This window comes from Aeromonas sp. D3 (assembly GCF_027705025.1).
Classification (GTDB): domain Bacteria; phylum Pseudomonadota; class Gammaproteobacteria; order Enterobacterales; family Aeromonadaceae; genus Aeromonas; species Aeromonas salmonicida.
The window spans coordinates 2715-58393 of the sequence record NZ_JAPDBE010000006.1; the positions used below are offsets into that span (position 1 = coordinate 2715).

Annotated in this window: 55 protein-coding genes (1 of these 55 only partly in view); 23 read left to right on the top strand and 32 right to left on the bottom strand. The window is 61.1% G+C overall.

The window, feature by feature from the left end; translation table 11 throughout:
- Window positions 1-191: 191 nt before the first annotated feature.
- The 6 genes from OKC28_RS05575 to OKC28_RS05600 form a co-directional block, all read right to left on the bottom strand.
- Entirely contained in the window at window positions 192-482 is a 291-nt protein-coding gene (locus OKC28_RS05575; RefSeq protein WP_005315990.1) for a YkgJ family cysteine cluster protein, read from the bottom strand.
- Window positions 483-596: 114 nt separating this feature from the next.
- Window positions 597-1976, bottom strand: a complete 1380-nt coding sequence (gene dbpA, locus OKC28_RS05580; protein ID WP_021140116.1) for an ATP-dependent RNA helicase DbpA — start codon at window positions 1974-1976, stop codon at window positions 597-599.
- A gap of 110 nt (window positions 1977-2086) precedes the next feature.
- The gene (locus OKC28_RS05585; protein ID WP_021140117.1) at window positions 2087-2593 is read right to left on the bottom strand and encodes a metal-dependent hydrolase; all 507 of its coding nucleotides are present in this window, start codon (window positions 2591-2593) and stop codon (window positions 2087-2089) included.
- A gap of 91 nt (window positions 2594-2684) precedes the next feature.
- A complete protein-coding gene (locus tag OKC28_RS05590) occupies window positions 2685-3242 on the bottom strand; it encodes a cytochrome b/b6 domain-containing protein (protein WP_270688047.1) in 558 nt (185 codons plus the stop codon).
- 48 nt (window positions 3243-3290) lie between these two features.
- Entirely contained in the window at window positions 3291-3560 is a 270-nt protein-coding gene (locus OKC28_RS05595) for a PepSY domain-containing protein (RefSeq protein ID WP_005315980.1), read from the bottom strand.
- 119 nt (window positions 3561-3679) lie between these two features.
- Entirely contained in the window at window positions 3680-4132 is a 453-nt protein-coding gene (locus OKC28_RS05600; protein ID WP_059111580.1) for a YaiI/YqxD family protein, read from the bottom strand.
- Between the two features lie 105 nt (window positions 4133-4237).
- On the opposite strand from OKC28_RS05600, the gene zntB reads away from it, so the two are divergent.
- Both zntB and OKC28_RS05610 read left to right on the top strand, forming a co-directional pair.
- Window positions 4238-5230 carry a zinc transporter ZntB gene (gene zntB, locus OKC28_RS05605; protein WP_270688050.1) on the top strand — a complete coding sequence of 331 codons (993 nt, stop codon included), beginning with the start codon at window positions 4238-4240 and terminating at the stop codon, window positions 5228-5230.
- Between the two features lie 9 nt (window positions 5231-5239).
- Window positions 5240-5758 carry a mechanosensitive ion channel domain-containing protein gene (locus OKC28_RS05610; protein ID WP_017412795.1) on the top strand — a complete coding sequence of 173 codons (519 nt, stop codon included), beginning with the start codon at window positions 5240-5242 and terminating at the stop codon, window positions 5756-5758.
- A gap of 43 nt (window positions 5759-5801) precedes the next feature.
- On the opposite strand, the gene OKC28_RS05615 is transcribed toward OKC28_RS05610, so the two are convergent.
- From OKC28_RS05615 to OKC28_RS05665, 11 genes are all read right to left on the bottom strand, one after another.
- On the bottom strand, window positions 5802-6050 hold the full coding sequence (locus OKC28_RS05615; RefSeq protein WP_005315976.1) for a hypothetical protein: 249 nt from the start codon (window positions 6048-6050) through the stop codon (window positions 5802-5804).
- A 57-nt stretch (window positions 6051-6107) separates the two neighbouring features.
- On the bottom strand, window positions 6108-6692 hold the full coding sequence (locus OKC28_RS05620) for a DNA-J related domain-containing protein (RefSeq protein WP_265454903.1): 585 nt from the start codon (window positions 6690-6692) through the stop codon (window positions 6108-6110).
- Complete coding sequence (locus tag OKC28_RS05625; RefSeq protein ID WP_270688054.1) at window positions 6689-8476, bottom strand: cation:proton antiporter; 1788 nt, start codon at window positions 8474-8476, stop codon at window positions 6689-6691. The genes OKC28_RS05620 and OKC28_RS05625 overlap by 4 nt, the downstream gene beginning before the upstream one ends.
- Before the next feature lie 181 nt (window positions 8477-8657).
- Window positions 8658-9179 (bottom strand): MltR family transcriptional regulator, encoded by a 522-nt coding sequence (locus OKC28_RS05630; RefSeq protein ID WP_005315973.1) that lies wholly within the window; start codon window positions 9177-9179, stop codon window positions 8658-8660.
- A gap of 127 nt (window positions 9180-9306) precedes the next feature.
- A complete protein-coding gene (locus tag OKC28_RS05635) occupies window positions 9307-10452 on the bottom strand; it encodes a mannitol-1-phosphate 5-dehydrogenase (protein WP_270688057.1) in 1146 nt (381 codons plus the stop codon).
- A 37-nt stretch (window positions 10453-10489) separates the two neighbouring features.
- Window positions 10490-12412 carry a PTS mannitol transporter subunit IICBA gene (locus OKC28_RS05640; RefSeq protein WP_270688059.1) on the bottom strand — a complete coding sequence of 641 codons (1923 nt, stop codon included), beginning with the start codon at window positions 12410-12412 and terminating at the stop codon, window positions 10490-10492.
- 455 nt (window positions 12413-12867) lie between these two features.
- Window positions 12868-13914 (bottom strand): DUF418 domain-containing protein, encoded by a 1047-nt coding sequence (locus OKC28_RS05645; protein ID WP_270688061.1) that lies wholly within the window; start codon window positions 13912-13914, stop codon window positions 12868-12870.
- A 34-nt stretch (window positions 13915-13948) separates the two neighbouring features.
- Complete coding sequence (locus OKC28_RS05650) at window positions 13949-14542, bottom strand: TetR/AcrR family transcriptional regulator (RefSeq protein WP_270688063.1); 594 nt, start codon at window positions 14540-14542, stop codon at window positions 13949-13951.
- 350 nt (window positions 14543-14892) lie between these two features.
- Window positions 14893-16944, bottom strand: a complete 2052-nt coding sequence (locus OKC28_RS05655; protein ID WP_270688065.1) for an exoribonuclease II — start codon at window positions 16942-16944, stop codon at window positions 14893-14895.
- 86 nt (window positions 16945-17030) lie between these two features.
- On the bottom strand, window positions 17031-17930 hold the full coding sequence (locus tag OKC28_RS05660; protein ID WP_270688067.1) for a LysR family transcriptional regulator ArgP: 900 nt from the start codon (window positions 17928-17930) through the stop codon (window positions 17031-17033).
- 265 nt (window positions 17931-18195) lie between these two features.
- Window positions 18196-18819: an acyl-homoserine-lactone synthase gene (locus OKC28_RS05665; RefSeq protein WP_058394881.1), complete on the bottom strand. Its 624-nt coding sequence runs from the start codon at window positions 18817-18819 to the stop codon at window positions 18196-18198.
- Between the two features lie 62 nt (window positions 18820-18881).
- On the opposite strand from OKC28_RS05665, the gene OKC28_RS05670 reads away from it, so the two are divergent.
- The 3 genes from OKC28_RS05670 to OKC28_RS05680 all read left to right on the top strand — a co-directional run bounded on the left by OKC28_RS05670 (window position 18882) and on the right by OKC28_RS05680 (window position 22594).
- Window positions 18882-19664: a LuxR family transcriptional regulator gene (locus tag OKC28_RS05670; protein ID WP_005315931.1), complete on the top strand. Its 783-nt coding sequence runs from the start codon at window positions 18882-18884 to the stop codon at window positions 19662-19664.
- 202 nt (window positions 19665-19866) lie between these two features.
- Window positions 19867-20487, top strand: a complete 621-nt coding sequence (lysE, locus tag OKC28_RS05675; RefSeq protein WP_270688071.1) for an L-lysine exporter — start codon at window positions 19867-19869, stop codon at window positions 20485-20487.
- Window positions 20488-20614: 127 nt separating this feature from the next.
- A complete protein-coding gene (locus OKC28_RS05680; protein ID WP_270688224.1) occupies window positions 20615-22594 on the top strand; it encodes a bifunctional 2',3'-cyclic-nucleotide 2'-phosphodiesterase/3'-nucleotidase in 1980 nt (659 codons plus the stop codon).
- Between the two features lie 74 nt (window positions 22595-22668).
- Here OKC28_RS05680 and OKC28_RS05685 read toward each other — a convergent pair whose 3' ends face one another.
- The 8 genes from OKC28_RS05685 to hslR form a co-directional block, all read right to left on the bottom strand.
- Complete coding sequence (locus tag OKC28_RS05685; protein ID WP_005315904.1) at window positions 22669-23145, bottom strand: glycine zipper 2TM domain-containing protein; 477 nt, start codon at window positions 23143-23145, stop codon at window positions 22669-22671.
- Window positions 23146-23284: 139 nt separating this feature from the next.
- Window positions 23285-23737 (bottom strand): GNAT family N-acetyltransferase, encoded by a 453-nt coding sequence (locus tag OKC28_RS05690; RefSeq protein WP_219614646.1) that lies wholly within the window; start codon window positions 23735-23737, stop codon window positions 23285-23287.
- A gap of 123 nt (window positions 23738-23860) precedes the next feature.
- Window positions 23861-24265 (bottom strand): nitrous oxide-stimulated promoter family protein, encoded by a 405-nt coding sequence (locus OKC28_RS05695; protein WP_241519070.1) that lies wholly within the window; start codon window positions 24263-24265, stop codon window positions 23861-23863.
- A 78-nt stretch (window positions 24266-24343) separates the two neighbouring features.
- Window positions 24344-26146, bottom strand: a complete 1803-nt coding sequence (locus OKC28_RS05700; protein WP_270688077.1) for an aminopeptidase P family protein — start codon at window positions 26144-26146, stop codon at window positions 24344-24346.
- 33 nt (window positions 26147-26179) lie between these two features.
- The gene (locus OKC28_RS05705; protein ID WP_270688079.1) at window positions 26180-26845 is read right to left on the bottom strand and encodes a GntR family transcriptional regulator; all 666 of its coding nucleotides are present in this window, start codon (window positions 26843-26845) and stop codon (window positions 26180-26182) included.
- A gap of 178 nt (window positions 26846-27023) precedes the next feature.
- Window positions 27024-28649: a phosphoenolpyruvate carboxykinase (ATP) gene (gene pckA / locus OKC28_RS05710; protein ID WP_059113737.1), complete on the bottom strand. Its 1626-nt coding sequence runs from the start codon at window positions 28647-28649 to the stop codon at window positions 27024-27026.
- 149 nt (window positions 28650-28798) lie between these two features.
- A complete protein-coding gene (hslO, locus tag OKC28_RS05715) occupies window positions 28799-29683 on the bottom strand; it encodes an Hsp33 family molecular chaperone HslO (RefSeq protein WP_058394888.1) in 885 nt (294 codons plus the stop codon).
- Between the two features lie 108 nt (window positions 29684-29791).
- Window positions 29792-30190 (bottom strand): ribosome-associated heat shock protein Hsp15, encoded by a 399-nt coding sequence (gene hslR, locus OKC28_RS05720; protein ID WP_270688081.1) that lies wholly within the window; start codon window positions 30188-30190, stop codon window positions 29792-29794.
- Between the two features lie 214 nt (window positions 30191-30404).
- On the opposite strand from hslR, the gene exeC reads away from it, so the two are divergent.
- From exeC to exeN, 12 genes are all read left to right on the top strand, one after another.
- Window positions 30405-31253, top strand: a complete 849-nt coding sequence (exeC, locus tag OKC28_RS05725; RefSeq protein WP_333562730.1) for a GspC family type II secretion system variant ExeC — start codon at window positions 30405-30407, stop codon at window positions 31251-31253.
- A gap of 21 nt (window positions 31254-31274) precedes the next feature.
- Entirely contained in the window at window positions 31275-33308 is a 2034-nt protein-coding gene (gene exeD, locus OKC28_RS05730; protein ID WP_270688084.1) for a GspD family T2SS secretin variant ExeD, read from the top strand.
- Window positions 33308-34813 (top strand): GspE family T2SS ATPase variant ExeE, encoded by a 1506-nt coding sequence (exeE, locus tag OKC28_RS05735; protein WP_021139457.1) that lies wholly within the window; start codon window positions 33308-33310, stop codon window positions 34811-34813. Before exeD ends, exeE begins: the two co-directional genes overlap by 1 nt.
- Window positions 34814-34884: 71 nt before the next feature.
- Window positions 34885-36105 carry a GspF family T2SS innner membrane protein variant ExeF gene (gene exeF / locus OKC28_RS05740; protein ID WP_021139456.1) on the top strand — a complete coding sequence of 407 codons (1221 nt, stop codon included), beginning with the start codon at window positions 34885-34887 and terminating at the stop codon, window positions 36103-36105.
- Between the two features lie 115 nt (window positions 36106-36220).
- Window positions 36221-36652 carry a GspG family T2SS major pseudopilin variant ExeG gene (gene exeG, locus OKC28_RS05745; RefSeq protein ID WP_005315859.1) on the top strand — a complete coding sequence of 144 codons (432 nt, stop codon included), beginning with the start codon at window positions 36221-36223 and terminating at the stop codon, window positions 36650-36652.
- A 44-nt stretch (window positions 36653-36696) separates the two neighbouring features.
- Window positions 36697-37260, top strand: coding sequence for a GspH family T2SS minor pseudopilin variant ExeH (gene exeH, locus OKC28_RS05750; protein ID WP_270688089.1), 564 nt, complete (start codon window positions 36697-36699; stop codon window positions 37258-37260).
- The gene (gene exeI, locus OKC28_RS05755) at window positions 37257-37616 is read left to right on the top strand and encodes a GspI family T2SS minor pseudopilin variant ExeI (protein WP_021139454.1); all 360 of its coding nucleotides are present in this window, start codon (window positions 37257-37259) and stop codon (window positions 37614-37616) included. The genes exeH and exeI overlap by 4 nt, the downstream gene beginning before the upstream one ends.
- A 20-nt stretch (window positions 37617-37636) precedes the next feature.
- Complete coding sequence (gene exeJ, locus OKC28_RS05760) at window positions 37637-38260, top strand: GspJ family T2SS minor pseudopilin variant ExeJ (protein WP_087757458.1); 624 nt, start codon at window positions 37637-37639, stop codon at window positions 38258-38260.
- Between the two features lie 89 nt (window positions 38261-38349).
- Window positions 38350-39375 carry a GspK family T2SS minor pseudopilin variant ExeK gene (gene exeK / locus OKC28_RS05770; RefSeq protein WP_270688092.1) on the top strand — a complete coding sequence of 342 codons (1026 nt, stop codon included), beginning with the start codon at window positions 38350-38352 and terminating at the stop codon, window positions 39373-39375.
- Between the two features lie 120 nt (window positions 39376-39495).
- Window positions 39496-40680 (top strand): GspL family type II secretion system protein ExeL, encoded by a 1185-nt coding sequence (gene exeL / locus OKC28_RS05775; RefSeq protein WP_270688095.1) that lies wholly within the window; start codon window positions 39496-39498, stop codon window positions 40678-40680.
- Entirely contained in the window at window positions 40677-41168 is a 492-nt protein-coding gene (gene exeM, locus OKC28_RS05780) for a GspM family type II secretion system protein ExeM (RefSeq protein WP_270688096.1), read from the top strand. The genes exeL and exeM overlap by 4 nt, the downstream gene beginning before the upstream one ends.
- Window positions 41169-41265: 97 nt before the next feature.
- Window positions 41266-42024 carry a GspN family type II secretion system protein ExeN gene (gene exeN / locus OKC28_RS05785; RefSeq protein ID WP_219591345.1) on the top strand — a complete coding sequence of 253 codons (759 nt, stop codon included), beginning with the start codon at window positions 41266-41268 and terminating at the stop codon, window positions 42022-42024.
- 62 nt (window positions 42025-42086) lie between these two features.
- Here the strand turns inward: exeN and OKC28_RS05790 are convergent, their stop codons facing one another.
- Window positions 42087-42908, bottom strand: coding sequence for a helix-turn-helix domain-containing protein (locus tag OKC28_RS05790; RefSeq protein ID WP_270688098.1), 822 nt, complete (start codon window positions 42906-42908; stop codon window positions 42087-42089).
- 160 nt (window positions 42909-43068) lie between these two features.
- On the opposite strand from OKC28_RS05790, the gene tyrS reads away from it, so the two are divergent.
- Window positions 43069-44337 carry a tyrosine--tRNA ligase gene (gene tyrS, locus OKC28_RS05795; protein WP_270688100.1) on the top strand — a complete coding sequence of 423 codons (1269 nt, stop codon included), beginning with the start codon at window positions 43069-43071 and terminating at the stop codon, window positions 44335-44337.
- Between the two features lie 81 nt (window positions 44338-44418).
- Here the strand turns inward: tyrS and yrfG are convergent, their stop codons facing one another.
- Complete coding sequence (gene yrfG, locus OKC28_RS05800) at window positions 44419-45087, bottom strand: GMP/IMP nucleotidase (protein WP_270688102.1); 669 nt, start codon at window positions 45085-45087, stop codon at window positions 44419-44421.
- A 148-nt stretch (window positions 45088-45235) separates the two neighbouring features.
- On the opposite strand from yrfG, the gene nudE reads away from it, so the two are divergent.
- The 3 genes from nudE (at window position 45236) to OKC28_RS05815 (ending at window position 48382) form a co-directional block, all read left to right on the top strand.
- Window positions 45236-45844, top strand: a complete 609-nt coding sequence (nudE, locus tag OKC28_RS05805) for an ADP compounds hydrolase NudE (protein WP_265451497.1) — start codon at window positions 45236-45238, stop codon at window positions 45842-45844.
- Between the two features lie 41 nt (window positions 45845-45885).
- Complete coding sequence (gene cysQ / locus OKC28_RS05810; RefSeq protein WP_005315821.1) at window positions 45886-46698, top strand: 3'(2'),5'-bisphosphate nucleotidase CysQ; 813 nt, start codon at window positions 45886-45888, stop codon at window positions 46696-46698.
- A 412-nt stretch (window positions 46699-47110) separates the two neighbouring features.
- Window positions 47111-48382: an aromatic amino acid transport family protein gene (locus OKC28_RS05815; protein ID WP_059113746.1), complete on the top strand. Its 1272-nt coding sequence runs from the start codon at window positions 47111-47113 to the stop codon at window positions 48380-48382.
- A gap of 71 nt (window positions 48383-48453) precedes the next feature.
- Here the strand turns inward: OKC28_RS05815 and OKC28_RS05820 are convergent, their stop codons facing one another.
- The 3 genes from OKC28_RS05820 to metJ all read right to left on the bottom strand — a co-directional run bounded on the left by OKC28_RS05820 (window position 48454) and on the right by metJ (window position 49998).
- On the bottom strand, window positions 48454-48792 hold the full coding sequence (locus tag OKC28_RS05820; RefSeq protein WP_059113747.1) for a tRNA-binding protein: 339 nt from the start codon (window positions 48790-48792) through the stop codon (window positions 48454-48456).
- An 84-nt stretch (window positions 48793-48876) separates the two neighbouring features.
- Complete coding sequence (locus tag OKC28_RS05825; RefSeq protein WP_270688227.1) at window positions 48877-49635, bottom strand: AraC family transcriptional regulator; 759 nt, start codon at window positions 49633-49635, stop codon at window positions 48877-48879.
- 39 nt (window positions 49636-49674) lie between these two features.
- Window positions 49675-49998 (bottom strand): met regulon transcriptional regulator MetJ, encoded by a 324-nt coding sequence (gene metJ, locus OKC28_RS05830; RefSeq protein WP_005315809.1) that lies wholly within the window; start codon window positions 49996-49998, stop codon window positions 49675-49677.
- Window positions 49999-50293: 295 nt separating this feature from the next.
- Between metJ and metB the strand changes: the two genes are divergently transcribed.
- Both metB and OKC28_RS05840 read left to right on the top strand, forming a co-directional pair.
- Window positions 50294-51466: a cystathionine gamma-synthase gene (gene metB / locus OKC28_RS05835; protein ID WP_270688106.1), complete on the top strand. Its 1173-nt coding sequence runs from the start codon at window positions 50294-50296 to the stop codon at window positions 51464-51466.
- A complete protein-coding gene (locus OKC28_RS05840; protein ID WP_270688108.1) occupies window positions 51466-53919 on the top strand; it encodes a bifunctional aspartate kinase/homoserine dehydrogenase II in 2454 nt (817 codons plus the stop codon). Before metB ends, OKC28_RS05840 begins: the two co-directional genes overlap by 1 nt.
- Window positions 53920-54005: 86 nt before the next feature.
- On the opposite strand, the gene OKC28_RS05845 is transcribed toward OKC28_RS05840, so the two are convergent.
- Together OKC28_RS05845 and OKC28_RS05850 are read right to left on the bottom strand one after the other, a co-directional pair.
- A complete protein-coding gene (locus OKC28_RS05845) occupies window positions 54006-54890 on the bottom strand; it encodes a hypothetical protein (RefSeq protein ID WP_270688110.1) in 885 nt (294 codons plus the stop codon).
- 77 nt (window positions 54891-54967) lie between these two features.
- A protein-coding gene (locus OKC28_RS05850) for a hypothetical protein (RefSeq protein ID WP_005315800.1) crosses the window boundary here: on the bottom strand, window positions 54968-55679 show its 3' portion. The gene runs 203 nt beyond the window's last position; the window shows 712 of its 915 coding nt (coding positions 204-915); its start codon lies off the right edge, out of view; its stop codon occupies window positions 54968-54970.

Below are 55679 nucleotides of genomic sequence, written 5' to 3' on the forward strand. Positions count from 1 at the left end.
CGGCACATCGTTGAGAGTGCGATCCAGCGCTGCTTGCTATCCCTTGGTCAACTCAGATTGATAAACCATTTATCCCGCTCGTCGACGCAGTCGGGCTCTCCCATCTCGAATTCGCGGCAGATAAGCGGGCGAACTTCGTAGAAGCGGCACATCGTTGAGAGTGCGATCCAGCGCTGCTTGCTATCCCTTGGTCAACTCAGATTGATAAACCATTTATCCCGTTCGTCGACGCAGTCGGGCTCGCCCATCTCGAATTCGCGGCAGATAAGCGGGCGAACTTCGTAGATACGGCACATCATGGTATTGCGATCGAGCGCCGCACACCAACCATCTTCCAGCCGGTGCATCACGGGCACCTGTCCCTCTATCTCGTCCACGTAGCGATCCGGTACGCCGGTATCGGTAAACAGCATGACTTCGAGGCGGCAGCAGCAGGCTTCGCAGTTCTGGCAGCTGACTTCGGCTTGGGGTTCTCTGTTCATCTGTGTTGTCCATGCCATGGGGATGGCACATGTGCGATAAAAAACAGGCGCCTGCAAAGGCGCCCGAGTCGTGGTCAAGATTGAGCCCGGCAGATGAGCTGCCAGGCTGCGTCGTTAACCCAGTTTGCGGGCGCGGTAGGTTCGGCCCTTGATCTTGCCTTCCTGCAACCGCTTGAGGGCGGCGCTCCCTACGCTGCGCTTTACCGCCACGTAGGAGTACTGTTCGGAGATCTGGATCTTGCCTACATCGGCACCGGCAATGCCGCCTTCACCGGTCAGGGCGCCCAGAATGTCACCGGCGCGCACCTTGGTCTTGCGGCCTGCATCGATGGAGAGGGTCACCATCTGCGGCGCAATCGGCTTGATCTCGCGACCAATCTCGGCCAGATCGCCCTGCGGCATGGGGGCCTGCTGGTACTCCTCGATGAGGTTGACGCGCTGGGCCTCGTTCGGCTGGTAGAGGCTCAGGGCCAGACCCTGCTGGCCGGCACGACCGGTACGACCGATGCGGTGCACGTGCACTTCCGGATCATAGGTCAGCTCGTAGTTGATGACGGCGCCCAGCTCCTTGATGTCGAGCCCACGGGCGGCCACGTCGGTGGCCACCAGAATGGTGGCGCTGCCGTTGGCAAAGCGCACCAGCACCTGATCCCGCTCCCGCTGTTCCAGATCGCCGTTCAGTGCCAGCGCCGAGAAGCCCTTGGCGGCCAGATGATCGGCCACGTCGTTGCAGGCCCGCTTGGTGTTGCAGAACACCACGCAGGAGGCCGGTTGATAGTGGCTCAGCAGCCAGGTGAGGGCGTCGAGGCGCTGACCGGCCGGGACTTCATACAGCTTCTGTTCGATGGCGCTCCCCTCGTGCAGGGACTCCACGCTGACCTCGACCGGATTGCGCTGCACACCGCGGCTCATCTGGGCGATCCCCTCCGGATAGGTGGCGGAGAAGAGCAGGGTCTGGCGCTGCTCGGGTGCATAGCTGATGACCCGGTTGATCTCTTCGCCAAAACCCATGTCCAGCATGCGATCCGCTTCGTCCAGCACCAGCGTTTTGAGGCCGGAGAGTTCGAGAGTGCCCTGCTCCAGGTGTTTGAGAATGCGACCCGGGGTGCCGACGGCGATGTGGGCACCAAAGCTCAGGGTGGCAGACTGGGGGGCAGTCTGGGTACCGCCGCACAGGGTGACCAGCTTGACGTTGGGCAGGGCGCGGGCCAGACGACGTATCTCCTGGGCTACCTGATCCGCCAGCTCGCGGGTCGGACAGAGCACCAGCGCCTGCACTTCGAGGCGGTTGACGTTGAGCTTGGCGAGCAGGCCGAGGGCGAAGGCCGCTGTCTTGCCGCTGCCGGTTTTTGCCTTGGCGATCAGGTCTTTGCCGTCGAGCACCAGGGGCAGGCTCTGGGCCTGGATCGGGGTCATCTGCAGATAACCCAGGCTGGTGAGGTTCTCTTGCAGGGCGGGGGAGAGATTGAGGCTGCTAAATTCGGTGTTGTTCACAAAAGGACTCTATTTCGGAGAATACGGGGTGCGCACAGCGCTAAGGGCGCGCATTGTACCAGAATGCAGCACCGGATGTGGCGGATTTTTGAACGCTGGTTTGACGCTGTTCATCCCATTGGCTGCCAGCCTGACCACCAGCCGGCCGCCAGCAGGGTGAGAGTGCAAAAGCCGGTTTCGATGGCGCCACCGCTCTTGAGGGGCCAGCCTGGCAGCCGGTAGCGGCGCTTGATGGGCCAGAACAGCGGAATACCCGCCGGCGTGAGCCAGTCCCCCAGCAGGTGGCTGAGGTAGCCGATAATGAGCGCATCCTTGATCCCGGCGGGCAGCAGGTCGGGCGCCAGGCTTTGATCCAGCCCCCACACGGCTGCGGCGACCGCCAGCAGGCTGTGAGTGAAGCCGCGATGACCAAACAGTCGCGAGAGCGGTTTCGAGATCCAGGGCAGCCGCTGCCCCAGCACGGACTTGGGGTGGTCGAGATCCGGCAGCAGGGCGCTGGCCAGCGCCGCCGGTATGGTCTGCCACAGGCTGGCATCCGACAGGGCTGGCGTGAGCTGGAGTTTGTGGGCGAGCAGGGTGCAGGTAACGGAAAACAGCAGATGCCCTTGGGCGGTCATGGTGATTACGGCGTGGAGAAATGGCGGCGCATCTTACCAGTGTCGCGGGCCATTGCAGCAAAAAACCGGGGCCGGTGGGCCGGCCCGGTCATTAACTGCGCGGATCTTCCACTCTGGCATCGGCGGGCACCCGTTTTTTCCCTACCACCATGGCACGCAGCAGATCGCTGCGGGTGAGGCGGTCGGTCAGGATCACCACGGCGGCGTGCACTGCTATTATGGCCAGCAGGGTATTGGCGACGACCTCATGGGCCTCTTCCATCCACTCTTCCCCCCAGAATGCATCCCAGCTGGTGAGCCAGCCGGTGGCTATGGTGCCGACCAGTGACAGCAACAGCACCCAGATCATCAGGGCCCCGAGCGGGTTGTGACCCAGATAGTAGGGGTGACGACCCCGGGCCAGCTGGCGCAGGTAGTCACGGACGCGGGTGGGGGTCGGCCACCATTGGCCGAAACGGGCGTAGTAAGGACCCACCAGACCCCACAGCAGCCGGATCAGCAGCAGGGCAGCCAACCCATAGCCGACATACCTGTGGTTCCTGCTGCCCTCTTCCAGTACGAAGAAGTTGAGCAGGCAGAGGATCACGGTCGCCCAGTGAAACCCTCTGATGAGGGGATCCCAGACCTTCACTTCAGACGAGGTTGTCATGGCAAGACTCCGTCAAAGAGGCCGGCGACGGACCGGCCCATGGTTGCGCTACTGGTCGATCTCTTCTTTCACTTTCTTCAGATCGGTCGGGTCGAAGTAGATCTCGACCTTGCGCTTGTCCTTGTCCCAACCGTAGATCTCGTAGCAGTGGGTCTTGGTCACCTTGAACTTCTTGATGTCGTAGCCCATGGCCTTGATCTGCTGCTGGGCCTCGGCTTCGCTCAGCCATTGCGTCTTGTCGGTCTGGGTACACTGGGGGCCGGCCAGTACAGTGGCGCTAAACAGGGGGAGCAGTAACAACAGTGGTGTCAGTTTCATTGCGGGTTCCTTGCGGGTGGGGGATGAACAGCCGCAAGGTTAGGGCGTCAGACTTAAGGAAAAATTAAGCAAAAGGGGATAGGCATGAATATCCCCGGCCGCAAGCCGGGGAGGCGGGATCAGCTCAGCTTGCCCTTGAGCAGCCACTTGTCGAGGGCGTTGGCGAAGCGCTGCTTGTCGGCGGCGTTGAAGGGGGCCGGGCCGCCTGTCTGCACCCCGGCCGAGCGCAGCTCTTCCATGAAATTACGCATGCCGAGACGAGCCTGTATGGTCTCGCGGGTGTAGATCTCGCCACGGGGATTGAGCGCCTCGCCACCGGCATCTATCACCCAGGAAGCGAGGGGAATGTCGCCGGTGATCACCAGATCCCCCGGTATGACTTGCTGGGCAATGACATGATCTGCCACATCGAATCCCTTCTCTACCTGCTGGGTTTTGATAAAGGGAGAGGGGGGCACGCGCAGCCCCTGATTGGCCACCAGGGTGGTGACGACCTGGGCGCGGTGGGCGGCGCGGTAAAGGATCTCCTTGACCGGGAGGGGGCAGGCATCGGCATCAACCCAGATGGGCATGGCATGGTTTCCTGTGTCTGAAACGAGGGTCGTATCTTAGCACGGCTGGTGAGGAGCGGCTGCCCCGGGGCTGAGTCAGGCCGGGCTTTAGTGTAAGCTGGCCCGATGAGACTGAATGAAAAGGACGAGCAGATGGATCGGGTACCCAGTGATGTGATTTATGCCCTGACCCTGGATGGCAAGGGTGGCATGCAGCCACTGGCGGCGGGGAGCGAGATCCCGGGGAAGAGCCCTGGCTGGCTGCATCTGGATTACGGTAATCCGGAGGCGGCCCGCTGGTTGCTGCAAACCCCCTTGCTCAATGATGCGGCCAAGGAATCCCTGCTCGGCCAGAGCAACAGGCCCAAGCTGGTGCGGATGGGAGAGACTGTGCTGCTGATCCTGCGCGGCATCAATCACAACAAGGATCACAGGCCGGAAGAGATGGTGGCGCTGCGTATCTTCATCACACCGGATCTCATCATCAGCAGCCGTCGTCGTCCGCTGCTCTCCGAGCAGGACGTGTTCAACCAGCTGACGCAGGGCGGTGGTGCCGATACCCCGGCCGACTGGCTGGTGGAGGTGTGTGATGCCCTGACCGACAGGGCGGGGGAGTTTGTGGAAGAGCTGCACGATCAGATCCTGGAGCTGGAGGAGCATGTGCTGGCCCGCGACCTGCCCGCCAACGGCCGACTGGCACGGATCCGCAAGCAACTCATCATGATCCGCCGCTACCTCTCCCCCCAGCGGGATCTGGTGGCGCGTCTGGCCAACGAGAAGATCAGCTGGCTGGACGAAGATGACCGCCGCCGCCTGCTCGACATCGCTGACCGTCTGCGCCGCTGGCTCGATGATCTCGATGCCGGCGTGGCCCGCACCGGTGTGCTGGCGGACGAGATCAACAACCTGATGGCGGAGGCGACCAACCGCCGCGCCTACCAGATGTCGGTGATGGCGCTGCTGTTCTTGCCCGCCAGTTTCCTGACCGGTCTGTTTGGCATCAACCTGGGCGGCATTCCGGGGGCCGAGAGCCCGACCGCATTCTGGATCTTCTGCGGATCCTTGGTGGCACTGGCCACCGGGCTGGCGGTCTGGCTCAAACACAGACGCTGGTGGTAAGGAGCAATCATGACAACCTGGCAATCTTTTGGTGTGACCCTGCTGCTGTTGCTGGGCCACACCCTGATCCGCAGCCTCATTCACAAGAGTCTGCTGGCGCTGGCCCATACCCGACAAGTGAGTGAAAACCGGGTGCTCTATGTGGAGCATGTGTTCCACTTTCTGCTTGGCTGCGCCACCCTGCTGATCCTGGCCGGGGTATGGGGGCTCGATTTTTCACGGCTGGTGGTGCTCGCCTCTTCCTTCTTCGCCGTGCTCGGGGTGGCCATGGTGGCCCAGTGGTCGATCCTCTCCAACATCACCGCCAGCATCACCATCTTCTTCGCCTTTCCCTACAAGATTGGCGACCGGATCCGCATCCTCGACAAGGATGACTCCGTCACCGGCGTCATCACCGAGATCGGTCTCTTCTATGTGCGGGTGCGGGATGACAACGGCGATTTGGTCACCTATCCCGCCAACCTGATCCTGCAAAAGCCGGTCAGGCGACTGGAGGGCAAGGTGGCAGATCCCCTGCAGCCAGAATGAAAAAAGGCTCCTCACGGAGCCTTTTTTTGATCATGTGTCTCTATCAGCGTTCGAAGAAGCGATAGAGATGCTCGACCTGGATGGGGCAGTCTGCCACCAGATGAATGTGCTGGCGGGCCTCTTCGACCGATCCGAACGAGAGGGGGCAACCCAGGGTGTCAGTCATCTCGTACAAGCGGCCATCTTGCCCTCTGAACTCCACGATCCAGCCAGGCAGTATGGCATCTTGCAGTATCTCGGCTTCCTTGAAGGCTTGCTGCTGATAGAGCAGGCGAAGTTCATTGACTGTCATGACGTCCTCCTGTGACTCATAGCGCCTCTTCAAGTCTAGTGGCTGAATCTGCCTGATTCATCTGGCCGTGTTCAGACACTCCCAGGCCCAGCGCATGCGGATGAAGGTCTCTGCATCGCCACCCCGGTCCGGATGGTGTTGCAGGGCAAGCTCCCGCCAGCGTCGGCGGATTGTCTCCTGACTGGCATCGGCGGTCAGCTCGAACAGGGCCAGCGCTTCCGCCCTGTGTCCCGCTCCGTCATAAGCGCGCCAGAAGCGGTTGAGCAGAGCCTCCACCTCTTCCCGGTCGGTCTGCCAGAACACCTGCCAGTCGAGGTAGTAGTTGCGCAGAGACTGGCCGAGGGCCACCCTCTGGCGAGTATCTGTTGCCCCGGCAAGGGGCTCTAGCCGTATATCCAGGGCGCTGATCACCAGCCACCACCCTGCGTCATGGAGCTCAGCCTGCAACTGGTAGAGGGCATTCATGATCAGGAAGTTGACCCGAAACAGCTGCAGCTGTTCATCCCCGGCCAGGGTGGGAATGGCTCCTTGCTGGCGCAGGGCGGCCAGCAGTTCGTGCACCTTGTAGCTGGCTGCCGCCTCTTGTAGCAGTGTCAGCAGGGGGGCGAGCAGTGGGTTGTGACAGTGCTCTGTCTCACTCATGAGCTGGCCGTCTCCTTGGGCGGTTGCAGGGCGATCAGCAACTCTCCTGACAGGGGTGTGACCGGACCTGTGACGATGCGGGGCTGCGCCCTGGCATCCAGTATGAACAGCGGTATGGCCCCTGGGTTGGCATCCTGATATTGCACCCAGTCGAAGGTGTCGCTCAGACGAGTCGCCTTGATCTGGCCGCCCCGACTCAGCAGGCCGCTCAAGCGGGCGTAGTTGATATCGGGCCCGAACAGGTTCTGACGGGCGCGGAAGGTGGCACTCTCCCGGTTCGCCTTGCCGTGTTGTTCGCTGGAGCGCAGGGAGTAGACCTTCTCTTCACCGTAGAGGTGGGCGAAGTGCAGCACGCCGAGGGCATTGTTGTGACGGTTGGGGGAGAGCGCCAGCACTGTACTGATGCTGGTGAGCGGCAGATGCAGCTCGGCATGTTCCGACTGGGGGTTGCCGAAATAGCAGGGCAGGTTGCTCATGCGTGCCTGCTTGTAAAATTCCCAAGCAGGATCAGAAAGATAGACTGGGACTCCCTGATCCGCCAGCGCCTTGCCTATGGCTCTGGCCACAGAGTTGGCACCTATGATGAGCCAGGTGTTGGGGGCGCTCTGACGCATCCCGAGCAGGCCCGCCAGCGGCGCCGAGGTGAGGCTCTGCAACACCACAGTGGAGATGATCACCGCAAACACCAGGGGCACCAGCTTGTCCGCATCGGGAATATCGGCCTGATGCAGGCTGATGGCGAAGGAGGCACTGACCGCCGCTGCCACTATGCCCCGCGGCGCTATCCAGCTCAGCAGGGCGCGGGCCTGCCAGGAGAGATCCGAGCCCCAGGTCGAGATCAGGATGCAGAGCGGTCGTGCCACAAACTGCACCACGCACAGCAGTACCAGCACCATGGGGCCGAGCTGCCAGAGCTGGGCCAGATCGAGGCGTGCCGCCAGCAGGATAAACAGGGAGGAGATAAGGATGACGGCGAGATCTTCCTTGAACGCCAGTACCTCTTCCAGATCCAGCCCCTCCTGATTGGCGAGCCAGATGCCGAACACTGTCACCGCCAGCAGGCCGGATTCGTGACTGAGCCAGTTGGAGAGGCTGAAGGTGACCAGCACCAGCGCCAATACCCCGAACTTGTGCAGGCTGACCGGCAGCCAGTCCTTGCGGATCAGCAGTGTGGTGAGCCAGCCGGCTCCAACCCCGATGAAGGAGCCGACCCCCACCGTTTTTGCCAGTGCCAGCAGGGTGTGACTGAGCAGATCGCCCTGACTGCCGAGGCGTACCGCCTCGAACACCAGTACTGCAAACAGAGCACCGATGGGATCTATGACGATCCCCTCCCAGCGCAGTATGCGATCCACCTCCCGGGTGGGACGGATCACGTTGAGCATGGGAGCGACCACAGTGGGGCCGGTCACCACCAGCACGGCGCCGAGCAGCATGGCGACCCGCCAGTCCAGTCCCAGCAGGAAGTAACTGGCGCTGCCGATGACGGCGAAGCTGACCAGCATGCCGGTGGAGCAGAGGTTGCGCACCACCTTGCCGATCCCCTTGAGTTCTGTCAGATGCAGGGTCAGGGCACCCTCGAACAAGATGATGGCTACCGACAGGGAGACCAGCGGGAACAGCAGATCCCCGAGCAGGGCATCCGGATCGAGCAGGCCGCTGACCGGTCCCAGGGTCAGGCCGGTGAGCAGCAGAAACAAAATGGCGGGCACTCGCAGTGACCAGGCGAGCCACTGGGCCAGCACTGAGACCAGGGCGATCCCGGCCAGGGAAAGAGCAGTCATGCAGACCTCGATTCAGGTAATGAGCTTGGAGGAAGTGTAGCGGGGAAGATGGCCAGATTGACACCCGCAGAGGTCGGGAGCAAGTGCCGTGGGGAGCTGCGCGACAGTCGGCGTCATGGTGGGCCGGACAGGGCGTGGCCGCAGAGGAGTGGGGGGCGCTACGCCGCCATTATCCGTCGAATTAGATGGGGCTCTCTTTGTGAAGGTCGGTGACACAGTCAGCCACCGCCAGCACCAGGGCCGAGCGCACCACCTGATCGAGCCGGTTGAGCTGCATCTGGTAGAAGGGCCAGTCCTCCTCGTTGGCAGGGGGATCCTGCGGCATCATGCTGCCCTGGTTCAGGCAATGCAGCCTGTCCAGCAGATCGCGAATGGGCTTGTCGCTGAAGCGGTAATCCTTGGGGTCGCGCACCAGAAAATCGCGGATCTTCAGGTAGGCTTCGAGATCCTGATAGCGCTCCAGAGAGATGAGGCCGAGGGCAAAGATAAGCTTGAGGCGCACCTCCAGCTGGCCGAGGGGGCCGCTCTGGTTGAGCAGGGGTTCGATGGCGTATTTGACGGCATACTCCTCCTGGCGAAAGGCTCGCCGCATCAGGGAGTCGACCGCCTCTTCCAGGATGGTCACGACTTCGAGAAAGAAGCCGCGGGGGCCATCCTGCTCGTTCAGTCGCTCCAGTACTTCATCTTCCTGGTGTGTGGTCATAGGTGCATTGGGTCCAGCTGACAGGGAGAGAGAGTGCCTCTCTCCCGGTTTTTATCATATGGGGCAAATTTCCATGCCATTCAACCGGTTGAGGCGGCTGTCCGGCGATGAGCATGCCCCATCAGGGTCACTTCAAGCTGTCGTAACGGGCAACGATGGCACTGACTATGTCGCTGTCGGCGGCAAGGCCGGTCACCCGGGCCAGGGCCTGGGCCGGCCCAAGTTCCGCCAGCAGGGCCTGCAGCTCCATCGCCTGGGGATCATCGGCGTTGTGATAGTGCAGCGCCGCTGCGATTCCCTCTTGCAGATGGTCGCTCGGCAGGGCGTACTCCAGGGTGCCGAGCAGCGGCTTCACCAGCCGATCCCCCGCCGCCAGTTTGCGCAGCGGCTGACGGCCGACCCGGTCAATTTCGTCCACCAGATAGGGATTGGCGAAGCGGGCCAGGATCTTCTCTATGTAGGCGGCGTGCAGACGCGGGTCGAAGCCGTAGCGTTTCACCAGCACGGCTCCGCTCTCCTCCATGGCGCGGCGCACCTTGCTGCGGATAACCGGATCCTCGATCGCCTCACGAATGGTGCGGTAGCCCCGCAACTTGCCGAGGTAAGCGGTGACGATATGGCCAGTGTTGAGGGTGAACAGCTTGCGTTCGACGAAGGCCATCAGGTTGTCGGTGGGCTCCATGCCCGCCACCTGGGGCAGTTCGCCCTTGAACTGGGTCTGGTCGACGACCCACTCGCTGAAGCTCTCCACCGTCACTTCCAGCGGATCGTCGTTGGCCGCGGCAGGCGGCACTATGCGATCCACCGCCGAGTCGACGAAGCCGACGCAGGATTCGAGCGTGGCATGATACGCGACCGGCAGGTACTTGAGTACCTCCTGCTTGAGGTGGCTGGTGCCGCGCACCATGTTCTCGCAGGCGATGACGTTGAGCGGGCTCAGGTTGCCGGCATCGAAACGGGCCTGCAGCCCCTTGGCCAGGGTGCTGGCAATCTTGTCCAGAATGTTGGGGCCGACCGCCGTGGTGACCAGATCGGCGGTGATGATACGGGCGATTACCTCGTGTCCGGCGGAGCTGACCGCCGCCACGTTGCGTACCACGTCCAGCTTCTGATCCGCCCCCACCACGTGCACCTTGTACTCCTGACGGTGGTTGAGCTGATCGATCAGGGTCTCGTTGACGTCGGCGAAGGTGACCTGATGGCTGGCGTCGGCCAGCAGTTTTCCGATGAAGCCACGACCGATATTACCGGCACCAAAATGCAATGTTTTCATGATATTAACCTCTACAACCAAAGACGATGAAGGATGATTACGCAGCCTGTTCGGCACCCAGCAGATCCAGAAACTCCTGGGGATCCGTGGTGCTGGCCAGCCGGTCGATGAGACCGGGTTCATCCAGTGCATTGGTCAGGCGGGTTATTACCTGCATGTGTTCGTCGTTGCGGGCGGCGATGCCGATCACCAGTCGTGCCACCTCATCCGCCGCCTCGCCAAAGGCGACGCCGGCCGGATACTGGCAGATGACGATGCCGGTACGCTTCACAAACTCCTTGGCGGCTATGGTGCCGTGGGGCACGGCGATGGACTCGCCGAGGTAGGTGGAGACCAGTTGCTCCCGCTCCAGCATGGCGTTGACGTAATCAGGTGCCACATAGCCCCGTTCCGCCAGCAGTCTGCCAGCGGTCAGGATGGCGGCCTCCTTGTTGTCGGCCTTGAGCCCCAGATGCACGTCGTGACGACTCAGGGTGAACACTTCAGCCGCTTGAAGTTCGTAGTTGTCGTCGTTGGCCGCGACCAGCAGTTGCGGGTTGGCGACGTCATCGTTGGCCGCCAGCGTCAGGTTCTGCACCAGCTCCTGATAGAGGCCGTTGTCGAGGAAGTTGGTCAGGGAGATATGGTGAGCGTTCGGCGCATGACGACGGGCCCGTTCGGTCAGATCCTTGTGGGTGATGACCCAATCCACCTGATCGTTGAGCTGATCGATGGCGCGGTTGGTGACGCTGATGTCGAGCCCTGCAGCCTGCACCCGTTTGCGCAGCATGCCGGCACCCATGGCGCTGGATCCCATGCCCGCATCGCAGGCGACCACGATATTGCGCACCGCCATCAGCTCACCACCCGGCTTCTTGGCCGCCGCGGTTTCGGGCTTGCCGCCCTTCATGGCCTTCATCTTGCGGGTGGCTTCACCCAGGGCATCGGCCTCGTCGGCTTCCGGCTGCTGAGCGCGAACGAACACGGCGGCGACCAGGAAGGAGACCAGGGTCGAGCTGATGATGGAGAGGGCAACCCCGATCAGGGAGGCTTTCGGCGTCATCAAGAGCACGGCGAAGATGGAACCCGGTGAGGCAGGGGAGACCAGACCAGCGTTGAACAGAGTCAGGGTGAAGACCCCTGTCATGCCACCGGCGATCACCGCCAGAATGAGGCGCGGGTTCATCAGCACATACGGGAAGTAGATCTCGTGGATGCCGCCGAAGAAGTGAATGATGGAGGCGCCAGCCGCGGACTGCTTGGCGGCGCCACGGCCGAATACCATGTAGGCCAGCAGCACGCCCATGCCCGGGCCCGGGTTCGCTTCGATCAGGAAGAAGATGGATCGGCCCTGTTCGGTCGCCTGCTGGATCCCCAGCGGCGAGAAGATGCCGTGGTTGATGGCGTTGTTGAGGAACAGGATCTTGGCCGGTTCAACGAAGATGGAGGTGAGCGGCAACATGTGGTTTTCCACCAGGAAGCCGACGCCACCCGCCAGTACGCCGGAGAGCACTTTGACGAAGGGACCGATCACGAAGAAGGCGAGGATAGCCAGCAACATGCCGATGAGACCGGCGGAGAAGTTGTTGACCAGCATCTCGAAGCCGCTCTTGACGCGCCCTTCCATCACTTTGTCGAAGCGCTTGATGGCCCAGCCACCCAGCGGACCGACCATCATGGCACCCATGAACATGGGAATGTCGGTACCGACGATCACGCCCATGGTGGTGATGGCACCGACCACGCCGCCCCGTTCACCGCCCATCAGCTTGCCGCCTGTATAGCCAATCAGCAGCGGCAGCAGATAGGTGATCATGGGGCCGACCAGCTTGGCCAAGGTTTCGCTTGGCAGCCAGCCGGTGGGAATGAAGAGAGCGGTAATAAAGCCCCAGGCGATGAAAGCGCCTATGTTGGGCATGACCATATTGGACAGGAAGCGTCCAAAATTCTGTATCTTGACTTTGGTATCCGGTGATAACATGTCGGGACCCCGTTTTAAGCCTGTTTGATTAAAAGTGGTAGTCGGGATGACGGGTTTTGCCGAACCCCCATCCCAGTCGTCTAAGCAACTTCAATCTACCAGCTTGTGATCAAATTAGGCTGAAAACGGGGTGTCTTGTGACGTACCTCTCAAATACCCAGCCATACCCCCTCCCTAAGTAGTGACCCTGATCACATTCAGGCTCTGTAGTTTGGCTACATTTCGATCTTTCTTGCCGCCATCACCTATTTAGTGTGATTTGAGTCACCTTTTGTGGTTTGCGCAAACCCGTTGTCAATGTGATGGTTGTCACGAATACTTAATTTGTATTCAAACGGGTCAGTGTGTGAGATGCAAAATCCGAGAGGGATAACGATGGATAGATAGTATTTGCTCATTAATCGCCAATGAATCAGTAGGTTTGTAACCCACTTTCAGTTTTTCACGATTGGCATTCAACCGCACAAGCGGCGCATTACCCCCTCCAGTGGTCCTCTGGCGAAGCGCAGGCTCCACAGATTGGCGAACAACAGAGCCGTCAGGGCAAAGAGGGTGGCGGCCAGTACCACTTCGGGCAGATCTTGCCCCTGCAGCCAGCCCAGCCCCTCCAGCACGCCCATGCCGAGCATGATATGGGCGATATAGAGTGTCAGCGTCTGCCGTCCGACCGGCAGCCAGACTCGCCACCAGCGAGCATGGGGCAGGGCGCGGCCAAGCCAGAGGCAGAGCGCGATCAGGGTGCTGGCCGCCCCCATGCCAAACAGCAGGTAGAGCGGGGCAGGAGGAATGGGCCCGGTCGCGAGCAGGGGGGCCAGTTCGGGCTGGGGGAACAGTGTCAGCAGCCATAGCGACAGCCCCCTGGCCAGCACCATGGCCCCCACACCGCCGGCCAGCAGCCATCTTTGTACGCTCGCGTTCGCGAGGGCCTGACGACTCAGCCAGAGGCCGTAGAGCAGAAAGCCCAGCCAGGGCACCACAGGGTGCCAGCCATTGAACAGCAGATTGCGGACGAAGCCGTTCAGGGTCCAGAACTCGGGGTAGCTGAAGCTGTGCCACTGCCAGCCCTGATCGTAATTGAAGTGAAACAGCAGGATGACGAAGCACGCTGCCAGCAGGGGGATCAGGGAGAGCAGCCAGAGGGAGGGTAACCGCAGGCAGCAAGCCCCCAGCAGGAAGTAAACGGCGTAGTAATGGATGATGTCGGCTGGAAACACCAGATAGTTGAGCAGTCCCAGGATCAGCAGAAACAGGGCCCGCTTGGCGGTGTGCTGCATGGCAGTCGGCCAGCTCAGCTTGCGGCTCGAGAGACCGATACCTATGCCGGCCAGCACCACGAAGCTGGCGGCAGAACGACCCTCCAGCGCATCCAGCATGGCTTTGAGCCAGTCAGGTCCGCCTGTCAGTACACCCATGGCGATGCGAAAGTTCACCAGCACCATGCCGAGCAGGGCCATGGCGCGGGCCAGATCCAGCCCCTCCAGTCTATTGGATGACGATGTCATGAGCGGTTTGCCTCGCAGGAGAAGAATCCATGGCTCAGTTGGCCGGCCCCAGCAGCAGGTCCAGCAGCTGGGGCAGTCGTTGCGCCGCTGAGGGCTGACCCGGATGGAGGACAAGTGCATCGCGCAGTGCCTGTCCTTCCAGCCCGTCCAGCAGCAGTTGGGCGGTGAGATCGGGGTCCAGTCTTGCCTCCAGACATCCCTCCTGCTGTCCCCGCCGTACCGTATTGGCAAGGGCATCGCACAGCTGGCGCTGGTTGCTGGCGAAGGTGGCGGCCATCTCGGGGTGGCGGGTCAGCTCGGCCAGGATTTCGGTGCCGAGCAGCAGATTCTCCGGCGTCTGCGACCAGGCGAGATAGCCAGCGGCGAAGCGGGCCAGTGCCGCGCGGGCGGAGCCCTGAGCCAGCTCATCCAGCAGAGGCTGCAACTCGGCGGCTTCCAGCGAGGCGATCAGCGCGATCAGCTCCTCTTTGCGGGCGAAGTGGTTATAGAGGTTGCCCAGACTCACCCCAGCGGCGGCGGCTATGTCGCGCATCCCTGTCTGGTGGAAGCCCCGCTCGATGAAGCAGCCGAGAGCTGCCTGGATGATCAGCTCCCGCCGCTGCTCCAGGCGGTTGTGATTGATGGACATGGTCGGCTTCCTCTCTGCTGGTCGATATTTCGTGAGCGAACGTTCGTTCATTTGTGATGTTCACCTTATCTCCGGTGTGAAAAAGAAGCAAGCCACAGTTAGCCAAGAGGAGGCATCGCCTTGGTCGGCATACTCCGGGGCAAGCCCCCAAAGCCGGTCAGCGCCAAGACAGGTAGAAGGTCATTGCACTCCTGGCCATCTCCTCGTCGGGCCACCCGCTCCTCAGAGCGTTCGTCTGTTGGCTCAAGGGGGCTGAGGGTGAGGGCATCGTCTTCCTGCCGGCCATAAACAAGGGGTATAAAAAAGCCCGCAGGGTTGCGGGCTTTTGCATCGAGCTGTAGAGGCTTGGCTTATTCCGCCTTGGGGGCGGCCTCGGCTGGTGTCTCAGTGCTTTCGGCTACCGTGTTCTCGGTTACGGCACTGTCGGCCACCGGGGCTTCCGGTGCCGGGCCTGGTACCAGCTCCACTGCCGGTTTGGCGATGAGGGAGCGAGTCTCTTCCACCGCTTCACTCAGCTTGACCTCGATAACCTGACCCAGTTCATAGACCACTTCGGTCTTGTCCAGGTAGACACGGCCGTTGTCCCAGTTGCACTCCAGTCGATCCTTGTTGTCCAGGATGTGACGGGCTGGCATGAAGACAACGGCGCCGTTTTCGCGCAGGCGCAGCTTGAGACCGGCGCGCATCACGTCGATGATCTCGGCGTTGAACACCTGATCGGTGCCGGCGGCAGCCTTGAGGTAACGGACATAGAGCCAGTCGCCGATGTCGCGTTCCACCATGCGGTGCAGACGACGACAGGCGGTCAGGTGCTCGGTGAGCTCAGTACTTGGGCGCTCACCCGGTGTCTTGCCGGCGATGACGGCCTTGAGCAGACGATGGTTGACCATGTCGCCATATTTGCGGATCGGGGAGGTCCAGGTCGCGTAGGCATCCAGCCCCAGGCCGTAGTGGGCACCCGGTTCGGAGGACATCAGCGCATAGCTCTGGAAGCGGCGGATCTTGCCATCCAGCCAGCGGGTGTCCAGGTTGTCTATCCAGCGGCGCAGGGCGCAGAAGCCGGTCAGGCTGGCGATCTCGTCGCGCTCGAACGGGGCCTCGGCGCTTTTCAGCAGATCGATGGCGCCGTCGAGGGACTCTTCATCGAACCCTGTGTGGACGTTGAAGATGCCGTAGCCGACGCTCTTGCCCAGCACGCGACCGGCGCAGATGTTGGCGGCGATCATCGACTCTTCGATCATGCGGTTGGCGATGCGGCGCGGTTCCACGTGAATGGCCAGCACGGCGCCGTTTTCACCCAGCTCGAAGTCGTAGTCGGGTCTGTCCGGGAACACCAGCGCATGCTCGGTACGCCACTTGATCCGCGCCTCCGTCATGGCCTTCATCAGTGGCAGCTGGGCCATCACGCCGGCGTCGATCTCAAGGGGTTTACCCTGTTCGGCCCAGTCGGAGACCTCGTCATAGTTGAGACGGGCATGGGAGATGATGCGGGCGGCGAAGAACTCGGTCTCCTCCAGCAGCAGGCCATCTTCGGCGATCAACAGGCGGGCGCAGAGCGTGTTGCGCTCCTCGCCCTCTTTCAGGGAGCAGAGCTCGTCCGAGAGGGTGCGCGGTATCATGGGCACGTTGCGACCCGGCATGTAGACGGTGAAGGCGCGCTGGGCGGCTTCCTTGTCCAGCTCGCTGCCTTCGGCCACATAGGCGGTCGGGTCGGCGATGGCGACCAGCAGCTCCCAGCCGTTGTCCAGTTTGCGGATGGCCAGGGCGTCATCCATGTCCTTGGTCTTGGCGCCGTCAATGGTGAAGAAGGGGGTCGCGGTCAGATCGGTGCGTGGCAGCTCCTCTTCCTCGATCACCTTCCACTCCGGCAGATCAGCCGGTTCTATCTGGGCCAGGTTGTGGCGAGCCAGTACTACCCACCAGGGCACATTGTGGTCTTCCTGATCGGCGATCTTTTCGATGATCTCGGCAGAGAAGTTGCCATCACTCAGGGCGTGGCGCTTGAGGGTCGCAACCACCCAGTCCCCTTCCTTGAAGGACTTCTCATCCAGACCCTTCTTGGCGCGGGCCTTGATGGCATCCTTGATCAGCGGATGGTCCGGCACCACGTTGAGGCGGTCACGGAACATTTTGACGCGACCGACGAAACGGGTCACTGCCTGCTCCAGCAGGGCATCCGGTTCGGCCACTTCCTTCTCTTTTTCGGTACGGATCAGGGCGCTCACCCGGTCACCGTGCATCACCTTTTTCATGTAGGGGGGCGGCACGAAATAGCTGGTCTTCTCATCGACTTCCAGAAAGCCGAAGCCCCGGTCCGAGGCGCGGATAACACCCTCTTTCTTGGGGATGTTTTCGCGGATTTGTTGCTTGAGCTGGGCCAGCAGCGGATTGTCTTGGAACATAAGTGAGGAACCTGAGTGGAGACCTGATGAAGAAACGCCCAGCACTATACGATTTTACCCCCTCAAAGCCAAGGTGAATGGCCCCGTCAACCGGGTTGCAGTGCGCGGCGCCCCTCGCTGATCAGACGCTGGGAGATCTGTTTGTGCAACCCGCGCTCCAGTACCCAGCGGTGCCAGTAGAGGCGCTCGATGAGGTGATGTGACAGGCTGAGATCGAGCAGTCTCCCCTGTGCCAGCTGCTGGCGGATCTGCAGTTCCGGGATGAGGCAGTAGGCGAGTCCCTGCTCGGCCATGGCGACGAAGGCTTCTGACGAGCGCACCGTGTGGCAGGGATAGCCGCCGGGTTCCAGCCCGAAGTGGCGCGCCATGAAGCTCACATGCATGTCGTCGCGCTGATCGAAAGCCACCGCCGGTGCCTTTGCCAGCGCTGCCGGGGTGAGCCCGGCGGGAAAGTGACGGGCGACGAAGGCGGGGCTGGCGGTGAGCAGGTAGCGCATCTCGCCGAGCTCGTCCACGCAGCAGCCCGCCAGTGGCTGGCCGTGCAGGCTGACGGCACCGAAGGCCTGACCCTCGCGTACCCGATCCAGGGTGCGGCATTCGTCATCCACCAGCAGGTTCAGCTCTATGGGGTGCTGCTCCAGCAGAGGTGCGAGGGCTGGCAGGAACCATGTTGCCAGGCTGTCGGCGTTGACCGCTATGCTGACCCGGATCGGGGCCTGCGGTTCGTCGGGCGCGATCTCGCCGGCCAGCTCCAGTTCCAGTTGGCGCACCTGGCGGTAGTGGGCCAGCAGCTTTTGGCCAAGAGGGGTCGCCTGTAGTGGCTGGCTGCGAATGAGCAGCGGCTCGGCAAACTGCTGTTCCAGCTGCTTGATGCGCTGTGAGATGGCGGACTGGGTGATGTGCAGGCGCTGGGCGGCGCGCTCGAAGTTCTGCTCCTGCATCACGGCATCCAGCGCCAGCAGCAGCTTGTAGTCCAACGCCTTCATCAGCATTCCTTATCAGAGAGGGTATTGAGAAGAGATGCTACTGGAGTGACGGCAGGACAACAACGAAACTCTGACCGGATCGCCGAGAGGCACGGCTGGTGTGGTGTGCAGGGTGAAAGCGGGTTTGTCACTGCGAGATGTGACAGTGGTGGTCAAAAGGTATTCAGGAGATACTCTTTTGCGTCCGTTTTTGCATGGGGTGGAAACGGGCCATAGCGAGAACTTTTAATCCCGGGCCTTATCCCGGGATTTTTTTATGTGGCGTTTACTCGGTGACCAGTTCCCTGGCATCGGCATACTCGCCCTGCATGGGGTGGCCGACGGCACGGGCGAAACGTTCATCCAGATGAAAGCGGATTCCGACCCCGCGCACGGCGCCCAGATCCACGGCCTGACGGTGACCGAGTCGCTCTATGGGCAGGCCGAGACGGCGGAAGATGCGCTCCACCGGCAGGCTGACCACGGCGACCAGTTCCCGGATCCCCTTCGCCCTGGCGAAGGCATAAACCTCGCGGAAGATGACGCAGGTCAGCTCGCTCACCCCGTTGCCCATGCGCGGCGCCCGGTTGGCGTCGATGGCGAGGCGAGTCAGTTCCCACACATCGCTGCTGCGTGGTGCCATCTCCCCGGCGAGAGCGGTGGGGAATATGCTGGGCAGCATGTAATCTTGGGCGCAACTGAGCAGACGGATGCAGCCGCACAGGCCTTCTTCGTCCTCGATCAGCACCCAATGGGTGTCCGGGGTGTCGAAGCTGTCCTGCTCCAGACCACGGTGAGACTCCACATCCCAGCCGAGACGATCGGAGAAGACGCGATTACGGAAGCGATAAAGCTCGTTTTCTACCTCCCATCTGGGGTGTTCTTTTAATTTTCCTTTGAAAACAAGCATTCAGATGTCTCCATTTCAGTGTTCGGCGCTATAATCGAGGCCCTGGCCAGGGGGGCTAGCATATGAAACAAGACCAACTGCTTGAGTACCTCGAACATTTCACTTCGGTAACAGACGGGGATCGTTTGGCCGAGTTGATCGGTCGATTCACGCTCGGTATGGGCTATGACTACTACCGGTTCGCACTGATCATTCCCATGTCGATGCAAAGGCCCAAGGTGGTGCTGTTCAATCAGTGCCCTGACTCCTGGGTGCAGGCCTATACGGCCAACCATATGCTGGCCTGTGATCCCATCATCCAACTGGCCCGCAAGCAGACCTTGCCCATTTATTGGAACCGACTGGATGAACGGGCGCGTTTTCTGCAAGAGGGCAGTCTGGATGTGATGGGGTTGGCGGCGGAGTTCGGGCTGCGAAACGGTATTTCGTTTCCGCTGCACGGTGCGGCGGGGGAAAACGGCATACTGTCGTTCATCACTGCCGAGCGGGCGTCAAGCGATCTGCTGCTGGAGTCCTCGCCCATCCTCTCCTGGATGTCCAACTACATCTTCGAGGCGGCGATCCGGATTGTGCGGGTCAGTCTGCGGGAAGATGACCCTCAGGAGGCCCTGACTGACCGTGAGACCGAATGCCTGTTCTGGGCCAGCGAAGGGAAAACGTCGGGTGAAATTGCCTGCATCCTGGGGATCACGGAACGTACCGTGAACTACCACCTCAATCAGGTCACCCGTAAAACGGGGTCGATGAATCGCTACCAGGCCATCGCCAAGGGGGTGAGCAGTGGCATTTTGCTGCCCAATCTGGAGCAGGTCGTTGTCACCAACTTCCCCAAGCTGATGCAATAAAACCCAATGATTCTCGGGGCAGAGCGACAGGCTCACAATTGTCAGATCATGCAATTGACAGTTGGTGCCGGATGGAATTCATCCCTGCCCTCAGGATCCCGCTTGATTAGAGAAATGAATCACTCAGCAGATTAATGAATTTCTCTGAACACCCCACCGCCCTTTATAGTGCCGTCCACTCACTCTTCTGGACGGTTTATCCATGTTCGCGACCACTCTGCAAGGCTTCACCCTTGGCCTTGCCATGATTATTCCCATTGGTGCCCAGAACGCTTTCGTGCTGAGCCGGGGCATACATCGCAATCACCATCTGCTGGCTGCGACGCTCTGCTGTCTGTGTGATCTCATCCTGATCGGGATTGGGGTATTCGGCGGGGCCAACCTGCTGGCAGCCAGTCCCATCGGGCTGGCACTGCTGACCTGGGGTGGTGTGCTGTTTCTTTGCTGGTTCGGCATGCGCTCCCTGCGCAGTGCCTGGCAAGGGCAGGGGGCTGCGCTGGCGGATTCACCCCGGCTGATGGGGGTCAAGAGCGTGCTGGCCATGACGCTCGGGGTGACCCTGCTCAATCCTCACGTCTATCTGGATACCCTGATGCTGCTCGGCTCCTTTGGCAGCCAGTTTGCCGAACCGTTGCGCCCGGCCTTTGCGGCAGGGGCCATGCTGGCTTCCCTGGTCTGGTTCTACAGTCTCGCCTTTGGTGCGGCCGCGCTCTCGCCCTGGCTTGCACGGGGCCGGGTGCAGCAAGCTATTGATATTATTGTTGGTTTAATCATGTTGGGACTGGCATTGCAACTGGCGAGCGGGGCCTTGCTGGCCTCATAAGGCTATTTTTGTGCCACACCTCATAAAAATTAATCCCGGCTTCATGCCATGACATATTCGTCTGTTAAATTCCCGTCGCTGGTAAAGCGACACTCATAATAAAAGGGAAAAAACAGTGAATAAAACCATGAAGCTGGGTGCTATTGCAGCCATAGTGCTGTTGTCTGCCTGTAGCAATGAAAACGACAGCAAGACGCAACCGGGCGCTGTGGCCCTGCGTCTGATCCAGACCTCCGATATCCACTCCAACGTGCTGGGATACGATTACTACCAGAACAAGGAAGATCGCAAGTTTGGTCTCTCCCGTACCGCCTTGCTGATCCGTGCGGCGCGCTCGGAAAACCCCAACAACCTGCTGCTCGACAACGGTGACCTGCTTCAGGGCACGCCGCTGGCGGATTACATCTTCGAGCAATCGGGCGCCGGTTACCTCGACAAGCAGGCCCACCCCGTGTTCAAGGCCATGAACGAGCTGGGTTATGACGCCGGAAACCTGGGCAACCACGAATTCAACTACGGGCTGGATTACCTCACCAAGACACTGCAGGGTGCCAAGTTCCCCTATGTGAACGCCAACGTGTTCGAGGCGGGCGCCTTCAAGCGCGATGCCAAGGGGCAGATCGACTGGAGTGGCAACAAGTTCACCCCTTACCTGCTGCTGGAGCGCAAGGTGAAGGATGACAAGGGGCAGGAGCAGACCGTCAAGGTGGGCATATTGGGGCTGACCCCGCCACAGGTGCTGCAGTGGGACAAGCGTCATCTGGAAGGCAAGGTGGTGGTGGCCGACATGGTCGAGACCGCCAACCACTATGTGCCCGAGTTGCGTGCCAAGGGCGCCGACATAGTGGTCGTGGTCGCCCACACCGGCATCAACGCCAGCAGCTACGAAGCCATGATGGAGAACTCCGCCTGGCACCTGGCCAAGGTAAAAGGGGTGGATGCCCTCATGCTGGGGCATGCCCACAAGAACTTCCCCGGTGATTTCCCGGATCTGCCGGAGGTGGACAACCAGGCCGGCACTCTGAGCGGCGTGCCGACCGTGATGCCAGGCTATTGGGGCAACCATCTGGGCATCATAGACCTCACCCTGGAGCAGGTTGAGGGCAAGTGGCAGGTGAAGCAAAGCCAGGCCAGCCTGCGCAAGATCGATTCCAGCGAAGGCAGCGCCGTGGATCAGCGGGTCGTCGATCTGGTGCAGGCGGATCACGATGCCACCAACCAGTGGCTGGATGAACCGCTCGGCAAGATCACCTCCTCCATCCACAGCTTCTTCGCTCTGGTACAGGATGATCCCTCGGTGCAACTGGTGAGCGATGCCCAGCGCCGCCACGCCGAACAGCTGCAACAAGACGGTCTGCTCAAGAAGTCCTACCCCATTTTGTCGGTGGCGGCTCCCTTCCGTGGCGGTCGCAACGGCATCAATGACTTCACCTATGTGGCTCAGGGCGACATCTCCCTGCGCAACGTCTCCGACCTCTATATTTATCCGAACACCTTGCAGGTGGTCGAAGTGAACGGGGCCACAGTCAAGGAGTGGCTGGAGATGAGCGCCGGCCAGTTCAACCAGATCGACACCGGCAAGACAGAGGTGCAGTGGCTGGTGAACGAGACGTTCCCCACCTACAACTTCGATGTGATCGATGGCGTGAACTATGAAGTGGATATCACCCAGCCGGCCCGTTACAACAAGGAAGGGGACAAGGTCAGCAATGGCCAGCGCATCAGTGCACTCACCTTCAACGGTCAGCCCATTGACCCGGTCCAGAAGTTCTACGTGGTGACCAACAACTACCGCGCCAGCGGTGGCGGCCACTTCCCGGGCATAGACGGCAGCAACATAGTCCACGAAGATCCCTTCGAGACGCGGGAGATCATTGCCCAGTACCTGAAGGCCCAGTCTGCCGACAACCCCGGTGGTTTCAGCCCGGCGGCCAACAACAACTGGCACATGAAGGCCCTGCCCGCCAACGTGGACGTGCGGCTCTACTCTTCTCCCCGCGAGGAGGCCAAACAACTGGCCGGCGCGGATCTGGAGTACAAGTCCACCCTGCCGATGGACGATGCCAAGCATCCGGGCTACGCCATCTTCCGCCTGATCCGTCAGTAACCCTGGCTGGAAAACACGATAAAAAAAGCCCTCGCAGTGCGAGGGCTTTTTCGTGGGCGTTTGGTGGTTGGTACTTAGTTCACCACGGCCACGTTGATGCTGCCGTTGCCCTGGGTCATGCGTACCCGGGCGCCAGGTACGAAGGTGGGGCTGGCTTTTTGCACCACCACGATGGATTCGCCGTTCTCTTTCTTGATCTCGAGCTCGACGCCGTCAACCTGATTGAGCTTGTCGCCGGCAGCTTTACCGGCTGCGGCACCTGCGATGGCACCCCCTGCGGCGGCGATATCGCTGCCCCGGCCACCACCAATGGTGCTGCCGAGCAGGCCACCGACCACGGCGCCGCCTATGGTGCCGACCAGAGAGTTCTCATCGGCCTGGATCTTGACCGGGCGGGTAGAGAGTATGGTGCCGTAGCTCACTGTCTGGACCTGCTTGGCACGATCCTTGGTGTAGACATCGCCGGAGTAGACATCGCTGTTGGCACAGCCGCTGAGGGTGGTGGCAGTGGTGGCGGCCAACAAGGCGATAAGGGTCATACGTTTCAACATGATGGGCCTCCTAGGCAAGCATCTAATCTGGTTAATTCGGTCAGTGAGTGCAACTTTACGCCAACCGGATTGAGCATGAAACCAGCAAAGTGTAACCAATTATGAGGCTTACTGGCGGGAGGCGACGCCTGCAGCGGGATTAGCCGAGGCTTTTTTCAAGCAGCAGGCGATCTTCACCCGGGCCGAAATAGTCGCGCTCCTCGGCAACTTGCTGATAACCGAGTCGAAAGTAGAGGCGTTTGGCCGGATTGGCCGGATCCACCGTCAGTCTGACCCGTTCGACCAGCACCTGGGCCAGTGCCTGCTCCAGCTGCAGCATCATGCGCTCGGCAAGACCGAAACCGCGTGCCTCGGGCAACACAGCCAGGGAAAGCAGCCAGCCTTGCGACCGATCCTGTCCCAATCCACCCAGGGCATAGCCAAGCAGCTTGTCATCCAGTTCGGCCACCAGCAGCAGCTCGGGCCACAGGTCCATGGCCTGGCGAAAGAAGAAGCCTGGATAGACATCCTCCCCGAAGACGTTGACGTCTATCTGCCAGATGGCGTGCATGTCGGCGTGGGTGGCCACTCTCAAAACGGGGGGCTGATGCATCCGGGCTCCTGTCATTGCGTGCGTGCTGCCGTGCGGCAGTCAAAGGAGTCACAGGTTAGTGGGCCACCCTGGCTGATGCAAGCGTACCTGATGATGTCGGGCGCGAGTGATCGAAGGTCTGTGTCAGGGCGGCAGGGGCCGGCTGTTGGGCAATCTTGGGGCCTTGCGGCGGCTGTCCAGCAGATGGCACAGGGCAAGCCAGGGGTGACGCCACAGCATGCGCGGGCCGCTCCATTTCATGATCTGCTGGATCTGCTTGCGCATGGCGGGGGCATAGCAGTGGATGTGGCAGTTGGCGCAGGTCGGTTTGTGGCCGTGACCATAACGGCAGCGCCGCAGTCGCTGGTGGGCGAAGGCTTGCAACTGCTGGCAGTGCCGACAGGCGGGATCCTGATGGTGGTGGTGGCAGTAGAGGCGGATCATGGCGCTGACCGTTTGCTGCTCCCGCTTGAGCCTGGGGTGCTCGGATGCCTTGCTGGCACGAGTGCTGTGCATTGAGTCGGGATCATGGGGTTTCATGGCGGTCATTGTCCTGACCTGAGGGGACTGGGTGTTGATACAGGTCAAGACGGGAGGCAAAAAACAGGGCCCGCAGGCCCTGTGTCATCAGATGAGGCTGGTTGCTTGTTCCAGCCAGAGGAGATCCTCGCCCTCCAGCAGGGGGCTCAGGCGGCGGAACACCTCGACATGGTATTCGTTGATCCAGCGGAACTCGGCCGGGCTCAGCAGGCTGCGATCGATGAGGCGGGTATCGAACGGCACATAAGTCAGGCGCTCGAAGCCCAGCATCGCCAGTTCGCCCATCTGTTCCTGTTCGGTCACGACCACCAGGTTTTCGCAGCGGATGCCGAACGCATCTTCCCGGTAGTAACCTGGCTCGTTGGAGAGCACCATGCCCGGTTGCAGCGCCACCAGGCTCCCCTTGGGCGCGATGCGCTGGGGGCCTTCGTGCACGCTCAGGAAGTGACCGACACCATGGCCTGTGCCGTGGTCATAGTTGTAACCCGCCTGCCACAGCGGCATGCGGGCCAGCACGTCGAGCTGGATGCCGGCGGTACCGCGCGGGAAGCGTGCCTGATCCAGCGCGATATGGCCCTGCAGCACCCGGGTAAACATGGCCTTGTGCTCGTCAGTCACCTCACCCACCTTGACGGTGCGGGTGATGTCAGTGGTGCCGTCCAGATACTGGGCACCGGAATCCACCAGATAGATGCTGTCCTGACCGAAGGGGCGCGGTGTGCCGTTGGTGTGACGGTAGTGGCACATGGCGGCGTTGGGCCCCAGCGCCGAAATGGTGTCAAAGCTTGGCTCGACGTAGTGTTCCTGCTCGTGACGGAAGGCTTCCAGCTGATCGGCCAGGGTGCCTTCATCCACCCCCTCGAATTCGCCGGAGGCGATCAGCCGATCCAGCCAGGCGAGGAAACGGGTAACAGCGACGCCGTCACGCAGGTGGGCGCGCTGCATGCCGGCCAGCTCCACCGGGTTCTTGCACGCCTTCGGCAGCATGGTCGGATCCTGACCTTCCACCAGGATGGCGCCTGCCTCTTCCATGATGAGCTGGGTCCAGGCGTTGGCCGTGTTGGGGTCGGCCAGTACTCTTTGCTGGTTTTCACCAATGCGTTGCAGCACGTCACCCAGCTTGTCGATGGGGTAGACGGAGACATCCTGTCCCACATGTCTGGAGAAGGCGAGGCAGTCAATCTTGTCGGTGTCGACGAAGAAATCCATGCTGGTGTTGGCGTAGAGCACCGCAAAACCCAGCACTACCGGCAGACGCTCCACGTCACGGCCACGCAGGTTGAGCAGCCAGTTGATGGGCTCGGCCTGGGTCAGCAGTACGGCATCCAGCCCGCGCTTGCGCAGGTCTGTGGCCAGCAGTTCGCGCTTGGCCTGGCTCGACTGGCCTGCCAGCTCTTCGCTGTAGAGAATGACCGGGGTTTTGGTCGGCGCGGGGCGATCGCTCCAGTGCAGGTCGATGGGGTTCTCATCGACCCGTACCAGCTCGATGCCGCGTTCCGTCAGCAGGGCCTTGGCGTGTCGATACCAGGCGAGGCTGTGCAGGCGGGCGTCAAAGCCGACCCGGGAGCCGGACGGCAGTTGTTCAGCCAGCCACTGCACATGGGGATCTTCGTTCAGATGAAGAAACTCGAATAGCTCGGCCGGTGCCTGCATGCGGGCCTGCACCGTGTAACGACCGTCGATGAACAGGGCCGCCCGCTGCGCCATTATGATGGCGAGCCCGGCGGAGCCGTTGAAACCCGTGATCCAGTCCAGACGCTCTGCGTAGGCGGGAATGTATTCGCCCAGGTGCTCGTCATCGTGGGGGACTATGAAGGCGTCCAGCTCCTGAATGGCCAGAGCGGCCCTGACCTGGGCGACGCGGGTTTCAATAATCTCGAAATGATTCATGTCGTTAATGCCAGATTGTAGTGATGTGAGTGTTCAGTGGTTGTAGCCGCTGTCCAGGATCCGTTTGATCGACTGGCCAGCCGCCTCGATATGTTGCTTGAGCAGCACCACCGCCTCGTGTTTGCGGCGGGCGCGACACAGCGCCAGCAACTGGGCGTGCTCACGTTCGGCCTTGTCCACTCCGTCGCTGGCAAACAGCAGCTCGAAGCGTACATAGCGGTCACAGCTCAGATTGATCTGGGCAATCAGCTCCAGCGCCTGGGGGCGACCGGCAGCCTGATAGAGGGTGGCGTGAAAACTGTGGTTCAACTCTGCCCAGTGTTCGATCTGGGTGCCTGACTCGAGCGCCTGATCAAACTGGGCCAGGATGGCCTCTGCCTTGGCAAAGGTCTCCTCCGTCATCAGGTCGACGGCGTGAAACAGGGTATCGGCTTCCAGCAGGGCTCGCAAATAAAAGAGCTCCTCGATGGCCGAGGCGTCCAGCATGGTGACCACGGCGCCGCGGTGGGCCTCGAATTTCACCAGTCCCTGGGCCTCCAGTTGCATCAGGGCTTCCCGCACCGGAATGCGGCTCACCGCCAGCTCCTTGGCGATGGCATCCTGACGAAGAGGGGCGCCGGCGGCAAACTCCCCACGCAGGATCCGGCCGCGGAGGTTCTCCATCACCATCTGGGTTCGGGTCTTGTAGGGTGGGGTCATGGTCGGGTCACAGGGGAATCGTTACAAAATTGTATATTGTATAAAGTTGGGCTGAATCTAACGCGCAACCGCCCACAAGGCAAGGTTTGGCGGGGATCAAACGCCGCCATCTGGTTAAAAAAATACCGGTCAGCAGGGCTGACCGGTATTACAGTTTGCAAGAAGACGGGGGCTGGCGTTACAGCTGCGGACCTGCCGCGACCAGGCGCTTGCCCTCTTCGTTGTCGGTGAAGCGCTCGAAGTTCTTGATGAAGCGCTGGGCCAGATCCTCTGCCTTGGCATCCCACTCGGCCTTGTCGGCATAAGTGTCACGCGGGTCGAGGATCGCCGGGTTCACGTCGTGCAGTGCGGTCGGCACTTCCAGATTGAAGACCGGCAGTATCTTGGTCTCGGCCTTCTCGATGGAACCGTCCAGGATGGCGTCAATGATGGCGCGGGTATCCTTGATGGAGATGCGCTTGCCGGTGCCATTCCAGCCGGTGTTGACCAGATAGGCTTCCGCGCCGGCCGCTTCCATCCGCTTCACCAGCTCCTGACCGTACTTGGTCGGGTGCAGGCTGAGGAAGGCCGCACCGAAGCAGGAGGAGAAGGTCGGAGTCGGCTCTGTGATGCCGCGCTCGGTACCTGCCAGTTTGGCGGTGAAGCCAGACAGGAAGTGGTACTTGGTCTGCTCCTTGGTCAGCTTGGAAACCGGGGGCAGCACGCCGAAAGCGTCGGCAGTCAGGAAGATCACCTTGTTGGCATGACCCGCCTTGGAGACCGGCTTGACGATGTTCTCGATGTGATAGATGGGGTAGGAGACGCGGGTGTTCTCGGTCTTGGAGCCATCATCGAAGTCGATGGTGCCATCGGCGGCAACGGTCACGTTTTCCAGCAGCGCATCGCGACGGATGGCGTTGAAGATGTCCGGCTCGGCTTCTTTGGAGAGCTTGATGGTCTTGGCGTAGCAGCCCCCTTCGAAGTTGAACACACCGTCATCGTCCCAGCCGTGCTCGTCATCGCCGATCAGCTGACGCTTGGGATCGGTGGAGAGGGTGGTCTTGCCGGTGCCGGAGAGGCCGAAGAAGATGGCAACGTCGCCGTCCTGACCCACGTTGGCGGAGCAGTGCATGGAGGCAATGCCGCGCAGAGGCAGGAAGTAGTTCATCATGGAGAACATCCCTTTCTTCATCTCGCCACCGTACCAGGTGCCGCCGATGAGCTGGATCTTCTCGGTGAGGTTGAAGGCAACGAAGTTCTCGGAGTTGAGACCCTGCTCCTTCCAGTTCGGGTTGGTGCACTTGGCACCGTTCATTACCACGAAGTCAGGTTTGAAGACTTTCAGCTCTTCATCGCTCGGGCGAATGAACATGTTCTTGACGAAGTGAGCCTGCCAGGCCACCTCTGTGATGACGCGCACGGCCAGACGGGTATCCGGGTTGGCACCGCAGAAGCCATCGATCACAAACAGGCGCTTGCCTGAGAGCTGTTTGGTCACCAGGGATTTCAGATGTGACCACACTTCCGGGGTAATGGCTTTGTTATCGTTCTTACCCTGGTCAGACCACCACACAGTATTCTGGGTGGTGGCATCTTTGACGATATATTTATCTTTCGGGGAGCGGCCTGTAAAGATACCGGTGTTGACATTAACGGCGCCCAGTTCGGTCACTACACCGCGCTCGAACCCTTCCAGGTCAGAACGTGTCTCTTCCGCGAAAAGTTGGTCGTAAGAGGGGTTGCGAACGATTTCTTGGCTGTTTTTGATGCCGTACTGGTCCAGTTCTAATTGTTGGGCCAGGGTGGGTTCTGCCACGATTGTCATTGTATTCTCCTGGGTTCAGAGGTTGGTAGGGTTCTATCTGGCATTCATCCTATCACTTAGGTGGTAGAGTTTAGCGATCGCCATCAAACTTTATAAAATAGGGTATTTTTTTGTTATTTAAGTTAAAGGCGGGTTTTGCCCGCCTTCAATTAGTGTAACTTGTTTGCATCATTATCGGGAGCCCTGCTGAACAGGGTTTCGACGTCGATCCCATCAAATTGGTACTGGGCGCCGCAATAATCACAGTGCATGTCGATCTTGCCGAGCTCCTGCACCATCTCCAAGACTTCTTCCTTTTCTATCTGCAGCAGGGCCCCTTCGCAGCGTGCGCGGGAGCAGGTGCAACGGAACTCGACTGCCTGGGGGTCGAACACCCGCACCTTGTCCTGGTGGTAGAGACGGTAGAGGATCTCTTCCGCTTCCAGCCCGAACAGCTCTTCATCCTTGATGGTGGCGGTGAGCTGGGTCAGGTGATCGAAATCTGCGCTGTGATCCTCGCTCTGGGCGGGCAGCGCCTGCAGCAATATGCCGGCGGCGCGCGGTTCACCCTGGTGGTAGCCGGTACGGATCCAGAGCTTGGTGGCCAGCTGTTCGGATTGGGCGAAGTAGTGCTCCAGGCAACCTGCCAGGGTATCGGCGTCCAGGGCTATGATGCCCTGATAGCGCTCGCCCTGCTCCGGAGTGATGGTGATGATCAGCTGGCCGTTGCCAATCAGGCTCTGCAGCTTGCCATCGCTCGGCAGCTCCCCTTCATAGCGGGCCACGCCGCGCAACTGCTGGTTGTTGTCACCGTTGATCACCGCCAGACGGACAGGGCCATCACCCTGCAATTGCACAGTGATGGAGCCTTCGAACTTGAGGGTGGCGGTCAGCAGGCTGGTGGCGACCAGCAGTTCACCCAACAATTTTTGCACCTGCACCGGATAACTCTGGGCTTCCACCACGTGGCGGTAGGTGTGATCCAGCTGGACCAGCTCACCCCGGACTTCGTACTCTTCAAACAGATAGCGATACAGGAGATCTTGGTTACTCATCATGCATTCCTGGGTTCTTAGGTGAGGTGAATAGATAAAAACAATAATAAACAGGTGGTTAGGAACTTATCTCGCCCCCTGTCGTCATAAAAGGGCCACGTTGGCGAGTCAGTATTGCTTGACCTTGATCAGCTGGCGCCGCTCCTGCTTGTCGGGGCGACGCTCGGGGCTTGGGGCAAACTGGCTGTTGAAGCGGCGCGCCTCGCTGTTCTCGGCCCGTTTTTTCAGGCTGGCTTCCGTCTCTTCATAGAGCAGTTGTGCCAGCGGGGCGGACTTGCGCTGTTCGCCCACTTGCAGTACCCGCACCTCCCGCTCGTCCTGGCCCTGCCAGACACGGATGAGGGCGCCGGCTTCAACGGCCTTGCCAGGTTTGCTGCGCTGGCCGTTATAGTGCACCTTGCCCCCTTCAATCTGATCGCGGGCCAGGCTGCGGGTCTTGTAAAAACGCGCGGCCCACAACCATTTGTCGAGGCGGACCTGGGTTGTGGTTTCTGCGGGATTCGGCATGAATCGACTCCGGGATGGCTGAAAGGGGAGCCTGATTATACCAGAGGCAGGCCTCGGGATAGAAACAGGGGGGCTGATGGTGTGACGGAATGTCAATTTTCACAGCTTGATACCATCCGGTCGGTTGTCTCTGGGTCCATTGCCGTACACAATAGCCAACCGATTTGGAAGCCAGAATATATTGATAAACATGACGCTACCGTTCAGGGATGACTTGTTGAGCTCCCTTCTGGCCCGTTGCAAAACTGTGCCGCTCTCCCGTTTCAGCCAGCCCCTGTTCTGGCTCTTGCTGCTGTTGCTGGCCCACCAGTGCGCCGGTCTTACCTGGCGGCTGCTGGATCTCGGTAGCCAGCAGAGCAGTCAGCCCTGGCAACCGGCCGTGGCAGGCAGTCAGGGTCAGGGCAAGGCCCGGCTCGATCTCGGCGGCGTCAGCCGGCTGGCACTGTTTGGCAAGGCGAAGCAGCAGGCCCGGGCGGCCGATGCTGTCTCAGCCGACGCACCCAAGACCCAGCTCAATGCGCAGCTCAACGGTGTGCTGGCCAGTTCCGATCCCGCCAAGTCCATCGCCATCATAGCCCACAGCGGTGTGCAAAATTCCTATGGCATAGGTGACTTCATCGATGGCACCCAGGCCAAGGTTCGCCAGGTGTTTGCCGACCGCGTCATCATAGAACGTGACGCGCGTGACGAGACCCTGATGCTGGACGGGGAAGAGTACGGCAAACCCCTGCCCAGGCAGGGCAACCCGGATGAGAAGCTCTCCTCGGTGCGCAGCGAATTGCTGGGCAACCCCGGCAAGATCACCGATTACCTCAATATTTCACCGGTACGAGTGGATGGCCGCATGGTCGGCTATCGCCTCAATCCGGGCAGCAATCCAGAACTGTTCAATCAACTCGGTCTGGTCGCCAATGACATGGCGGTCAGCATCAATGGTCTGGATCTGCGGGATAACGCTCAGGCCATGCAGGCGATGCAGCAGGTGGCAGGCGCCACGGAAATGACCGTCACCGTCGAACGGCAGGGACAGCTCTACGACGTTTATGTCGGCTTGTCAGAATAATGATTTGGAGTAGCACCAAGAATGATAAATAAAGGGAAGAGCTGGCGTCTTGCCACGGTCGCGGCGGCGCTGATGATGGCAGGCTCTGCCTGGGCCACCGAGTATTCTGCCAGCTTCAAGAATGCCGACATCGAAGAGTTCATCAACACGGTCGGCAAGAACCTGAGCAAGACCATCATCATAGAGCCTTCGGTACGCGGCAAGATCAACGTCCGCAGCTACGACCTGCTCAACGAAGAGCAGTATTATCAGTTCTTCCTGAGCGTGCTCGACGTCTATGGCTTTGCCGTTGTGCCCATGGATAACGGCGTGCTCAAGGTAGTGCGCTCCAAGGATGCCAAGACCTCGGCCATCCCCGTGGTGGATGAGACCAACCCGGGCATTGGCGACGAGATGGTGACCCGGGTGGTGCCGGTGCGCAATGTCTCGGTGCGTGAACTGGCCCCCTTGCTGCGTCAGCTCAACGACAACGCCGGTGGCGGCAACGTGGTGCATTACGATCCCTCCAACGTGCTGCTCATCACCGGCCGTGCCGCCGTGGTCAACCGTCTGGTGGAAGTGGTGCGCCGGGTCGACAAGGCGGGCGATCAGGAAGTGGACATCATCAAGTTGAAATATGCCTCCGCCGGCGAGATGGTGCGACTGGTGACCAACCTCAACAAGGATGGCAACACCCAGGGCGGCAACACTTCCCTGCTGCTGGCGCCCAAGGTAGTGGCCGATGAGCGCACCAATTCCGTGGTGGTCAGTGGTGAACCCAAGGCGCGGGCTCGCATCATACAGATGGTGCGCCAGCTCGACCGCGACCTGCAGAGCCAGGGCAATACCCGGGTTTTCTATCTCAAATATGGCAAGGCCAAGGACATGGTGGAGGTGCTCAAGGGCGTCAGCACCAGCATAGAAGCGGACAAGAAGGGGGGCGGCACCACGGCCGGTGGCGGCAACGCCAGCATAGGGGGGGGCAAGCTGGCCATCTCGGCCGACGAGACCACCAATGCGCTGGTCATCACGGCCCAGCCGGATGTGATGGCCGAGCTGGAGCAGGTGGTCGCCAAGCTGGATATCCGCCGCGCTCAGGTGCTGGTGGAGGCGATCATCGTCGAAATCGCCGACGGTGACGGTCTCAACCTGGGGGTTCAGTGGGCCAATACCAACGGTGGCGGTACCCAGTTTACCAACGCCGGCCCAGGTATAGGTTCAGTGGCCATCGCCGCCAAGGATTACAAGGATAATGGCACCACCACGGGTATTGCCAAGTTGGCGGAGAGTTTTAACGGCATGGCTGCCGGTTTCTACCAAGGCAACTGGGCCATGTTGGTGACGGCGCTCTCCACCAACACCAAGAGCGATATTCTCTCTACCCCGAGTATCGTCACCATGGACAACAAGGAGGCTTCTTTCAACGTGGGTCAGGAAGTGCCTGTGCAGACGGGTAAACAAAATTCCACGTCCGGTGACACCACCTTCAGTACCATAGAGCGCAAAACGGTGGGCACCAAGTTGGTGGTGACGCCGCAGATCAACGAAGGGGATTCGGTGCTGCTTACCATAGAGCAGGAGGTTTCCAGCGTTGGCAAGCAAGCCAGTGGGACCGAAGGGTTGGGCCCCACCTTTGATACCCGTACCGTCAAGAACGCCGTGCTGGTCAAAAGTGGCGAAACCGTGGTGCTGGGCGGTCTGATGGATGAACAGACCAAGGAGGAGGTCTCCAAGGTGCCTTTGCTGGGTGATATCCCTGTGCTGGGCTACCTGTTCCGCTCAACCTCCAACACCACGTCCAAGCGCAACCTGATGGTCTTTATCCGGCCCACCATATTGCGCGATGCCAACGTCTACTCGGGGATATCCAGCAACAAGTACACCATGTTCCGCGCTCAACAGTTGGAGGCGGCGGCTCAGGAGGGTTATCTCACCTCACCGGATCGGCAGGTGCTGCCCCAATACGGGCAGGATGTGGTCCAGTCACCCGAGGTACAAAAGCAGCTCGAGCTGATGAAGGCCCGCCAGCAGGCAACGGCCGACGGGGTGCAGCCGTTCGTACAGGGTAACAAGTAATGGCGGCGTACCAGCTCGACGGAACGGATCTGCCAGCAGCCCTGCCCGAGCTGCCGTTTGCCTTTGCCCGCAATTTCGGCGCCATTCTGACCGAGCGGCAGGGGACTCCCCTGCTGATCTGTCGTCAGGGTGTCGCGCCGCAAACCCTGCTGGAAGTCCGGCGGGTAGCGGGCTGTGCCTTCGAAGTGGAGCAGCTTGGCAGTGACGAGTTTGAAGAGTTGCTGATGGCCCACTACCAGCGCGACTCTTCCGAGGCGCGCCAGCTGATGGAAGATCTCGGCAACGAGATGGACTTCTTTGCCCTGGCCGAAGAGTTGCCCCAGAGCGAGGACCTGCTGGATGCCGATGACGATGCCCCCATCATTCGCCTCATCAACGCCATGTTGAGCGAGGCGATAAAAGAGGAAGCGTCCGACATCCATATCGAGACCTTCGAGCGGGTGCTGGTCATTCGCTTCCGTATCGATGGCGTGCTGCGGGAGATACTGCGCCCCCATCGCAAGCTGGCCTCCCTGCTGGTGTCGCGCATCAAGGTCATGTCACGGATGGACATCGCCGAGAAGCGGGTCCCGCAGGATGGCCGCATCTCATTGCGTATCGGTGGCCGGGCGGTGGACGTGCGGGTTTCGACCATGCCGTCCAGCTACGGCGAGCGGGTGGTATTGCGTCTGCTCGACAAGAACAACGTGCGCCTCGAGCTCAAGCAGCTCGGCATGACGCTGGCCAACCGCAACATCATCAGCGAACTCATTCGCAAGCCCCACGGCATCATATTGGTGACGGGCCCGACCGGTTCGGGCAAATCCACCACCCTGTATGCGGCACTCTCCGAGATCAACTCGCGGGATCGCAACATTCTCACGGTGGAGGACCCCATCGAATATGACCTCGAAGGGGTAGGTCAGACCCAGGTCAATACCAAGGTGGACATGACCTTCGCCCGCGGCCTGCGCGCCATCTTGCGTCAGGATCCGGACGTGGTGATGGTGGGGGAAATCCGGGATCTGGAAACCGCCCAGATAGCGGTACAGGCGTCGCTGACCGGTCACCTGGTGATGTCGACCCTGCACACCAACACTGCCATCGGCGCCATCACCCGAATGCGGGACATGGGGATAGAGCCTTTCCTGCTCTCCTCATCCTTGTTGGCGGTACTGGCCCAGCGGCTGGTGCGTACCCTCTGTCCGGATTGCCGCACTCCACGCCCCATCACTGAGCAGGAGCGGGAGGCCATGGGCATGGAGCTGGCGCCAGATCAGCAGGTGTGGCGCCCGGTTGGCTGCGAGCAGTGCAACCACACCGGCTATCGCGGCCGGACCGGCATTCACGAGCTGGTGGTGATCGACGAGGCGGTGCGCGAGGCGATCCACAGTGCCAGCGGCGAACTGGCCATAGAGCGGCTGATCCGCGGCCATACCCCCAGCATCCGTCGGGATGGCATCGACAAGGTACTCAAGGGCCAGACCAGCCTTGAAGAAGTGCTGCGGGTGACCCGGGAAGATTGATGTTCGGTCAGGCAAGCGATTTGAATCGGGATAGCAAGACGTCACAGTGCTAGGGCAGAGGAGCAAGAGTATTGTCAGCATTTGAATACAAAGCCCTCGACAGCAAGGGGCGCCAGAAGCAGGGGGTGACCGAGGGCGACTCGGCCCGTCAGGTACGCCAGCAACTGCGCGAGCAGGGGCTGACCCCGCTCGAGGTGAACGAGACCACAGAGAAGGCAAAGCGTGAAGCGAATCGCTTCGTGCTGTTTCGCCGTGGTGCCTCCACTTCCGAGCTGGCCCTCATTACTCGCCAGTTGGCGACCCTGGTTGGCGCCGGCCTGACTATCGAAGAGGCGCTGCGGGCAGTGGCCGAGCAGTGCGAAAAGGCCCATCTGCGCAGCCTGGTGGCAACCGTGCGCAGCAAGGTAGTAGAAGGCTACTCGCTGGCCGATTCGCTGGGGGCCTTCCCCCACGTGTTCGATCAGCTGTTTCGCTCCATGGTGGCGGCAGGGGAGAAGTCCGGTCATCTGGAGAAGGTGCTGAACCGGCTCGCCGACTACACGGAGCAGCGCCAGCACATGCGCACCAAGCTGCTGCAGGCGATGATCTACCCCATAGTCCTCACTCTGGTGGCGGTCGGGGTCATTTCGATCCTGCTCACTGCCGTGGTACCCAAGGTGGTGGCCCAGTTTGAACACATGGGCCAGCAGTTGCCTGCGACGACCCGTTTCCTCATCGGCACCAGCGAGCTGATGCAGCATTACGGCCTCTGGTTCCTGCTGCTGCTGTTCCTGGGTGGCTTTGTCTGGCGCTGGTGGCTGACCGACGAGAAGCGCCGCCGTCACTGGCATCAGGTGATACTGCGCCTGCCGGTCATAGGCCGGGTCAGCCGTGGTCTCAACACAGCCCGCTTCGCCCGCACCTTGAGCATCCTCAATGCCAGTGCCGTGCCCTTGCTGGAGGGGATGAAGATCGCTGGCGAAGTGCTCTCCAACGACTTTGCCCGTACGCGCATTGGTGAGGCCACCGAACGGGTACGGGAGGGGACCAGCCTGCGCAAGGCGCTGGATGAAACCAAGATTTTTCCGCCCATGATGCTGCACATGATCGCCTCCGGCGAGCAGAGCGGCGAGCTCGACAACATGCTGGAGCGGGCGGCGGATAACCAGGACAGGGAATTTGAAACCCAGGTGAACATAGCCCTCGGCGTGTTCGAGCCCCTGCTGGTGGTCTCCATGGCCGGGGTTGTGCTGTTTATCGTGATGTCGATCCTGCAGCCGATCCTCGAGCTCAACAACATGGTGAATCTGTAGGTTCGGGTGTCCGAATACGCTTCGCTATTCGAACCTACAAATCCAATCGAACGATCGTGGTTTAACAGTTAATCGTTGATGGTTCATGCCATCTCATTTCGTTAGGGAGTAAGTCATGCAAAAGCGTCGTCAATCTGGTTTTACCCTGCTGGAAGTCATGGTGGTCATAGTGATCCTCGGGATCCTGGCCAGCCTGGTGGTGCCCAACCTGATGGGCAACAAGGAGAAGGCTGACCAGCAGAAAGCCGTCTCCGATATAGTGGCGCTGGAAAATGCCCTCGACATGTACAAGCTGGACAACAACCGTTATCCGACCACGGAGCAGGGCCTGGATGCGCTGGTCAACAAGCCGACCGCCGCCCCCGAGCCGCGCAGCTACCGTGACGGCGGCTACATCAAGCGCCTGCCGCAGGATCCCTGGGGCAATCCTTACCAGCTGCTGAGCCCGGGCCAGTTCGGCAAGATCGACATCTTCTCCATGGGGCTGGATGGCGAAGCCGGTACCGATGATGACATCGGCAACTGGAATCTGAAGGATTTCCAATAAGTGATTGATTGCGCTGTCATCAAGGTGCTGTGGGCGAGGCTGCCGTGAGGGGCTCCTCGTCTCGTCATCGCCAAGCCGGTTTCACCCTGCTGGAAGTATTGCTGGTGGCCATGCTGATGGGGCTGGTGGCCACTGCCGTCACCCTCAGCATGGGGGGGGCCAGAGGCGATCGCGAGCTCGACAAGCAGGCGCGCCGCTTCATGGCGACCCTGCAACAGGCGCAGGAGTATTCGGTGATGGATGGCCGGCTGGTGGGGCTGCGTATCGAGGCGAACGGCTGGCAGTTCATGCAGCGCGGGGCCAAGGATCGCAAATGGCAGGCGTTGACCGACGACAAGATCCTGGGGCAGGCCACACTGCCGGATGAGATGACGCTGGCCATCGAGCTCGAAGGGTTCAGCTGGCGGACCGAGTCCGACGAGAAAACCGAGCAGGGCCGGGACGAGAAGGAGCGCACGCCCCAGGTACTGATCTTCCCTGGTGGCGAGCTCAGCCCTTTCGTATTGACCCTGACCCAGCAGAATGAGGACGTGCGCTACCTGCGGACTGTCAAGGCGGATGAATTCGGCCGCTTGCGACTGCTGCAGGACGAGGAGGAAGAGGAGTGAACGCCCGTGGCATGACATTGCTCGAGGTCATGGTCGCACTGGCGGTGTTTGCCATCGCGGGTCTCGCCGTGATGAAAACCGCCAGCGAACACCTCTCTGCACTCAGTTATCTGGAAGAGAAGACGCTGGCGACCTGGGTGGTGGAAAACCAGCTGGTGCAGCAGAAACTCGAAGCCAAGTGGCCCGGCGACAGCTGGGTGGAAGGGGACGAGAAGATGGCTGGGCAGACCTGGTATTGGCGCTATCGCGGCGTCGCCACCGCCGACAACAACTTCAAGGCGCTGGATATGGAAGTGCGTACTGCCCCCAAGGCCGAGAGCCCTGTGGCCATGATCCGGACCTATATCAGCCGATGAACCTGGTCAACGACACCCAAATGAAGTCCCGTCAGGGCGGTTTTACTCTGCTTGAGATGCTGGTGGCCATCGCCATCTTCGCCAGCCTCAGCATGGGCGCCTATCAGGTGCTGCAGGGGGTGCTCACCAGCGACGAGGTGGCCAAGAAGAAAGAGGCCCGTCTCTCCGAGTTGCAGCTGGCCTTCACCCTGATGGAGCGGGACATCACCCAGATGGTACCCCGCAGTGGCCGCATCGACGGCGAGAACAACAAGGTGCTGCTGGCGGCGTCCCGTTTCGGCCAGCAGAGCGATGACTGGGGCATGGCCTTCATTCGCGGTGGCTGGCTCAATCCGGATGGCATGCTGCCACGCTCCGGTTTGCAGCGGGTTGGCTGGCGTCTCAAGGATCACAAGCTGGAGCGGCTGAGCTACCTCTATCCGGATCCGGTGATCGGCACAGAGCCGCGTATTCAGCCCATGCTGGATCGGGTGACGGCGCTGCGGCTCTATTTTTACGACAAGGGTGCCTGGAAGGAGGAGTGGACCCAGCGCAACGTGCTGCCTTACGGCCTGGCGGTGGAGCTGGATCTGGAGGATTACGGCACCATCCGCCGTCAGTTCCTCATCGGGGCCGGTGGCCAGAGGGCTGACAATGGTAATTGATCGTCGTTTTCCCCTGAGCGTCACTGAAGATGACGGCACAATTCGTCGCCGTCAGTTCCTGATAGGCGCCGGTGGCCAGCGAGCTGACAATGGCAACTAGGCGCAATCGGGGAGTGTACGCAGCCAGACCGGGTCGTCAGGGCGGCATGGCCCTGCTGGTAGTGCTGCTCATCTTGTCGGTGATGGTGATCATCGCCAGCAACATGAGCGGTCGCTTGCAGCTGGAACTGCGCCGCACAGGCAACCTCACTGCCGGCAAGCAGGCATGGTGGTATGCCATGTCGGCGGAAGCCCTGGTGAGCAAGGTGCTGGCTCAGGATTTCAAAGACGACCCCAATGTGGTTAGCCTGGGCCAGAACTGGGCCAGGCAGGATGCTGTCTTCCCGGTGGATGACGGCAAACTGACCGGTCGGGTGCGGGATCTGCAATCCTGCTTCAACCTCAACAGCCTGAGCGTGCCCCTGAAAGACGGGGTGAGCGGCGATGACCTCGAGAAGCAGCCTTATCAGGTCAAGGCATTTCGCGCCCTGCTCAAGCAGCTCGAAGTCGAGGATTACGAGGCGGTGCAGCTGACCGATGCCATCCGCGACTGGACCGACAAGGATACGGCGCTGGTCTCCAGCTACGGTGCCGAAGATGCCTATTACGAAGGGCTGACGCCCCCTTATCTGACCGCGAACCAGTGGATGATCAGCACGGATGAGCTGAGGGCGGTGCGCGGTGTGAGTGCCAAACTGTATGCCCGGCTGGCGCCCTATGTGTGTGCCTTGCCGACCGACAAGCTGGTGGTGAACATCAACACCATCAAGTCGGAGCAGGCCGCGCTGCTGGTGGCGCTTTATCAGGACAAGGTTGGTCTCGATGACGCCAAACGGGTGCTGACCAGCCGCCCCCAGAAGGGGTGGAAGGATAAGAAAGCGATGACGGATCAGATGCCGGTGCAGGTGAGCACCATCCAGGGGCTGGATGCGGCGCTGGACGTCAAGAGCGGCTATTTCGAAGCCAAATTGATCGCCGAAGTCGGTGATACCCGGGCCAGGCTGGAGAGTGTCTTCGTGCGTGGCAAGGACAACAAGCTGGTGATGCTGCGCCGCCTCAGCGGTGGCGCCGAATAACAAACAGGTGTGGGTGACGGCTGATGGCCGAATCCGCTCTGAATCCGTATTGGACAGCAGCCAAAGGCTGCGCTCCCGCCCATCCCCTGGATGCGGACGGGAATGGCAGGAGAGATATTTGTGAGCGAGAGTCTGGTCATCCGTCTGGGGACCAATGCGCAGCAACCGGTCGAGTGGCTGGTGTGGTCGGCGAAGGAGGAGGAGATCATTGCCTCCGGTACCCTGGCCTCGGCCCATGCCCTCGGCGAGCTGCGGGAGCGTGCCGGTGGCCGCCCTGTGGTGACCCTGGTGCCGGGCAGCGACCTTATCTTCCGGCGGGTGAGCCTGCCGGGCAAATACAGTCGCCAGGCCGCGGCTGCCTTGCCCTATCTGCTGGAGGAGCAAATCGCCTCCGATGTGGATGAGCTGCATCTGGTGGTGCTGGCCCACGAGGGCCACGATGTGGACCTGATGGCGGTCGACAAGGAGAAGATGCAGACCTGGTTGGGCTGGCTGGAGGCGGCGGGCCTCAAGAGCCAGCAACTGCTGCCGGACGTGCTGGCGCTGCCTCAGGCCGCCGACGGCTGGTCAGCCCTGCAACTGGGCAAGGAGTGGCTGCTGCGCCAGGGCCCTTGCCAGGGCATAGTGGCCGATGAGCCGCTGCTGGCCATGTTGCTGGCGGTCGAAGCCGAACCGGTCACCATCCACAGCCATACCCAGGTACCGCCGATCCTGACTGCCAACTGGCAGGCGGCAGATCCCGAACTGCCCATGCTGCTGCTGGCCAAAGGGGCGTTGAACTGTCAGGCCAACTTGTTGCAGGGCCCCTACCGGCCGCAAACCGAATACTCCCGTTACTGGTTGCAGTGGCGCAAGGTGGCCGTGGTCGCCGGCTTGCTGCTGTTGGTGGCGCTGACCCAGCGCGGTGTGCATCTCTATCAGCTGGCGGAGCAGGACAAGGCTCTCAAGGCCGAGATCCGGCAGGTCTACACCCGTATCTTCCCGGGGGAGACCCGCATCGTGAACGTGCGCAGCCAGATGGCTCAGCACCTCAAGTTGCTGGGGCAGACCCCGCAGGATGGCGTGCTCTTGTTGCTGACCGAACTGGCACCCACCTTCGCCGAGGTGCCGGGTCTCAAGCCGCAGGTGTTGCGCTTCGACGCCGCCCGGGGCGAGCTGAGATTGCAGGTGACGGCACCCGGTTTCACCGAGATAGAGCGTTTTCGCGAGCTGGCGGGCAAGCGTTTCGAGGTGCAGCAGGGTGAGGTGCGCAGCACAGAAGGCAAGGTTGAAGGGGCACTGGTGCTGAAGGGTAAATCATCATGATGGACAAACTACAAGGCTGGTGGCGCAGCATCAGCGCCCGCGAGCAGCGGCTGGTGGCCGTGGGTGGCAGCTGCCTGCTGATCGGGCTCTGCTACTGGGTCGTCTGGCAGCCCATTGCCAACCGCATCGCCGAGCGCGAGCGGCAGGTGCTGAGTCAGCAACAGACGCTCGCTTGGCTGAAAGAGAAGGGGGAAGAGGTGCTGGCGATGCAGGGCGGTCAGGGCCGTCAGCTTGACACCAGCGGCACCCTTGAAGGGGTGGTTAACCGCACTGCCTTCAACCAGAAAATCAAGATTGCCCGTCTGCAACCCCAGGGTCAGGAGCTGCAGGTGTGGATCGACACAGTGTCGTTCGATGATCTGCTGATCTGGCTGGCGAGCCTCGCCGATCAGCACGGTGTCCAGGTGCAGGTCATAGAGGTGGCCCGTGAGAATCTGGCTCCGGGCCTGGTCAAGGTCAGACGCTTGCAGTTGAGTCGTCCCCAATGACATCCAGCGGGCTGAGTGCCGCCGAGTGCCCGGTATTTCGTCCCTGTGGGGCGCCGGGCTTGGTCAAGGCCAGACATTTTCAGTTGAGTCATTTTCTATGAAGAAAAAAGTACTGATCGCCGCCCTGTTTCTGGTGGCCTATCTCGGTTTTCTGTTGGTGAAGCTGCCCGCTACTCTGGTGGTACGCCATCTGCCGTTACCGCCCAACCTGGTGCAGCTGGAAGGGGTGAGCGGTACCCTCTGGAACGGCCAGGTCGCCCGGCTGCAATATGCCAGCGAGTCGCTGACCCAGCTGCGCTGGGAGCTCAACGGCTGGTCACTGCTGCGTTTCGCCCCCGAGGTCTCTCTGCGTTTCGGCGATCGCAGCGGCCTCAATGGCCAGGGTGTGGTCGGCTGGAATGGCGCCGCCTTTGGTCGCGACATTACCCTCAATGTGCCCGCGCCCTGGGTGCTGGATCGGGTGCCCATGCGGCTGCCGTTCCCGCTGACGGTGGCGGGTCAGTTGCAGCTCAAGGTCGATCAGTTTGCCCAGGGCAACCCCTGGTGTGACAACCTTTACGGCAATCTCTATTGGTATGGCGCCGATGCAGACACCTCGGCCGGCAAGCTGCCGCTGGGTGATCCCGAGATCAAGCTGACCTGCATCGACTCCCGTCTGGTGGCCGAACTCAAGCAGAGCTCGGAGGCGGTGCAGGTGATGGGCAAACTGGAACTGCAGGCCAATCGCCAGTACCTGTTCCAGGGCTCTCTCAAACCTGGCCCTGAGCTGCCGGAAGAGATGAAGCAGGGATTGCCCTTCCTCGGTCAACCCGACGGTCAGGGCCGTTTCCCGCTGCGCTACCAGGGGCGTATCTGACGATACTGTCTGGTGTTGTGGACGCATGATGAAAATAACCCCGCTTCGGCGGGGTTATGTCGTTATGGGGTTTGTATGTCGCCAACCGGCGCCGTGATCAGGTGGTTCAGAAAGAGATTGAACAGCTCGGCCCGCGAGCCGAGTCGCAGCTTGCCATAGAGGTGCTTGCGGTGATTCTTTACAGTGCCGCAGCCAATCCCGAGCGCAGCGGCAATCGCCTCGGTATCCAGCCCCTGCAGCAGCAACTCCGCCACCTGCCGTTCCCGACGGGTAAGCCGATCGCCCCCCACACTTGCCATCGCCTGTTCCACTGCACTCTTGAGGCTGGCGCTGTCCGGCGGCGCGCTGCTCTGGGCCAGCAGCGGCTGGCTCTGCTGCCACTGCTGACGACACAGCGAATGTACCAGCGGAAACAGCTGCTCCAGCCTCGCCAGCTCGTTCTGGCTGAGGGTACTGCGCTTGTCGAGGCGACCGAGAAACAGCATCAGCGTCAGTCCGTCCCGTACCGGCAGGATCAGCCCCACCTCCTCCTGCCAGCCGGTGGCCTGATAGAAGTGATGGCGATATTCGGGATCGAGCCGCCCTTGTGACACTTGTGCCAAAGTCCAGACGCCGGCAGGCAAGCCCTGCTCCAGCGCCTGCATAAAGGGATCCTGACTGAAGTGGCTGGTGAGATAGCGATCAAACAGCAGGGCCCGCTGGTGGCTCAGGTTGTCGTAGAGGTAGACGGGCCTTTGCCCCACCCCGAGCAGCAGGGCGCAATCAAACGCCACCTGCTGCTGGATCAGCCGCACCAGCGCCGCCGCAAAGGCGCTGCTGTGCAGGGCATCGACCACCTCGGTCATGCTGCGGGTCAGGGCATCAGTGGCGAATGGCTGGGTCATGGTCGTTGAGTCACGGTGGTGGATTTCCGGTGGCGGGGAGCAGCTCCCTACTATGGGTGGATGCTAGCACGAGAGTGACAAAACTGTCCCTCAGGGGACATATCCGCCACCGACCAGAACGGCGAGGATGACGGCTTTTCCCCCTGCTGTTGGAGCACCCATGATCAACCCCCACCTGCTCGATGAGCTGAGCCAGCGCGGCCTTGTGGCCCAGAATTCCGACCCGGCGGCCCTGGCCTCCCACCTCGCCACGCCACGCACCGTCTATTGCGGGTTCGATCCCACCGCCGGCAGCCTGCATATCGGTCATCTGGTGCCGCTCTTGATGCTGCGCCGCTTCCAGCTGGCGGGCCACACCCCGGTGGCACTGGTGGGCGGGGCGACCGGCCTTATCGGCGACCCCAGCTTCAAGGCGACCGAGCGCAGCCTCAACAGTGCCGATACCGTGCTGGGTTGGGTTGCCAGCCTGTCGGCCCAGATCAGGGCGCTGCTGCCCGCCGACGACGGCCTCTGTGCCCCGCAACTGGTCAACAATGGCGACTGGATGGGGCAGATGTCCGCCCTCGATTTTCTGCGGGATATCGGCAAGCACTTCTCGGTCAATGCCATGCTGGCGCGGGAGTCGGTGCGCCAGCGACTGGCCCGTCCGGATCAGGGCATCTCGTTCACCGAGTTCTCCTACGCCCTGCTGCAATCCTACGACTTTGCAGTGCTGCACCAGCGGCTCGGCTGCACCCTGCAAATTGGCGGCAACGACCAGTGGGGCAATATCACCAGCGGCATGGATCTCACCCGTCGCCTCCATCAGGCGCAGGTGCACGGCATGACCCTGCCCCTTATCACCAAGGCGGACGGTACCAAGTTCGGCAAGACCGAAGGCGGTGCCGTCTGGCTGGATCCTGCGCTCACCTCGCCTTACGCCTTCTACCAGTTCTGGCTCGGCACCGCGGATGAGGATGTCTACCGCTTCCTGCGCTACTACAGCTTTATGTCGCTGAGCGAGATTGATGCACTGGAGGCAGAAGATGCCCAGCGGCAAGGGCGCAAGCAGGCCCAGCAGGTGTTGGCGGATGAGCTGACCGAACTGGTGCATGGCAAGGCGGCGCTGGCGGCGGTGCAGCGCATCAGCGAGCTGCTGTTTAGCGGCGACGTGGCGCGCCTTGGCGAGAGCGATCTGGCCCAGCTGGCGCAGGATGGCATGCCGAGCAGCACAGTCAGCGGCGAGATCGATCTGGTCACTCTGTTGGTCAGCTGCGGTCTGGCGAACTCCAAGCGCATCGCCCGCGAACTGCTGGCGGCGGGGGCCATCAGCCTCAATGGCACCATCAGGCAGGATGAGCAGCTGAGTGCCGAGGATCGGCTGTTTGACCGCTATCTGCTGCTGCGCAGGGGCAAGAAGCAGTACCGGCTGGTGACGTGGCAGGGGTGAGTCGACCCGGGATCGACAAGGGCTGCCTGGGCAGCCCTTCTGTTTATCCGTCAGTTTGGAGAGCCCTGCCCCCATCTGGCATCACACGGCCAGCGGCATCAGCTCGGCGTAGTCACGGATCGCCGGGAAGGCGGTGATGTGCTGCTCGGGCTGGCAACTGTCCGGATTCTGGATGGCAAGCTGATAGCCGATGCCGTAGTCGGCGGCGGCCCGCAGGATCCGCTCGCTGTCATCCACAAACAGGGTACGGGCCGGATCGAACGCCAGCCGCTCGGCCAGCGCCTGCCAGCAGTGCTGGCTCTCCTTCGACCAGCCCAGTTCGTGGGTGCTTACCATCAAATCCACATGCCCGGCGAGGCCGAGCCGCGCCTCCTTGACCGACAGGCTGGCGGGGTGGGCGTTGGTAAACAGCACCAGCTGCTTGCCTGCCGCCCGCAGCTCGGCAAGGAAGGGGATGACGTTGGGCCGCCACTGGATCTTCTCCAGGATCTCCTGCTTGAGGGCGCGAATATCCAGCCCCAGGGTCTGGCTCCAGTAATCCACACAGTACCAGTCGAGGGTGCCGCTGACGGCGTGATAGTGGGCATCGATGTGTGCTCTGGCTTGGTCCAGCGGCAGGTCGAGTCGCTCTGCGTAGCGTGTCGGCACCAGTTGTTGCCAGAGGTGGTTGTCAAAATGGAGATCGATCAGGGTGCCATCCATATCGAGCAGGACTGTGTCTATCTGGTGCCAGGGCAGCTGGGTCGGCATGGGGCCTCTTGGTGTCAATATTCGGGAGGAAAACGGGGCGGCATTATAACGGATTTTTCCGTCCGTTTTCCCGTCCTTGCCCCGTGGTGTTCGGTGTGGGAGTCGTTTACTCTTGAAGCACTATTTTTTAACGAGCAGCCAACGCCCGATGAGTGACCACCACAAGAGCAAGCCCGAGCATATCTGTGTCGAGACCCTGAATCTCGACAAGAACAAGCCGGAGATCCTCAAGGCAGAGATAGTGGCCGAGAGCCGGCTGTTCAAGGTGGAATCCCTGCACCTCAAATTCTCCAATGGCGAGGAGCGAGTCTATGAGCGGATGCGGGGTGGCAACCGGGGCGCCGTCATGGTGGTGCCCCTGTATGACGCCCACACCCTACTGCTGGTGCGCGAGTATGCGGCTGGTACTCACTCTTACGAGCTGGGCTTTCCCAAGGGGCTGATAGACCCGGGTGAGAACGCCTTCGAGGCGGGTAACCGGGAGCTGATGGAGGAGGCCGGTTTTGGCGCCAACAGCCTGATCCCCCTCAAGCAGGTGTCACTGGCGCCGGGTTACTTCTCCAGCCGGATGGACATACTGCTGGCGAGGGATCTCTTCCCCGAGCAGCGAGTCGGCGATGAACCCGAGCCTCTGGAGGTGATCCCCTGGCCGCTCAACCGGATTGATGAATTGCTGGCGCGTTCCGACTTTACCGAGTCGCGCAGCATCAGTGCCCTGCTGCTGGCCCAGAAGTGGCTGGCGGAGCAGGAAAACTAGCCCGAACGTGGGCAAAGGCAATAAAAACAGAGGATAACAAGATGCAGGAGTTGTTGGCCTGGGTTCCAGGGGTCAAGGAGATCGCCCGCGAAGCGGGACGTATCCTTCACGAAATCTATCACGGCGGTCAGTTCGAGCGTCAGCTGAAGGAGGATGCGACCCCGGTCACCAGTGCCGATCTTGCTGCCGATGCCTACCTCAAACAGGCGCTGTCGGCGCTCACCCCCCATGTACCCGTGCTGACCGAAGAGGCGGCCGATGTGCCCTTCAGTCAGCGGTCCAACTGGCGGCAGTACTGGCTGGTGGATCCCCTCGACGGCACCGGTGAGTTCATTGCCGGCAGCGGCGATTTCGCCACCCTGATCGCCCTGGTACGGGACAATGTGCCGGTGCTTGGGGTCATCTACGCCCCCGAGTCTGACGTGCTCTACTGGGCGGTGCGTGGTCACGGCGCCTTCAAGGAGGTGAACGGCGAGACCTTGCCCATCAGCGCCATGCATCACGAACATGACCAGCCAGACTCCCTGGTGGTGGCCATCAGCCGTCGCCAGAAGCTGGAGAATCTGACCCGCCGCCTCAATCCGGCCATCAACTACGAGCTGATACCGCTCGGTTCCAGCTCCCTCAAGTCCTGCCTGGTGGCGGAAGGGGCAGCCGATTGCTATGTGCGACTCGGCCCCACCGGCGAGTGGGATACCGCCGCTGCCCAGTGCATCGTCGAGGCGGCTGGTGGCCGTATCCTCAGCCTGGCGTTGCAACCGCTCAGCTACAACGAAACCGAGTCGCTGGAGAACCCGGACTTCATAGTGATGGGAGATCCGGATCTCGCCTGGGGCACTATTCTCGCTCACTGAGTTGGCTGACATTTCATCGCAAGACTCAATCAGGCGACCTCATGGTCGCCTGATTGTCTGGTGTGATCCGCTGCTTTTATCCGGCATGCATAGGAGTATCCACTGGCAAAGAACGTGAATGACAGTGGAACGTCATCATCGAGCGGGAAGATTTGGCATGGATTTTCAGGTAATCCTGCGAACGATCATTTGGTCAAAATAAAAAAGTGAGTATGAATGTAAATTTGGATTTATATATCGCAATTTTCATGTTTTGTAGTTTTACGCGATTATCCAATCCCGATTGAATTCCCTATCTCACTGGCTTGAGCGCGTTATGGTAGTGATATGTTTCAGTCCCTCATTTTGAGAATTAAATCCTGATAAACCACAATGTGCTCAGATTAAAACACTGACAAAAAGTGGATTAGTAATGAGTTTATCTGTAGATGTCGTCAAGGAGCTGTCTGCTTCCCAGCCAGCCGTTACCAGCACTGCCCGTTGGCGCAGTCATGATACCCACTGGGTGATCAGCCTGTTTGGCACCGCCGTCGGCGCCGGCATACTCTTTCTGCCCATCAATCTGGGTCTGGGCGGTATCTGGCCCCTGGTCATAGTCGCCGTACTGGCCGGTCCCATGACCTTCCTGGCTCACCGCGGGCTGGCCCGCTTCGTGCTTTCTTCCTCCCGTCCCCATGCCGATTTCACCGAGGTGGCCGAGGAGCACTTCGGCAAGATGGCCGGCCGCCTTATCTCGGCGCTCTATTTCCTCTCCATCTTCCCGATACTGCTCATCTACGGTGTGGGGCTGACCAACACGGTGGAGAGCTTCATGGTCAACCAGCTCGGCATGGCCACCCCGAACCGGGTGATGCTCTCCGGCCTGCTGGTGTTTGCCATGATCGCCGTGATGATGGCCGGGGAGAAAGCGATGCTGCGCGCCTTTGCCTTCATGGTCTATCCGCTGGCGGCCATTCTGGCGGCGCTCTCCTGCTACCTCATTCCCCAGTGGCAGTGGCCGGAAGTCACCGCCTTTGATGGCGGCAGCTTCCTTAATACCGTCTGGCTGGCGCTGCCGGTGACCGTTTTTGCCTTCAGCCATGCCGCCGCCATCTCCGGCTTTGCCAACGTGCAGCGCCGGGAATATGGTGAGCAGGCCGAGGCCAAGAGCGGCCTGATCCTGCGCAACACCACCATAATGCTGGTGGGCTTCGTGCTCTTCTTCGTCTTCTCCTGCGTGCTGAGCCTCACTCCGGCCCAGCTTGCCGAAGCCAAGGCCCAGAACGTCTCAGTGCTCTCCTATCTCGCCAACATCACCGACAACCCTGTGATAGTGACGCTAGGGCCCCTCATCGCCTTTATCGCCATCAGCTCTTCCTTCCTCGGCCACTTCCTCGGCGCCCGGGAGAGCCTGAAAAGCCTGATTGCCAAGCCCACCGGCCTGTCGCTGGCCAATGCCGACAAGCTCGGCATCGCCCTGATGTTCTTCGCCATCTGGGGGGCTGCCGTCATCAACCCGGGTATCCTGGGTCTGATGGAGACCCTCTCCGGCCCCGTCATCGCCATGATCCTCTTCATCATGCCGGTGATAGCGATCTACAAGGTGGAGGCGCTGGCCCGCTTCCGCCAGGGCTGGACCAACGGCTTTATCCTGCTGACCGGGGCGCTGGCGGTGTCGGCGCTGGTCTTCAGCCTGTTGAAGTAACAGCGAGCTGCGGCAAAAAATGAGAGAGGCGACCCTGGGGTCGCCTCTCTTTTTTCATGGGGCCAAGGGCATCAGCCCAGCTTGGCCCCGTTCTCCACCGCCTGCTCAGGGATGGCCATCACAACCGCACCGTCAGCCCGGTAGAAACCGGTCAGTAGAAACTCCGACTGGATGGGGCCTATCTGTTTGGGGGGAAAGTTCACCACGGCGACTATCTGGCGGCCCACCAGCTCCTCAGGTCGATAGAGGTCCGTTATCTGGGCGCTGCTCTTGCGTACCCCGAGCTCGGGACCGAAATCCGCCCACACCTTGTAGGCGGGCCGGCGTGCCTCGGGGAAGGGCTCGACCCGCACCAGGGTGCCCACTCTCAGCTCTATCATCTCGAACTGCTGCCAGCTTATGGTCTGCATCTTGGCTCCTCGTTTCATACACCTTGCATTGGCCTCAGCATGCCTCGAAACGGCGCTGGCTGTCTTCGGTGACTGGCCGCCCTGTTACGGCAAAAGGCCGTTTTGCTGGCGCCAGAGGGAAGGGGTCAGCCCGCTCTCGGTCAGGAAGCGCTCGGCGAAGGCTCCCTGATTCTGGTAGCCGCAGCGACTGGCGATCTCGCCTATGGGCAGTTGGGTGTGGGAAAGCAGGGTGCGTGCCAGCGTCATGCGCCGTGCCCGTATGTAGTGGGAGACGCTCATCCCCAGCTGCTGGCGAAAGGTGTGCTTGAACTGACTCTGACCGAGGCAGGCGATGGCGGCGAGCTGCTCATTGCCAAGGGGCTCGGCGAGGTGGGCCTCGATATGGCGCTGCACCTTGAGGATACGGGCGGCAAGGCGAGGAGGAACAGAGGAGTGCATTTCTTGCCCTTGTGCCAGCAGGGAGAGCCACACTTGCTCCATGCCCGCCACCTGGCGACCCGCTGCCACCATGCGGTGCAGGAAGGCGAGGTAGTGGCGCTGGGGCTCGTCCAGCTCGATAAAGGGGCGGGCCGCCAGATCGCCGGGGAGCCAGTCGCTCTCCTGCACCAGAAACGAGAGGGCCGGATCGGCGGCGTAGTCGTGCCGCTCGCCAGGGGCTATCACGCAGACAAAACCGGGGGCGAGGCGACGTCCCTGGCCCTGTACCTCGATCTCGAGGGGGCCGTCCAGGGGGATCACCAGCTGGGCGAAGTCGTGGCTGTGGCTGCTGATGTCGCTCTGGTAGTGGCGCAGGCTGAAGGGGGAGGCGGTAGATAGCAATGACGCGGCCTGGGGCCGCGTCATCTTCAAAGAGGGATTGCTGTTTGGCATAGGTCGCAGGTATTACTCTGCGTCGAAATCTTCGATCTCTTTGCCCAGCGCTTCCATGATGGCGCGCACCTCGGCGGGGACGCTGTCCGGATGATCCTTGCGCAGATCGTCGTCGCAGGGCAGCGGCTGACCGGTGAAAGCGTGCAGGAAGGCTTCACAGAGCAGCTCACTGTTGGTCGCATGACGCAGGTTGTTCACCTGGCGACGGGTGCGCTCATCGGTCAACACCTTCAACACCTTGAGCGGGATCGAGACAGTAATCTTCTTGACCTGTTCGCTCTTCTTGCCGTGTTCTGCGTAGGGGCTGACGTAGTCGCCGTTCCACTCTGTACCCATGATTCACCTGTTCTCATTTGGCCGTGAGCGCGGATTTTAACCCTTAAGGAAATTAATGGCAATCCAACAGCAAAGCCATTTAGACGTCCAGAAGTGTTGACGGCTTTTTTGCAGTGGCGTAGTGTGGTTCACCATGAGCCAGCAATGGCGGGGATGAGTGTGGCAGAGAAACCGCAGACACAGTCCCGAGACACATCAAGGAGAGCGGAAATGACCCACAAGGCTACCCTGCCGGTACGTTGCATCGGAAATCGAGCCGGATCAATCGCCCAGTCACAAAGCCAAGGAGAGCAGCATGAGTCATAAGGCCACCCTGGCGGTACGCACCGGGATTGAAACAGACCAGCAGCACGGTGCCGTGGTGCCGCCCATTTACCTCTCCAGCAACTACACCTTTGCCGACTTTGGTGAGCCCCGTCAATACGATTATGCCCGCTCCGGCAACCCGACCCGTACCAATCTGGCGGATGCGCTGGCGGCGCTGGAAGGGGGGGCTGGCGCCGTTGTGACCGGCACCGGCATGGGGGCCATCCATCTGGTGACCACTGCTCTGCTCAAGGCGGGGGATCTGCTGATCGCCCCTCACGACTGTTACGGCGGTACCTGGCGCCTGTTCGAGTATCTGGCTGCCAAGGGCCACTATCGGGTGCAGTTTGTCGATCAGGGTGACGAGGCCGCACTGGCAGAGGCGCTGACACAGAAGCCGGCGCTGGTGTGGGTGGAGACCCCTTCCAACCCCTTGCTGCGGGTAGTGGACATCACCGCCATCGCCGCCGCCTCCCATGAGGTGGGTGCCCAGGTGGTGGTGGACAACACCTTCCTCTCTCCGCTGCTGCAACAGCCGTTGTCGCTGGGGGCCGATGTTGTGGTGCACTCCACCACCAAGTACATCAACGGCCACTCCGACGTGGTGGGGGGCGTGGCCATTGCCAAGGATCCCGCGCTGGCTGAATCACTGGTGTGGTGGGCCAACTGTCTGGGACTCACCTCCGGGGCGTTCGACTCCTACCTCACCCTGCGCGGCCTGCGCACCCTGGCTCCCAGATTGCGCGCCCATCAGGAGAACACGGATCGCATTCTCGCCTTCCTGCAGCAACAGCCGCTGGTCAAAAAAATCTATCATCCCAGCCTGCAGAGTCATCCAGGCCATGATATTGCGCGCCGTCAACAGTCCGGCTTCGGCGCCATGCTAAGTTTTGAACTCGATTGCAGCGAGGCGGGATTGCGCACCTTCCTCGCGGCCCTCACCCTCTTCTCGGTAGCCGAGTCTCTCGGCGGGGTGGAGAGTCTGGTGGCCCATCCGGCCAGCATGACCCACAGGGCCATGACACCGGCGGCGCAGCAGGCGGCGGGCATCAGCGCCCAGCTGTTGCGTCTGTCGGTGGGTATTGAACACGGTGAAGATCTGGTGGCCGATCTGGCTCAGGCTTTTGAACAGGCGCAGCTGGCAGAACAGGTGGCGAAGTAATGGAACAGCAGCAAGGAGATATAGCGGTGGCAACACAAGCAGGGTTGAAGCGGCGGCAGGTACACAAGTTTGGTGGCAGCAGTCTGGCGGATCCGGTCTGCTATCGCCGGGTCGCCGCTATCGTCGAACAGCAGGTTGGCGGGGATGAGCTCGTCGTGGTCTCCGCCGCCGGCAAGACCACCAACCGCTTGATCCAGCTGGTGGAGCTGGCCGATGCGGGGGATGAGGCGGCCGGTGAAGCCATCTCTGCGCTTCAAGCTTATCAGCAGAGCCTGATCGATGGCCTGCTGGAGGGAGAGCTGCAGCTTGATCTCAGCCAGCAGCTGGCCGATGACATGCAACTGATCGCCAAGACCCTGGAGGGGCAGTTTGACCGCTTCGCCCGTAACGGCCTGCTCGCCTTTGGCGAAGTGTGGTCGGCGCGCCTGCTGGCCGCCCTGCTCAGCAGCCGGGGTGAGAAGGCCATCTGGCTTGATGCCCGCAGCTTCCTGCGTGCCGAGGATGGTGCCCTGGTCAAGGTGGATACGGCCCTTTCCAGTGAACTGCTCAAGGCCCGTCTGGCCGAACATGCCGGTCGCATCGTGGTGACAGGTTTCATCGCTGCCGACATGGAGGGGCGCTCCCTGCTGCTCGGGCGCAACGGCTCCGACTACAGCGCCAGCCTCTTGGCAGCCCTGGCTGATGGCGAATCCACCACCATCTGGAGCGACGTGGCCGGTGTCTACAGCGCCGATCCGCGCCGAGTGAAGGAGGCGCGCCTGCTGGAGCGTCTCAGTCTGGCAGAAGCAAACGAGCTGGCTCGCCTCGGTTCGTCCGTGCTGCATTCGCGCACCCTGCAACCGGTGGCGGACAGTCGCCAGCGTCTCACCCTGCGCTGCAGCTACAACCCGGATGAGGGCTGCACTCACATACTGCGCCGGGCGCCGCGCTCCGGTGGTGCCCGCATCGTCTCCTCTGTGGATCAGATCGCTCTCATCGAGCTGAAAGTGCTGCCACAGACCCACTATGAGCAGACGGTGGCGGCTATCGAGGCCCATCTGGCCCGCCACCGCCTCAACCCGCTCACCCTGCAGCGTCAGCCGGATCGGCGGGTACTGCGTCTGGCCTATACCCTGGAAGTGGCGGAAGGGGCGTTCGAGATACTGCGCGACTTCCAGCTGCAGGGCAGCTTCACTGGCCTTATCCAGAAAGAGGGATTCAGTCTGGTGGCCCTGGTGGGCGCCGGTGTCACCGACAACGCCGAGCAGTGTCACCGCTTCTATCAGTTGCTGGCGGATCAGCCGCTGGAGTTCGTGCAGGTGGCCAGAGATGGCCTGAGCTTGGTGGCCGTGCTGCGTCAGGTGGTGCTGGAGCCCCTGCTCATCGCCTTGCACAGCGCCCTGTTCAGTCGCCCTACCCGGGTCGGGCTGGTGGTATTTGGCAAGGGCAACATAGGCGGCCACTGGCTCACCCTCTATGCCCGCGAGAAGGCGCGGCTCGAACATGAGCTCAATCTGGCGTTGACCCTGTACGGGGTGTTCAGCTCGGAAGGGGGGCTGCTGGACGAAGAGGGGCTGGATCCCCTCAAGGTGCAGGACAAATTCAACCCCAAACCGCTGATCTGGCCCGAACTGCTGACCCAGCTGGAGCAGCACAGTTTCGATACGCTGATTGCCCTGGACTTGACCGCCAGCGAGACGGTGAGTCGCTACTACCCGGATTTTGCCCAGCTCGGTATTCACATCATCGCCGCCAACAAGTTTGCCGGTGCCGCCGAGAGCGAGTTCTACCAGCGCATCAAGCAGACCTGCCGCGATCATCAGGTGCAGTGGCGCTACAACGCCACCGTGGGCGCCGGGCTGCCGATCCAGTCCAGCATCCAGATGCTGCGCCAGAGCGGCGACCGCATTCAGGGGGTCTCGGGTATTTTCTCCGGCACCCTCTCCTGGCTGTTCCAGCAGTATGACGGCACTCGCCCCTTCTCCGAGCTGGTGGACGAGGCGTGGCAGCACGGCCTGACCGAGCCGGATCCCCGCGAGGATCTCTCCGGTCAGGATGTGCGCCGCAAGTTGCTGATCCTGGCGCGGGAGGCGGGTTTCGAGCTGGATTCCGCGGATATCGAACTGGAAAACCTGGTGCCGGTGACACTGCGCAAGGTGAGCACGGATCAGTTCATGGACAGGCTCAAAGAGCTGGATGACCCGATCCAGACCGCATTTGAGGGGGCGCGTCGGGTTGGCAAGGTGCTGCGCTACGTCGCCCGCTTCGAGCACGATGGCAAGGCCAGGGTCGGGCTGGAGGCGCTGGAGCCTCACCACCCGTTTGCCAATTTGCTGCCTTGTGACAACGTGTTCGCCATCGAGAGCGACAGCTATCGTACCAACCCGCTGGTGATACAGGGGCCGGGGGCAGGGCGGGAAGTAACGGCCGCCGCCATCCAGTACGATCTGTGGCAGGTCTGCGTCCGTCTCTGAGAAGATCGCTGAGGTGGGAAAAGTGGCGCTCGGATCGGGTGCTGTCACCGCAAATAAACAGAGGGCGCCCGGTTGGCGCCCTCTTGCTATGGCTCGCCCGGCCCGAACCGGCTGTGGACCGGATCGTAGAAGTAAGCCTGATAGTTGAAGCCTATCCCCTTGATGAAGGGGTTCTCAAGCCGAAACAGGCGGCGTGTATCGAGGTGGGCGAAGGTGAGGGAAGGTTTGAAGGTGTTGAGCCAGAGGGTTTGCAACGAACCGTCTTGCCAGGCAGCTTTCAGCCCGGCCTCTACTCTCTGTATGGCCTCCCGATTGGCATTGTGGGCGAAGAAGACCCGGGGCAGGGGATAGTAGAGGGCTATGCTCTCATCCATGACCAGGTCCCTGATCTCCTTGTGGTTCAGTTTCTCCTGCGGCAACTCGTTGATCCCGCGACAGAAGAGATCGAAGCGACCGCGCGCCACCATCTTGAACAGCAGCTCATAGCCTTCTACTTCCTGCACCTTGAACCCTGCCTGCCTCAGGATTTGTACATCGAGCCAGCCCTTGCCCTGGCCGAGAGTAAACTTCTTCAGCTGATCCAGGGTGGTGACGCTGGCGACGGCTGCCTGCTGTTGGGGGCTGACGAAGCAGATGCGGTAGCTGACGATCCCGAGATGGATGGGGAAACGAACATAGTCGACCCCCGTCATGTCACGGTCTGAGCGGTAGCTGTCCATGGCAAACAGGTTGGGATAGTGGTTGAAGCGCAGGCTGATCCACATCCTGGCCAATGTCATGGGGGGGGCGGCTCGCAATTGAAAGTCACCATGGCTGGCGCGAGTCTTCTCCAGCGCCAGTCGCAGCAGTTCACGGTCATAGGTGACTCTGGGATCCCGTTCACTCTCAGGGCTCATGTGGGTGAACAGAGTCGGTGTGGCAGCCTGCGCCGACAGGGTCAGCAAGAGGAGAAGCAGAGAGAACCAGATCATCACGACCTCCTGTCGAAAAATAGACTCTTCTGAATATAGTGGCTGCGGCCGTGTTACTGCGTCTGTGTCACCTGGTGTCAGGGCTCGCCGTTTCTCGTGCCTCCTGAGCCAAAGGTGCCCCTGAGCGGATCGTAGGTGTAGTCGCGGTAGTCAATCTCCAGCTCCCGGAGTTGCGGATTGTCCAACCGGAACAGCCGTCGTTTATCCAGTCTGGCAAAGTCGAGGGCTGGCTTGAAGGTCTTGAGCCAGAGCGTCTGCAAGGAGCCATCTTGCCAAGCCAGTAACAGTCCTGTCTGGATGCGTTTGAGGGCGTGCTTGTTCCCCTTGTGGGTATAGAAGAGGTGGATGAAGGGATAGTGGAGTGCTATGTGTTGATCGACAGTGAGGCGGGTGAGATCCCTGTGGGTTTCCAGCTCGGTAAGCAGCTCGTTGGCCCCCCGGCAGAACAGGTCGATCCGGCCCCGCTCTACCAGCTTGAACAGGCGCTCGTAGTTGTCGACCTCCTGCACTCGCATGCCTGCATGACGCAAAATGGTGACATCCTGCCAGCCTCGCCCCTGGCCATGGAGGAAGCTTTTCAACTCATCAAGGCGGGTCAGTCTGGCTAGTGCCTGTTGACGCTGGGGACTGACAAAACAGATCCGATAACTCAGTATGCCGAGGTCTACCGGGAAGGGAACATAGTCGAGAGACTCGGCTTCACTGGCCGGGCGCTGGCTATCCACCGCAAAAAAGTTGGGATAGCTTCCCTGCTGTATGGCTAGCCGCAGCCGTACCCGATTCATGGGC

What these genes read in the sequence shown, in the direction of transcription:
- OKC28_RS05680 (WP_270688224.1), top strand. Translation starts at nt 20,615, where the DNA reads ATGAAGCTGGGTGCTATTGCAGCCATAGTGCTGTTGTCTGCCTGTAGC.
- OKC28_RS05790 (WP_270688098.1), bottom strand. Translation starts at nt 42,908, where the DNA reads ATGACCCAGCCATTCGCCACTGATGCCCTGACCCGCAGCATGACCGAG.
- OKC28_RS05660 (WP_270688067.1), bottom strand. Translation starts at nt 17,930, where the DNA reads ATGAAGGCGTTGGACTACAAGCTGCTGCTGGCGCTGGATGCCGTGATG.
- OKC28_RS05595 (WP_005315980.1), bottom strand. Translation starts at nt 3,560, where the DNA reads ATGAAACTGACACCACTGTTGTTACTGCTCCCCCTGTTTAGCGCCACT.
- OKC28_RS05670 (WP_005315931.1), top strand. Translation starts at nt 18,882, where the DNA reads ATGAAACAAGACCAACTGCTTGAGTACCTCGAACATTTCACTTCGGTA.
- OKC28_RS05705 (WP_270688079.1), bottom strand. Translation starts at nt 26,845, where the DNA reads ATGACCCCACCCTACAAGACCCGAACCCAGATGGTGATGGAGAACCTC.
- OKC28_RS05630 (WP_005315973.1), bottom strand. Translation starts at nt 9,179, where the DNA reads ATGACCACACACCAGGAAGATGAAGTACTGGAGCGACTGAACGAGCAG.
- exeE (WP_021139457.1), top strand. Translation starts at nt 33,308, where the DNA reads ATGGCGGCGTACCAGCTCGACGGAACGGATCTGCCAGCAGCCCTGCCC.
- hslR (WP_270688081.1), bottom strand. Translation starts at nt 30,190, where the DNA reads ATGCCGAATCCCGCAGAAACCACAACCCAGGTCCGCCTCGACAAATGG.
- OKC28_RS05665 (WP_058394881.1), bottom strand. Translation starts at nt 18,819, where the DNA reads ATGCTTGTTTTCAAAGGAAAATTAAAAGAACACCCCAGATGGGAGGTA.
- hslO (WP_058394888.1), bottom strand. Translation starts at nt 29,683, where the DNA reads ATGAGTAACCAAGATCTCCTGTATCGCTATCTGTTTGAAGAGTACGAA.
- OKC28_RS05820 (WP_059113747.1), bottom strand. Translation starts at nt 48,792, where the DNA reads ATGCAGACCATAAGCTGGCAGCAGTTCGAGATGATAGAGCTGAGAGTG.
- OKC28_RS05615 (WP_005315976.1), bottom strand. Translation starts at nt 6,050, where the DNA reads ATGACAGTCAATGAACTTCGCCTGCTCTATCAGCAGCAAGCCTTCAAG.
- yrfG (WP_270688102.1), bottom strand. Translation starts at nt 45,087, where the DNA reads ATGCCGACCCAGCTGCCCTGGCACCAGATAGACACAGTCCTGCTCGAT.
- nudE (WP_265451497.1), top strand. Translation starts at nt 45,236, where the DNA reads ATGAGTGACCACCACAAGAGCAAGCCCGAGCATATCTGTGTCGAGACC.
- OKC28_RS05685 (WP_005315904.1), bottom strand. Translation starts at nt 23,145, where the DNA reads ATGTTGAAACGTATGACCCTTATCGCCTTGTTGGCCGCCACCACTGCC.
- OKC28_RS05635 (WP_270688057.1), bottom strand. Translation starts at nt 10,452, where the DNA reads ATGAAAACATTGCATTTTGGTGCCGGTAATATCGGTCGTGGCTTCATC.
- OKC28_RS05575 (WP_005315990.1), bottom strand. Translation starts at nt 482, where the DNA reads ATGAACAGAGAACCCCAAGCCGAAGTCAGCTGCCAGAACTGCGAAGCC.
- OKC28_RS05690 (WP_219614646.1), bottom strand. Translation starts at nt 23,737, where the DNA reads ATGCATCAGCCCCCCGTTTTGAGAGTGGCCACCCACGCCGACATGCAC.
- exeN (WP_219591345.1), top strand. Translation starts at nt 41,266, where the DNA reads ATGAAGAAAAAAGTACTGATCGCCGCCCTGTTTCTGGTGGCCTATCTC.
- OKC28_RS05585 (WP_021140117.1), bottom strand. Translation starts at nt 2,593, where the DNA reads ATGACCGCCCAAGGGCATCTGCTGTTTTCCGTTACCTGCACCCTGCTC.
- OKC28_RS05655 (WP_270688065.1), bottom strand. Translation starts at nt 16,944, where the DNA reads ATGTTCCAAGACAATCCGCTGCTGGCCCAGCTCAAGCAACAAATCCGC.
- OKC28_RS05600 (WP_059111580.1), bottom strand. Translation starts at nt 4,132, where the DNA reads ATGCCCATCTGGGTTGATGCCGATGCCTGCCCCCTCCCGGTCAAGGAG.
- OKC28_RS05590 (WP_270688047.1), bottom strand. Translation starts at nt 3,242, where the DNA reads ATGACAACCTCGTCTGAAGTGAAGGTCTGGGATCCCCTCATCAGAGGG.
- OKC28_RS05840 (WP_270688108.1), top strand. Translation starts at nt 51,466, where the DNA reads ATGGAACAGCAGCAAGGAGATATAGCGGTGGCAACACAAGCAGGGTTG.
- OKC28_RS05610 (WP_017412795.1), top strand. Translation starts at nt 5,240, where the DNA reads ATGACAACCTGGCAATCTTTTGGTGTGACCCTGCTGCTGTTGCTGGGC.
- cysQ (WP_005315821.1), top strand. Translation starts at nt 45,886, where the DNA reads ATGCAGGAGTTGTTGGCCTGGGTTCCAGGGGTCAAGGAGATCGCCCGC.
- lysE (WP_270688071.1), top strand. Translation starts at nt 19,867, where the DNA reads ATGTTCGCGACCACTCTGCAAGGCTTCACCCTTGGCCTTGCCATGATT.
- OKC28_RS05620 (WP_265454903.1), bottom strand. Translation starts at nt 6,692, where the DNA reads ATGAGTGAGACAGAGCACTGTCACAACCCACTGCTCGCCCCCCTGCTG.
- exeD (WP_270688084.1), top strand. Translation starts at nt 31,275, where the DNA reads ATGATAAATAAAGGGAAGAGCTGGCGTCTTGCCACGGTCGCGGCGGCG.
- exeM (WP_270688096.1), top strand. Translation starts at nt 40,677, where the DNA reads ATGATGGACAAACTACAAGGCTGGTGGCGCAGCATCAGCGCCCGCGAG.
- OKC28_RS05700 (WP_270688077.1), bottom strand. Translation starts at nt 26,146, where the DNA reads ATGAATCATTTCGAGATTATTGAAACCCGCGTCGCCCAGGTCAGGGCC.
- OKC28_RS05825 (WP_270688227.1), bottom strand. Translation starts at nt 49,635, where the DNA reads ATGACGCGGCCCCAGGCCGCGTCATTGCTATCTACCGCCTCCCCCTTC.
- OKC28_RS05625 (WP_270688054.1), bottom strand. Translation starts at nt 8,476, where the DNA reads ATGACTGCTCTTTCCCTGGCCGGGATCGCCCTGGTCTCAGTGCTGGCC.
- tyrS (WP_270688100.1), top strand. Translation starts at nt 43,069, where the DNA reads ATGATCAACCCCCACCTGCTCGATGAGCTGAGCCAGCGCGGCCTTGTG.
- OKC28_RS05845 (WP_270688110.1), bottom strand. Translation starts at nt 54,890, where the DNA reads ATGATCTGGTTCTCTCTGCTTCTCCTCTTGCTGACCCTGTCGGCGCAG.
- zntB (WP_270688050.1), top strand. Translation starts at nt 4,238, where the DNA reads ATGAGACTGAATGAAAAGGACGAGCAGATGGATCGGGTACCCAGTGAT.
- metB (WP_270688106.1), top strand. Translation starts at nt 50,294, where the DNA reads ATGAGTCATAAGGCCACCCTGGCGGTACGCACCGGGATTGAAACAGAC.
- pckA (WP_059113737.1), bottom strand. Translation starts at nt 28,649, where the DNA reads ATGACAATCGTGGCAGAACCCACCCTGGCCCAACAATTAGAACTGGAC.
- exeG (WP_005315859.1), top strand. Translation starts at nt 36,221, where the DNA reads ATGCAAAAGCGTCGTCAATCTGGTTTTACCCTGCTGGAAGTCATGGTG.
- exeK (WP_270688092.1), top strand. Translation starts at nt 38,350, where the DNA reads ATGGCAACTAGGCGCAATCGGGGAGTGTACGCAGCCAGACCGGGTCGT.
- OKC28_RS05645 (WP_270688061.1), bottom strand. Translation starts at nt 13,914, where the DNA reads ATGACATCGTCATCCAATAGACTGGAGGGGCTGGATCTGGCCCGCGCC.
- OKC28_RS05815 (WP_059113746.1), top strand. Translation starts at nt 47,111, where the DNA reads ATGAGTTTATCTGTAGATGTCGTCAAGGAGCTGTCTGCTTCCCAGCCA.
- exeJ (WP_087757458.1), top strand. Translation starts at nt 37,637, where the DNA reads ATGAAGTCCCGTCAGGGCGGTTTTACTCTGCTTGAGATGCTGGTGGCC.
- OKC28_RS05640 (WP_270688059.1), bottom strand. Translation starts at nt 12,412, where the DNA reads ATGTTATCACCGGATACCAAAGTCAAGATACAGAATTTTGGACGCTTC.
- metJ (WP_005315809.1), bottom strand. Translation starts at nt 49,998, where the DNA reads ATGGGTACAGAGTGGAACGGCGACTACGTCAGCCCCTACGCAGAACAC.
- OKC28_RS05650 (WP_270688063.1), bottom strand. Translation starts at nt 14,542, where the DNA reads ATGTCCATCAATCACAACCGCCTGGAGCAGCGGCGGGAGCTGATCATC.
- OKC28_RS05695 (WP_241519070.1), bottom strand. Translation starts at nt 24,265, where the DNA reads ATGACCGCCATGAAACCCCATGATCCCGACTCAATGCACAGCACTCGT.